The sequence below is a fragment of the Chloroflexota bacterium genome, assembly GCA_020161265.1.
Lineage (GTDB): Bacteria > Chloroflexota > Chloroflexia > Chloroflexales > Herpetosiphonaceae > Herpetosiphon.
Genome location: JAIUOC010000003.1, coordinates 519,043 through 576,713, shown reverse-complemented (window position 1 = coordinate 576,713; position 57,671 = coordinate 519,043). Strand labels below are relative to the sequence as shown.

The following is a 57,671-nucleotide window of genomic DNA, read 5'->3' as shown; positions in this document are numbered from 1 at the left end:
AACGGCGTAGTAATTCCGGTTAATAATTCTAACTTTATGTTAAATTACGCTGGGGCCAACCACACCTATCCACAAGTGAGTTTGCTAGCAGTGCTCAACAGCGAGGTTGATCCAGCACTATTCAATGATAAAATCGTGCTGATTGGCTCGACTGCTGCGGCGCTCGGCGACCGCTACACCACCCCCACTAGTGCATTAATGGATGGAGTTGAAATTCATGCCAATGCGATTGGCACAATTTTGAATGCCAATGCGCTGCGTGAACAAAGCTCTAGCAGTCGGCGATTCATTACGCTTGGTTTAGTGCTAGCCCTCACATTAATCGCCATGATTCGGCGGCCATGGCTGCTATTTAGTGGCATGGTGATAGGGGCAAGCGTGATGGTGATTAGTGCAGTCAGTGCCTTGCAACAGCAATTGCTGCGCATCGACTTGGCTAGCCCATTGTTGACAATTGGCTTAACTGGCTTGGTGATGCTGTTGGTACAAAACAATCTTCAACGCCAAGATCATACTCAAGTGCTCGAACTTTTTGCCAAACGCACCCCGCCCAGCGTGCTCAGTGAGCTACTTAAGGCTGCCGAGCGTGGTCAATTGCAGCTTGGCGGCGAGCGCCGCGAAGTCAGTATTGTTTTTATGGATATGCGCGGCTTCACCAATTTATCCGAGCGCTTGCCGCCAGAAGCCATGATGCAAATTATCAATACCTATCTGAATCTAATTGCCAAGGCATTAATTGGCCATGGTGGTACGCTCAACCAATATGCAGGCGATCAGGCTATGGCGATTTTCAACGCGCCAGTTGCCCAGCCCGACCATGCGCAACGAGCCATTCGTGGTGCAGTGGCAGCATTAGAGGCAATTGTGGCCTTTAATCGTTCAGCTGCGGCCCAAGCCTTGCCCGCGCAAGCCTCGTTTGGGGCTGGCATCAACACCGGAATTGGCGTGGTGGGCAATGTTGGGGCCCACGAGCGCTACGACTATAGCGTGATTGGCGATGTAACTAATGTCGCAGCCCGCTTATGTGGCGCGGCTCCAGCCAACACGATTTATCTTGGCCCCGACACACTTGCCGAAGATTTGGGCGATTTACAAAGCCAGATTCAGCCGATGGGTCCATTGGCGCTCAAGGGCAAGGAAGCCCCGCTGGAAATTGCCGCGATTGTAGTAGCCGAGTAAGCGCACATGCAAGGATTTAACCGTTTAGCGATGACAATAATAGCCTTGGCCTTAGCTGTCTTGGCCATTACAATTGCGCTCTTGCCGCTGCAAAGCTTTGATTTGGCCTTGCGTTCGCTCCAATATTTGCGTGCTCAAGCGTTAATTTATAGTACAACCACGCGGATTGTCGCAGGCATTGGGGGTTTGTTGCTGCTTGGGTTGGCATTAGCTCAGATGTTTATTCGCCAAAGCCAATATGTGCCAGTGCGCAATACTGGCTCAGGGTATGCCCAACTCGATTTGCAAACGGTTCAGCGGGCAGTTGATCAAGCACTTGGACAGGCGCTCGATGTACGTAGCGGCAAAGCCCAAGTCCAAGGCTATGGCGAGGGCGTGGCAATTTACACCGAGCTTGAGCTGCACCCAACCGCGCATTTAAATGATACCTTGGCATATCTGCATCAAAGTATTCGCGAAGAAGTTGAAGAGCGCTTGGGCGTGGCAATTTTGACGCTCAAAAGCAAAGTCAAAACCAAGCCTTACCCCAATGCCCCTCACAGCCAACCCAACGAAGCTAACTCAGCTCCCGAACTCGATCCACGCCAACCAGCATGGGATCTACGTGAGTTACGCCGTCGCCTAGAACGAGGCATTTTGAATCAGCCCAACGTGGTTGATCTCGAAGTAGTATTGGGCTATCACCATGATGGGGCAAGCGTGTTTGTGCAATTATTTCTCGAAAAAACTGCGCCCGTCCCAAGCACAATAGCCAACGTCGAGCGCTTAATTCACACAATTGTGGCAGATGACTTCCGTCTAAGCGTCTACGAACTGCGGGTGACCAGCCAAAGTATTGAGTAACTATCTAGGCATAGTGGCTTTAGTGGGAATTTAGTCCTATAATTACGCCTCAAGTTGCCTCTCGTGGGGGATGGCAAAAGGACTATTGATTGCATACAATACGCTAGACTTATTACGGCCTTTATCCAACCATTGCTGTTATTTTTCAAATGTCGTTAATGTGGTCGCAGTCCATTGCGTTCTTTTTCACCCGCCAAGGAGTTTTTATGGGTCGGCAGCACTTTCGCTATCAACGCCTCGCACTACTCAGCCTTGTGGCTTTGCTGGGAGTGTTAGTCACACCAACCAAAGCCGTCGAAATCCCGCCAACCGGCGCATCGGTGTATCTCCAAACCAATGGGCCTACCAATACCTTGAATAACGGTGATTGGTACACCAACAGTGTGGCAGGCGCAGGTAATGGCTATCATTACTTTACGGTTGAAATTCCATGTGCTTGGCCTAGCAGCGAACCAGTCCATATCGATATCTTTAGCCCTGAAATGAATAGCAATGCCACGCTCAGCGACGAAATTCGTGGTGGGGTTTACGATAATACTCAATTTGAGTTTTATGCAGCAGGCACGCCAATTGTTGTTCCAGCAACGCCTGGTCCAGGTGCAGCTGGTAGTTTGATTCAACAAACCTTCGTGCCTGCTGGCACGCCTGAGGCATGGTTGCGCTTCTATACAATTGCCGCACCTGTCACTTGTGGTACGTATGTTTTGCGCTCGGCTACCTCGGGCAACGACGAAAATGGTTGGCGCTTGCGGGTTGGTCGCGATAACGACGCTGATCCTAATAATGCACCGCCAGCCAACACCGATAACTTTGATGGCCTAGCTGGTACTGGCGATGAAATTACGCTTGGGATGCGCCAGGCTTCGTTCCAACACGACGCTGGTGCGCCTGATACGGTTGCCACTTGTTTAACCTTGTATGAATATGTGACTCCTGGTCAGCCAAGCGTTAGCTTCAACAACTTTGATATCGATAATCTCCGTCGGGTACGCTACTATGCGCCTGGTGATGCGAGCTACACGCCCATGGGCAATAGCGGTGGCATCGTGGGCACGCTTAGCAACGACCAAATTTGGAATGGCACTGGCGCAACCTTAGCAACCCGTGTCGGCGATACAATCAATAATCCCGTTTCGGGCTGGTGGCGAATCGTAACCTGTACCAGCAATCACAACCAGTTTATCCAAGAAGGCCAAACTGGCACGCCAGCCTACTACGAACAGCCACCAACTCCGGTTATGGCCTTGAGCAAAACCGATGGCGTAACCTTGGTCTTGCCAGGCGATACGCTCAATTACACCATCGCCTTTACCAATACTTCCAACAGCACAGCCACGCCAGGTAGTGCAACCAACGTCACCTTAACCGACAATTTGCCACCCGACACGACCTTTGTCAGTTGTGCGATTAATCTGCCATTCACTGGCACCTGTAATCATGCTGCTGGTGTAGTGACCTTCAATATTACCCAAATAGTTCGCCCAGGCGAAGTTGGCACGCTCAATGTTCAAGTAACCGTCAATGATCCGATCACCACGGTTCCAGTGGTCAACAACGTTACTTTGACCTTCAACGATACCTTGAACAATGTGTTCCAACCATTGAACGCCAGCGATAGCGATTTGGTCAATCCAACCGCTGTGACCGTGGTTGGTTTCACGGCCTTGGTACGGGTCGATGATATTCAAGTGCGCTGGAGTACTAGCCAAGAATTGGAAACCCAAGGCTTCCATATCTATCGGAGCACCAGCGACGACCCAGCAACCGCCGTCCAAGTGACTGAGAACTTAATTCCAGCCTTGGGTGCACAAACCAACTATCAATGGCTTGACACCAACGCTGAGCCAAATGTGCATTATTACTATTGGTTGGTTGAAGTCGATGCCAACAATAATTTGAGCATGATCGGCCCAACCGATGCGCAAATCGAGCGCTACAGCATTTTCACTCCCTTCGTTGTACGCTAAACTTGCTCTCAGCTAAAATAAGCAAGGCCGCGTCAATCGACGCGGCCTTTGGATTTAACTCAGCTTACCAACCACTATTGCCACTACCCCAATTAATCGTAAATTGATTAGCAGGCGCTTGGTTGTTCAAGCCGCCGTTGGCTGGATTGCTCACCACCACATTGCTAAACGTGGCATTACCACGAGCATTGGCATTCAGCAACAAGCCATAGGTTCCAGCATTATTAATTCGAATATTGCTGAAGGTTGCATTTTGCAACGTCGCCGAAGTGATGCCACTGTCCGAGCCTTGCAGGTGAATCCCAGCAAAGGTTGGGCTTTCGATCAAGATATCGTTGACGGTCAAACCTGAAATTGGCCCGCGATCGGTGTGGATTTTCAATGCACCATGCTGCTGGTTCCACATTGGCCCACCTGCCCGAATCAATGAGTTGCGCTGAACGCTGATAAAGCCGCCAAATGGATGTGAATCGAATTGCTGGGCAATCAGCACACCAGGATAGGTAACAACATCAGCACAAATATTATCCTCAACCCGCATATTTTGGCCGCCATAAATTGCAAAACAGTTGGCTCGCCACGGCAATTGCACAGTATTAAAACGAAAGGTATTAGCAATATTGATCGGGCCATGTGCGGCAGGCGACCATGAAGCCAATGAATCATCACCAGTGCTGCGGAAGTGGCTATTTTCGACCACCGAGTTGCTTGAGCCATTGCACAAATTCACACCATCGGCAAATAAGTTGCGAAAACGACTACCCGTAATCACCAAGCCATTGGTCGGTGCTGCTTGGTTATCCGAGCCAACCCACCAGCCAACTTTGGTATGTTCAACCCAAACATTTTCTACCCGCGAGCCTGAGCCAGCGCTGCCATTGAAGGCGTTTTCAGCAGCACCATCGTTACGGGTCACCGCCTCGCCAGTGATCGCAAAGTTGTAAAAACGACAATTATTGCCAATACAATGGAAACGTGCCCACGGCCCACGCAACACCGAATACCACATACCAGCCCCACGCACGGTCACATCAGAAATGGTAATACCTGCGTCGCTTTGAATTTGTGAGCGCAAATCAAACGTGCCAGCGGGAATCCATACGCCTTTGGCTTGAGCACGGGCAGTGTTGATACAATTTTGTAAGGCTTGACCATCGTCGCCGCCACCGTTGGCAGTCGCACCACAATCAGCAGTCAGCGAAAGAAAATTAGCGGGCTGGGTTTGAGCTGCCCCAACTTGCTCCAAATCAACTAAATCAATCACATAGAAGGCGGCTTGATCATCGCCATCTTTTTGCAATTTAATCGTTGCACCCTGAGGAATGTTGCCAACCAAGGCTCGCGCTTCATCGAAGAAGTTATGTGCGCCGCCGGCACTTGGCGTATTCAAGCTGCTGGTTTCGCCACCATAGACCCAAGCATAGCGCGAAGTTAATGGCAATTTTTGGCGGAATACACCGTTGACATACAAACTCAGGCTGGCATCAAGCCCGCCACCATTGGACGCATCGGGAATCGAATAGCGCACCACAATCGAGTTGGCCGTGGCGTTGCTGGTAAATTGCACAAACTCGCCAGTGCTATTGAGTTCGACGCTGCGGCGGCCCGATGATTCAGTTGCCAGATTGCCGAAGGTACGGCTTGGCCCTAAAATTGTGCCATTGGTCGCCATTGTTTCGGCTTCATATTCAATCCATGGCACGGTTGCGCCACGATTAGCTGGTGGTTGGGGCGTGCTGGTTGGCCCAATTGGGGTAGCAGTTGGGGCAATCGGTGTGCTGGTTGGTGGGGCAGGCGTGCGCGTCGGCGGAATTGGCGTGCTGGTCGGAGTTCCGGTAGCAACTGTTTCAATCCACCATTGAGCGCTTTGCCAAGCAGGATAAATGCTGCCATGCTGGGCAAAACCTAATTGATTTTCAACATGGATATATTCCCAATTGTGCCAAGCGCTACGAATATAACTCGCGCCATCGGGAGCCGCCTCGATCACCCAGCGAGCACTCTCCCACGCATCGGCGATCGTAATGCTCTCAACTGCTTCAAGTTGATGCTCAATCGCCATATAGTGGCCAGTTGCCCGATTTTTGAGCCGCTTGGCTCCTTGATAATCCTCAATCACCCAATGCGAGCTTTGGTCGTTAACATTCGGCGAGCCATAACGCACCTGGCTATTGGCTTCGTAAAGATAGGTATTTTGCCAACGATTCTTAATCCGCACATAAGTTACGGCTGAAGCTGAACCAACCGCCAAGTTAGCCATAACAATCGCAATTAGCAGCAATAAACTGCCAAATACTTGCTTGCGTCGCTGCGACATACATCCACTCCTTAATCAAAAATAGCCCGCTACCTAGCCTTCAGTATAGCGAGCCAATTGCTTAGGAATGTTCAGCTATAGTGCAGTTATAGTTAATATTCTTAATTATTCCCCATTAGCCAAAATCACGCTTGGCTCAACATCTGGCAAGCTAGGCGGGGCAATTGGCAATGTCCAATAGAAGCGCGAGCCTTTGCCTACCGTGCTATCGGCCCACATGCGGCCACCATGAGCCTCAATAATCGATTTCGTTAGATACAATCCCAAGCCAGCACCTTGGGTTTCACGCGCCAAGCGATTATCAACTCGATAAAATGGCATAAACAATTTGGGTAGTTCCTCTTGGGCGATGCCAATGCCTTCGTCGGTTACATAACTGAGCACATGACCATTCTCCGGCCAACCACCCAAGCGAATCACACCACCTTCTGGCGAATATTTGATCGCATTTGAAATCAAATTGGAGAGCACCATGCGAATCCGCTCTTGATCGGCATAGACATGCGGCAATTTTGGCTCGAAACGCAGTTGAAATTCAAAGCGCTGATCAACCGTCGCGGCAAAGGCCGCCACCACGTCAGCTGCCAACTCACTGAGATCAAAGGGCGCTGGATGCAAACGCAAACCACCCGCCTGCATGCGCGAAACTTCCAGCAAATCGCCAATCAAGCGTGCCAAGCGATCGGCTTCTTCTTCGATGCCAGTTAACATTTCGGCTTTAGTAGCTTTATTGAGCTTTACGTCGGTGCGGCTGAGCGTGCTGGCATAGCCTTTGATAATTGCAACTGGGGTTTTTAATTCATGCGACATCACCGAAATAAAGGTCGATTGTTGCTGCTCATCGCGTTTTTGCTTGGTAATATCGCGAATATTGGCAATTGCCCCGCCAAAACGGCCAGTCGGCTCGCGTACCACGCTATATGATGAGCCAACATAAATCTCATGACCATCGCGATGGGTCACCCAACCCTCAACCGAAGGATGATCATTATCGGGGAAGAGTTGCAACGGACAGGCAGTTAAGCAAATATTGACTCCTTGCTGATTGTGAATTGCCAACACTTCGGCGCATGGTCGGCCCAAAGCCTCTTCACGCGACCAACCAGTCAAGCGCTCCATAGCCGCGTTGAAGCGGGTAATTCGCCAACGGGTGTCGAGCATCATCATGCCATCGGCGCTTGATTCAATAATGGCATCGAGCCGCCCACGTTCAGCAATCGCTTCGGCGTAGAGTTGCGAATTGTTGACCGCAATCGCCGCAAAATCGACAAATGCGCTGAGCAATTGACGATCATCAGCGGTAAACCCCACATTCAGCGCTGCTCGCAACACCAACATCATGCCCAATTGCTGATCGCCAGTAACCATTGGCAAGGCCACAACTTGGCGCAACGGCACATTCAGCGCATTGGCCAGCTTGCTTAATTCATTCGACATGTGGATGGATTGTGGGCCTTCACTTTCTAAAACATGCAAAATTTCATCGAAGGCCGACCACAAACTAGGAGTAAGCCCATAGGCGGCGCGAATTTCGAGCCGCTGATTGGGATTGTACAAGGCGATCAAGCCATAATTACCCGCCAACAACTCGACTGCTTGGGCAATCACCAGATTGAGCAACGGCTCAGCATCAAGCTGGGCAGCCATTGCCCGCATCAAACGCAATAAATAATCACGTTGGCGTAATCGCAGATCCTGAGGCTCTAACATGGCTCTAACGCTCCATAGACGTTGTTCTAACACTGCCAGAGTATTATACAAACAGTTACGAAATTGATTGATGCAGACGACATCGACAGCAAAAACAAAATCTTTATTGCAAGGAGAATACCACAATGGCAACTATCAATCGTTGGTCACCAGTTGAAGAAGCCCTCAGCTTGCGCGATGCAATGAGCCGTTTGTTCGAAGAAAGCTTTGTTGCGCCATCGGCTGCAATGCGCAGCGGTTTGAGTGTTGATATGAACGTTTTGGAAAATGCCAACAGCTATATCGTTGAAGCTGCCGTACCTGGTCTCAAAGCTGAAGATCTTGATATTACATTGCAAGAAAATGTATTAACAATCAGCGGTGAAGTTCGCAGCCAAAAATTAAGCGAAGGCACCACTGCCCATCGCACCGAACGCCGCTATGGCCGTTTCAGCCGCTCGATCAACTTGCCAATGCTGGTCAAGGGCGACCAAATTAGCGCCACCTTAGAACATGGCATTCTACGCCTTGACGTTCCCAAGGCCGAAGAAGTCAAGCCACGCAAAATTAGCGTGCATGTTGGTCCAGCCAAAGAACTCGAAGTTAATAAATAAGCCTTGAAAAACAAAAGCCCTGTGCGGAGTTACCGCACAGGGCTTTTTGCTTATTTAGAAGCCCAGGGCAGATAGACTCGATGCGTTTCACCAGTCGGAACCGTTGCGGTTGGCGTTTCACTCGGTGTAATCGTGCCTACCGTGACAGTTGCGGTCGGAGTTTGAGTCTCAGTTACCGTTGGCACTGCCGTGGTTGGCACAACCGTCGTCGGAACCGCCGTGGTTGTATTGGTTGCTGTTACCGTAATCGTCGGAGTCGGCGTGTTGGTCGCTGGCTCAGTGGTTGACGGTTCAGGCGTATTGGTCGAAGTTGGCGTATCGGTTGCCGTTGGCGGAACCGTTGTGGCGGTTGGCGTATTGGTTGGAACCTCGGTCGCCGTAGCCGTATCGGTCGCGGTTGGCGGAACCGTTGTGGGTGTATTGGTTGGTGTATTGGTCGCAGTATTGGTTGCCGCCGCAGTGTTGGTCGCAGTCGGGTTGCTCACCGTCGCGGTTGGCGCAGTCGTCGGAGTTGGGGTTAATTGGGCATCGCTTGGCACAAAATTAACATCAGTCGTCAGATACAAGCGATCAACACGGAAACCATCCTCACGCATCCACAAATTCAGGGTATAGACCCCAGCGCTTGGAATAGTGATAGTTGAAGGGACGGCATCAACGGTATCACGGAACCAACGCCAAGCACTGAAAATTGGCAAGGTCATCTTATCCGATGAGCTTGATTGCTGACCATTCAGGCCCACGTGCACCGAATTATCGCCGCCGCTATCGGCCCAACCACGCAGCCACACATAATAGGTACCAGGCGTGGTGAACTTCACACGATAATCCAGTTGTGGAGCCAGCGTGGTGTAATTGGTATCCGAAAGGGTGCCAGTATTGGGCAAGACGGCAAAGTAGTTGTTGCCGCTGAAGCCAGGGCGATCAACATCATTGCGAGTTTGCCACGACCACTGACCACGCGCGGTATTGCCGTGAACTTGCTCAGAATCGAAGCCAACTTGACCATTGCTTTCGAGGTGGGCATTTTCGTCGGTAGCAATCCCTGGGTTATAGATTTCGGTGATGTTGGTTTGGCTAAAGCCCGCAACCGTGCCACCCCCAGCAATGTAAATTCGTCCGCCGTTGATCACGGGGAAGATGCCATGGCGGGCGGTTGGCATAGGCGAACCAGTGCGCCAGCGGTTAAGAATTGGATTGTAAATATCAACCCGATCATACACATTGCCAGTGACCGCGCCTGCACCATCAAGCGTTTCACCGCCAAAAATATAAAACTCACCATCATAATAAACCGCTTTGCCCATGCCACCACGGGCTTGCGGCAATGGCGCAATCGTTGCATCGGTCATGCTTGAGCGCCATGAATTGCTGACAGGATCATAAATTTGGACAGTATCAAAGCCATTAGCAACATTATTGCCATCGCCGCTGCCTGGCCCACGCCCACCAAAGACATACAATTTGCTACCATCAGTCGCCGAAGCAGCGTGATTGCGACCGCGCGGCATGGCGGCAACTTCAGTCCAAGTGTTCGCGACTGGATCATAGCGGGCTACACGGGTGGTTGTACTGCCATTGATAATCCCGCCAGCAACATAGGCATAGCCATTGATCACGGCTGAGGAGCTAGCCCCAGCGGCAAACGGCATATCCGCGCCCATGGCCCAGGTGTTGGACACAGGATCATAGATTTGGACTTTACCATCACTACTGTTATCGAGGCCACCAAATAAATAGAATTTACCGTTGATTACTTCGGCAGCGTGGTGATTGCCACGCAAGGCCCGTTGAGCCAAAGTGGTGGTTGAGCTATAGCTGCCAGTCGTCAAGTTGTAGCGCAAGGTTGCAGCATTGCCTTGACCGACAACATACATTTTGTTGCCGATAATTCCACTGGCAACCTCACCCAATGGCACAGGCATGTTGCCATTAGCTTCCCATGAATCGGGCAAATTGCCAATCCAGGTGGTATCGGTTTGGCCATAACCGCCGCCAGTCGTCACCACAAGTTTGTTATTCCAAACATCGGCAACTGGGGTTTTACGATAGGCTGGCAACGAAACTAACTTCATCCAAACATCGCTTTTAGGGTCGTACATCAGCACATCAGCCGAAGCAAGGCCGCTGGTACCACCATTGATCGAGCCACCAATCACCAATAAACGGCCACGATAGCCAAAGGTTGATGATGACGTATGGCCTTTGGGAATCGGCATATCAGCGACCCGTGTCCACGTATTGGTTGCGGGATCATAACGATCAACCTCGGCTTGGTTGGCCGATTCTTCGGCTTTACCATGCTGGCCGCCGACGGCGTAAATTTTGCCATCGACCACGCCAGCAGCGGTGTGGTTACGTGGGTTAGGCATGGCAGCGCGTGAAACCCAAGTTGGGTTAGCGAGGCTCAAATCGAGCATATAGTGGTCGCCGAAGTCGGTATCATCAAATACGCCAGCGGTACGCACAGCACCACCGAAGAAATAAATTTTACGATTAACAATCGCTGCGCCAGCGCCACCGCGAGCAACGGGCAAATCGATGCCACGCGTCCATGTATTGGTGAGCGTGTTTAACTTCCAAACGTGGTTGGTGCTACCACCAGGATTATTGCCCGAATAGCCACCGAGAACATAGATATTGGTGCCATCGGCAACAACTGGGGCATGGCTGATCGCCTCGGGAATACTGGCGATCCGTTGCCAGGTATTGCTGGCCAAATCATAAACATCGACCAAATCGGTGGCATTAATTTGGGTACAACAACTAATAAAGCCACCAATTACATACAACTTGCCATTGACAAAGACCCCTTGCGATTCAAAACGTGGTTGCGGCACGGTTGCGCCATCTTGCCAACTAAACATCGTCGTTGTGGCACTAGTGGCAACAGCCTGTGGTTGGGCAGTTTGAGCCTGGGCCTGCGACTGCACCAACAACCCCGTAATGATCAAGGTCAGCAGCAGCAACCCGCTCAGCAAGCGGGGCAACAAATCCCTTGAACGAGCGAAAAAGACCATAAAAACGAATCCTCCGCGAAGTTTAACAACGACAACAGCTAGTAGAATAAAAAAAGGACAAAGAGGCTAAACACAATAAATGTCAGGCAAGATCCTCCATGATCGAGCCTGATCATCTCATGGGAGCGATAATACCACGCTTTGTCCATGATCCCCATAGTACTTTGGGCGCAGTTCAGCATGACTTTGTGCGTTAATGTGCGCAACTAACGGTTAATGATGGGGGATATTCAAATTAAAAAGTGTCAAGACTTACGCTGGGTGAGAGGGCTAAAATAGCGCGTTAGATTGATTACAAGCTGGCCTATGCCCCAAAAGTCCTAGGTATTACTATTTACAAACTCCTCTAGACACCCTGTCTATCCTATGCTAAGATGAGCCACCACAATTCGTCCAAAGCACAACGTTGGGTCTGTACCATGAAGAGGAGCGCTCCATCGGCAATCCAAAGGAGCAATGGCATGCAATTTGATCGAGCGGGTAAACGTGCCAGCAAACTGATCAATGATTATCAACTCACCGACGAGGAGATACACCAAATTATCGCCTCGGCGCGGATCAACCTTGCCACCTTCGACCCTGAATACAAAACCAACGTCACGCAACTTGCTCACGAGCTGAGCAAAAGTCGGCCAACGATTTATGGCTGGGCGGATCGTGCGATAGTTGCCACAATTGATTCGCTGCGCAATATCCGAACGGGGCGACCGCCGAAAGAAGCCCGTAGCCGCCTCAAACGGCTGCGAGCGCGACCAACGGCACGATTACGGCGACGATCCTCGGATTCTTCATTCTCGTAGTTCGAAGGAGAGCACACCTCCATGAGCAAGACACTGCGTGATGTGCTAAATCAATTTCGCACACTGGAAAACGTAGAACTCGCTGCGGTTGCAGGAACCGATGGTCTTTTAATTGAAAGCTCAGCGCGTTCTGGGGTTGATGTTGACGCGATCTGCGCGGTAGCATCGAATGGCTTAGCCATGGCTGAGGCGCTCGGTCGGGAAATCAACAAAGGTGGCTCGGTGCAAACTGTGCTCGAATATGATCAAGGCTTGATCCTACTCGAACCAGTCAGCAGCGATGCTATGCTGGTCGTGCTAACCAGTTCACGCGAACTGTTAGGCAAGTTACGCTATATGGCTCAAGCCCATCGTGCCAACTTAGATGCAGCCTTGGCCGCGATCTAAGCAGCTAGCAGGCTATTTTTGGCAAAATCGTCAAGAAAGCATGTTATATTGGAACGTCCTGTGCTATAATGAGCCGTAATCGCTCGTCTTTGCTTGGAAAATACTTCGCACTCCAGACCATGGATAGGTGGCACGTATGGATCCACAACTAGCTAGTTTAATTGTTCCGCCAGAGGAAGTCGCCCATATTGACGAATGTTTAACGCGCCTTGTGGAAGATACTGGCGGTAACTATGCGTTGCTGCTCGACAAAAGTGGCCAGGTTATTGCCGCTTCGGGTGATGGCAATCGCCAAGATACCACGGCCTTGGGCGCGTTGATCGCCGGATCGTTCGCCTCATCTCAACAGATCGCGAAACTGTTGCGTGAAAAGGATTTCCGCATGCTCTTGCAACAAGGCGTGCGCGAAAATCTCTTTATCGCCTTGATCGATGACCAATGGATTTTGACCATTATTTTCAATAAGGGTACGCACATTGGGCTGGTGAAGGTCTTGACCAAAAAGGCGACCGAAGAACTCGCCTCCGTCTTGGAGCGCGTGCGGAAACAACACAAATCGCGAGATGAAGTGTTGGGGAGCAATTTCCGTACTTCCATGGAAGATACGATTGATTTGCTTTTCCGCGACTAGGCTGACTTATACCCTTCCTAGTCGGTTGCTGTCTGGGGTTTTTTAGCATACGCTTCAGACTATGTTTTGAGAGGACCTATGGCGATTATCAACGTAGGGGTTCGCGAAATTCACTGTAAAATTGTCTATTATGGCCCCGGTATGTGTGGCAAAACGACTAATTTGCAGTATATTCACAGCCAAGTACCCCGCGAAGCAAAAGGCGATCTATTGTCGATTGCAACCGAGACCGAACGCACGCTCTTTTTTGACTTTCTACCGCTCGACCTAGGTAAGGTGCGCGGTTTCTCAACCCGTTTCCATTTGTACACGGTTCCTGGCCAAATTTTGTACGAACGCACCCGCGTCGCCGTGCTGAATGGGGCCGATGGGGTGGTCTTCGTCGCCGACTCGCAACGTGATAAGCTCCAAGAAGATATCAAAAGTTTGCAAGAGTTGGCCCGTAATATCACTCGCCAAAACAAGAAGTTCAGCGAATTCCCCATCGTGTTGCAATATAATAAACGTGATATGCCCGGTGCATTGCCCACCCCAGTCATGGATAAATATTTGAATCCGTTGGGCTGGCAACGCTATGAGGCCGTCGCAACCACTGGCGTAGGTGTATTCGATACACTCAAAGCCATTAGCAAACTCGTGATTAGCAAACTCTAAACCATGTCTCAACTGGCAGCCTCGCCTGCCAGTTATTGTCCGTAGGGTCACCGTATGGCACTTGAAGGTAATTTGCGAGATCTGAGTATCTCCGACCTGATTCAACTCGTTGACTTGAGTAAAAAAACAGGCGCAACTCATGTTCAGGCGCTCCAAGGCGATGAATCGGTTGAGGGCTACCTGTATTTTCGTGATGGCCGGATTACTGGTGCAACGCTTGGCAATTTGGAGCCGCTCGAGGCTGCCCTGACCTTCTTCACGTTCCACGAAGGTCAGTTCCGTTTTTATGAACAAGCTGTGCCACCGCCAACAATTACTTCATCCAACGAGATGATCATTATGGAAGGGATCGATCGCCAAGATCGCTGGGCCGAAATTGAGCAGTTTGTGCCCAATACCAATGTCGTCCTGCGCTTGGTGCAAAATCCCGATACCGGCTCGCGGGATATTAATCTCGCTGCCGATGAATGGCGCGTGCTGACGATGATCAATGGCAAAAATACTGTTGCTTTGATCGCTGAACGCACTGGTTTAGGTTGGTTTCGCTCGTGCGAAATCGTGGCAAATTTATTGCGCAATGGCTTAATCGAAAAAAAAGAGCTGAATCTGGCTGAGTCGTTGTTTCCTCAATTCGAGGAGATGGCCCGTGGAGCCTTAGGCAATTCAGCCAGCGTCTTGCTCTCCGAGGCCTATCGTCGAGTTGGCATCGAGCCAACTGCCAATAATGCTTCCAACGAGCAAGTTCATGCTGCAATCAGCGCATTCGAGGAGTCAATTCGTTTGTTGGTTGGTCGCCCGAATGCGACGCAATTGGCCGATAAATTACGCGAACGGGCTGTCCGCATCCTTGGTAGTCGCTAAGTAATCATCCATCTCCAAGCAAAAACGCCCCGCAAGTGCGGGGCGTTGATTATTTTAGGCGCTTAAACTAGCAAGCCAATCGATCAACGGCGGGGTTAGTTGAGCATCTTCAAGCAAAAAGGCATCATGGCCTTTGGTGCTATGAAAGGGATAATGCACAACCGCACGGCCAGCTGCCTGCGCTGCTTGTTGAATGATCTCGCCATCACGCTCAGGGTAGAGCCAATCGCTGCTCCATGTCGCCACAAAAAATCGCGCTTGGGTGTTAGCAAAGGCTGTGGAGAGACCACCAACTCGCTGACCCAAATCAAAATAATCCATAGCCCGCGAAATCACCAAATAGCTGTTGGCATCAAAGCGCTGCACAAACGCTCGCCCTTGATAATCAAGATAGCTCTCGACCGCAAATTCGGGCTGATGGCTCCATTGTGGTGAGGCTTCGTGCTGCCAACGCCGATCGAACTTTTCTTCTAAGGCTTCAGCACTCAAATAGCTGATATGGCCGATCCGGCGGGCGGTGGCTAAGCCATTAGCTGGGCCAGCCGTGCCATAATAATCGCCGCCGCGCCAATCGGGATCACTGACAATCGCCTGGCGACCAACTGCACTCAAAGCCATGGCCATAGCCGAGGAACGTGCCGTGGTCGCTAAGGCAATCACACCTCGCACCCGATCACCCCAGCTCGCCGCCCATTCGAGCGCTTGCATGCCACCAAGTGAGCCACCTGCAACCGCCAGTAAGCGTTCAATTCCCAAAGCATCAAGCAAGCGCACTTGGGCCGCCACGATATCGCCAATCGTCAAAACTGGAAAACGGCTGCCCCAGTGGGTTCCGGTGTGGGGATGCAGTGATGATGGCCCAGTTGAGCCACCACAACCACCCAAAATATTCGAGCAAATCACAAAATAGCGGTCGGTATCAAAGGCGCGGCCTGGGCCAATAAAGGGTTCGCACCAACCAGCTTTGCTATCGTGAACACTATATCGACCAGCAGCATGGGCATCGCCCGATAGCGCATGGCACAGCAAAATCACATTTGAGCGATCGGCATTAAGTTTTCCATAGGTTTCATAGCTTAGTTGCCATGGTGCTGGAATCAAAGCGCCGCTCGCAGTGCGAAACGGCTCAGTGAAGATCTGCACTTGCGGCGTTACAAAGCCAACCGACCGTCCCCAAGCAGGTTGGGTAACGGTCGGCACATCGCCCAAGGTGACGGTATCGGTCATAGCCGCGTACCTCCTTGGCGCAAGCGGGCGGTTTGTTCGTGATAGTACCCGATGATCGCATCGACCATGCTTGAACCGCACTCAACTGCTTCCGCTGGTAAATCGCGGACAGCCGCCCCCAAATCTGCACAGCTCGCAGCCAATTCGGCTAGCATTCCACTAACATCGATCATGGTGCCAGAAGCAGGGGGCATTGCTCCAGCTCGCTGCGGCACGGCGCGGAGTTGTGCCACAGCCCAGCGATTGTGGGCTACCAATTGTTCAACTAACGGTGCAGGATTTGCCGCTTTGGCCTGGGCAAGAACGGTTGTAACAAACTCGCCATGGGCCGAGCGTAAAGGCTTGAGTAAATCATGATTATGCGACATCGGGAACTCCTTGGTCTGTGGATGCTCAGCAGCAGTTGAGCATCCACCCGTACAATTTCGGTTAGGGTCGCAACTCCCTGACATGCAGCAGTGTCAACACACTCTCACTGCTGGCACTAAGCGATTAAGCAAGGGCTTGTTCCAAATCGGCGAGAATATCGTCGATAGCTTCCGTACCCACTGACAAACGAACGTAATCGGCGGTCACACCCGTTGCCAAGCGTTCTTCATCGGTCAATTGTTGGTGAGTCGTGGTCGCTGGGTGAATTGCCAACGACTTCGAGTCGCCAATGTTGGCCAAGTGCGAGAACAATTGCAACTTATCGATAAAGCTCCGACCAGCAGCCAAACCACCTTTAAGCCCAAAGCCAACCAAGGCACCAGCACCCTTGGGAAGATACTTTTGCGCCAATTCGTATGATGGGTGGCCGGGCAAGCCTGGGTAGTTGACCCATTCGACATTCTTATGTTCAGTTAAGAACTTGGCAACAGCCGCAGCGTTTTGAACGTGGCGTTCCAAGCGCAGGTGCAGAGTTTCTAAGCCTTGCAACAACAAGAACGAGTTGAATGGGCTGAGACATGAACCAAAGTCGCGCAACAATTGCACCCGAGCTTTGAGAATGTAGGCTGGTGCGCCCAAATCAGCAAAGCGCAAGCCGTGATACGATTGATCAGGCGTGGTGTATTGGGTGAAGCGACCGCTGGCAGCCCAATCGAACTTGCCTGCATCAACAATCACCCCACCAATCGTCGTGCCGTGGCCACCAATAAATTTGGTTGCTGAGTGCACAACGATGTCTGCACCGTGCTCGATTGGCCGCAACAAGAATGGAGTTGCAGCAGTGTTATCGACAATCAACGGCACGCCAACTTCATGGGCAATTTGGGCAATCTTTTCAAAATCAGGGATTTGCAACTTGGGATTGCCAATGCTTTCCAAGTAGAAAGCTTTGGTGCGTTCGTCTACCGCAGCGCGGAAGTTTTCTGGGTCGCTAGCATCGACGAAGCGGGTTTGCACGCCCCAACGTGGCAAGGTGTGATGGAATAAGTTGTAAGTGCCACCATACAAGTTGGTTGCTGAAACGATGTTATCGCCAGCTTCAGCGACGTTCAAAATCGCAAAGGTTTCAGCGGCTTGGCCTGATGAAAGTGCCAAAGCGCCAATCCCACCTTCGAGCAAAGCCAAGCGTTGCTCAAACACATCGTTGGTGGGATTCATAATCCGCGTATAAATGTTACCAGGCTCGGCCAATGAGAACAACGCCGCAGCATGGTCGGTATCCCGAAAGGCATACGAGGTGGTTTGGTAAATTGGCACAGCCCGCGAACCAGTGGTTGGATCGGGTTTTTGACCACCATGGAGCGCTAAGGTTTCGAATCGGTTGAATTTCACTTCGTCAGCCATGATCAGGACTCCTTGTATATAATCTTCGAATGCTACGGTTGTTCCGATTCGCGCCATTGCGATAGGCTTCAGTGCCTACGAACCAAAAAACCTCTCATCAGTTGATGAGAGGCTGTAAGTAACCATCGAAAGATAGGTTTGTGCGCCGCCCCTCATCTTCCAGAATGATTCTGTCGGACTTAGCACCAGTCCAAGCATTGCTGCCTGCGGTTGCCGGGGTTTCATAGGGCCGATCCCTCCACCCCTCTGGATGAGTTACGCAAGTGATATTTATTTGTATGCGCTATTTATAACATAGTTAAACAGAATTGTCAAGAATCAATTTCAAGTTACTTAACAATCTTGCTAAACAACTAAAAACCCACCCCTAGCTGATTAGCATAAGAATGGGTTTAGGGCTTGCTAATGGTCTATTCCCAGCGAAATAATTTGGTTGCCGAGCCAAGGCTGACCACAGTTAACAAGGCCAATACAGCCAAACTTGGCCAAATATTAAAACTTAATCCCAACCAATTTGCTTCGATTAATTGCACCAAATGGCGTGCAGGCACCCAAGCGCCAATTTGTTGAAGCAGGCCCGATTGGTTGGTTGTGCTCGAAACCAGCACCACCGCCATCGCTCCAAACACCAAAATGCTAACAACTTGGATACTGCGGGTATTGCGAATACGACTGCCAAGCAAAGCGCCCAAGGCCGAAAAGGCGATTGCCCCAACTAAAAAGCTGGCAATCAAGCCAAGTGGGTTGGCAGGCAACGGCAATTTTAAAACTACTACACTGAGGATTAAAACAACCAAGCCGCCTAGTAATACCAACAACAAGCCAACCAAGGCTTGAGCTAACAAATAGCGTAGCGGCGAGATTGGGGTGATTTGCAAGCGCCGCAACATACCACGCTCCCGATAATTCACCAAGCTCATCGGAAACGCCATAATCCCAAAAATCATCGGGCCAAACGCCAACATCATCAAGGCATTGGCGGTTTGGCTCGGTCCAGCGGGCATTTGTAACCCCAAAACCAAGGCCATCACCGCTGGAAAAAACACAATAAAGCTAAGGTTGGTCAGATCACGCCCCATCAAGCGCAATTCAGTTCGTACAATTTGCCAAAAAGCGTGCATACTTCCTCCTGAATTAAGGGCGATTAATGGGCTGGCTGGCCGATCAAGCGTAAAAAGACATCTTCAAAGGTTACTCGTTCGGGGTGCGGCAGGTCGCGGCTGGGCACTGGTTGTTGGCGCAAATCATGTTGATAAGCCGCAATCATGCGATCTGGCGTATCCAGCGCAATCACGGTGCCTTGATCGATTACCGCAATTCGGTCGCATAAACGCTCAACTTCTTCCATAAAGTGGGTGACCAAAACTACGGTTTTGCCACGTTTGCGCACATCTTGAATTAAATTCCAGGTAATCCGCCGCGCCTGTGGGTCAAGACCAGTCGTCAATTCATCGAGAAACACAATTTCGGGGTCGTGGATCAGGCTAAGCGCAATAAATAAGCGTTGCTTTTGGCCACCAGAGAGATTAGCAAAGGCGGTTTTGGCTTGCTCGGCCAAGCCCCATTCCTCAATCACTTTTTGCCAAGGCCGCGCTTGGGGATAAAACGAGCCAAACAGTTGCAATGCTTCGGCCACCGTCAGGCGATCCGGTAAGGTTGCTTGTTGCAGTTGCACGCCAATTTTGCTGCGAATATATGGGCCATGCTGCTTCAAATCGCGACCCAAAAGCTGAATCGTGCCAGCAGTTGCCGGACGTAGGCCAATAATACATTCCACCGATGACGTTTTTCCGGCCCCGTTCGGGCCAACAATCCCAAAAATCTCCCCAGCCTCAACACTGAATGAAACATCTTTGACTGCTTTATGATTGCCATAGTGTTTTTGCAGATGTTCTACGACCAATACTGGAGCCATCGCTTCCTCCTTCAATAGGGTATTCAGCTAGCTCAATTAAACAATTTAGCCTCCCGGAAAACGAGAGGCTAAGCGATACTAAAAGCGATATAGGTTCTAGCGTGGCTCCAAAATCAACGGCACACTGGTTGGCGCAATATCGAGTTCAGCAATTTGCACACGATACAGCATATACAGCAATTGCAGCTCTTGCATAATGCTCAAGCCCAAGCGATTTTGCACCAAATGCAGATAATTGGGCACAAAGAGCAAGCCAGTCAGTGGATATTCGGCCAAAATGGCTGGCAGTTCAGCCTGATAGCGCTGAAAATGCGCTGTTACGCTCGATTGGAGTTGTTGCTTGGCCTCTGCTAGCTGCAAATCAGCAAAATGGCTGCGCAGATGTTCGCGCCAATCAGCAAATAATGGATACTGTTGGTTGTGGCGCAAGCTGCCCAAACGCTGGCGAATTACCGGTGCTTGGCGCTCGTAATGTTGCTCCAAGCCTTGAATAAAGACTGCCCGATCACCCACCACTTGGGCAATCCAATAATCGAGGTAGCTGCGCACAATCAAGGCTTGGACATACGGATCAGGGCTAAATTGCTCCAGCAGATCGTGCACTAATTCAAGCACCCAAAACGAGCGAGCCACGCCACTAGCTGCACTGGCCTGCAATACCCGCAGGCAAATCGCACTGGAATAGGCAAAATGCTGTTCGGCCAAAGCCATGCCCAGCGTGCCAGCATACTTGGCATATTCTGGCTCGTAGGTCAGATCGCGCAGGTAGCCTGCTGCATACAGTTCATCAATTGCCCGTGGCGTTTGCGCCAAACCGACAGTCGCCGCATGCTCTTGAAAAAAGCGCAACAACTCGGCATCCAGCAACGGATCAATCGTGGTTGTGCGCTGTTCGGGCGGGCTTTGGTAGCGCAACCGCACATGATAGCCGCCCTCGCCGTAGCGAATAAAAAACCAGCGATCGATATGTGGCTGCAAGCTGCCGTGCTCACCAAAGGTTTTTTCCCAATCGAGCAGCATTCGATCGCAGACCTGGCGCAGATCAGGCTTGGTTGGGGTCGGCGTATTCGGTGGTTGTAGAAATACTTGGCGATAGTGCCATTGGCTTGGATTCGGCATTAGATTCCCCTTTCCAGCGCAAATTTCAGCTTAATATTGGTTCACCAGCAGTTGTTGCAGCGTTTGATCAGGTTGTTGTTGGCGCTGGCGTTCCAACGAGAGCAACAAACTACACAAATGCGCTTCCTCGGCGATGCTCACGCTCAGGCGGTTATGGGTCAGATGAAACAGCGATGAAAGTGCAGCGTAGCTCGAACGAGCCAATTCTTGTTGTTGATTGCGCTTGATCACTGGCCCAGCATAGCGTTGTAAACCCGCCAACCCATTCTGCACCACTTCATGTAACGCTTCGGGCAATAAACTTAGACGTTGGGCCAAAGGCTGTTGATGAAACCGCCAATGGCGTTCGAGCGATTGGGACACCAACGCATCCGATTGCAGAATAAACTCAACTGGAAATTCAAAATAATCAACCCACGTTTGGCGCAAGCGCTCAAGCAGTTGGCTAATTTCGTAGCTTTGCAAAAATCCAGCGTGCAACAGTTCATCCAAAAAGATCCGAATGAAGATTTTGCGAGACACCAAATCTGTTGTATGCGGAATTACATCGAGCGTCGCCCGAGCAATCACGGTTTGCAGTGCATAGTAGTGCTGCAAATCTTCCAGCGAATCGTGATCCCGCCCAATCGCGAGATCATGGCTGATTTCAAGCTGAATTGTGCCAGGCTGCGCCAAGGCTTGAACATCGGTATCCAGCCCCAATTTGCGATTGAGAATCGCGGCCTGCGCCGAAAGTGGCTGCGCATCGCCACACAAATCAGGATTTTGGGCAAAATAGGCCGTAAAGCGCTCACGAATCAACGGAATCGCAAACTCGCGCAAAACGTGCTCCTCAGCAAAACAGGCGATGCGCAGCTGGTAGCCGCCTTCAGCAAAGCGCAACCAGGTAATCAACTCAATCTGTTCGTGCAATCGATCGAACAGCGGAGTCCATGCTTCAGCAATCAATCGATCAGCTCTCGGATCGTATGGCTCGCTGATATTCTGCGGGCTATAGTAGATTTTGCCATTCAGCACTGCCAAACTCATACGCTGCCTCCCCGATTAAACTCAACCTGAAATTCAATCACATAGGGTTCTTGATCAAGATCAAACCACTGCTGCTGCGGGCTGGGCAGCATTTCTTCGAGGGTCAAGCTAACCTGATCATCAGCAATCACATGGCGCAACATCTGAATGCTGAAATAATTTTCGAAATCAAGCGCCAACGGTTTGTGGTTGGTCCACATATTGAGATGTTTGCTGCTGAGTGGCCGTTGGATGCGGACAAACACTTCACTCGGCAGGCCTGCTTGTTCCGCCCAGCTATACCAATTGAAAAAGCTCATAAATTCGTCGTTGGCGACGCTGCTCGGAATTGCGGTGGTTGGCACATTCCAGCTTTCGCGTTGCAACACCAAACGGCCAATCCGCAAGCGCGGCGTATGGCTAATGGTATTAGTTGGTTGCTTGCGCGAAACCAAGGTTTGCTCACGCGGTCGCAATTGCTCCATGTGATAGCTGCTTGGGCTGAGTTGGGCCAGCACTCGTTGCAAAATTGGCAGCGAAACCATATGCAAAAAGCCCATATACAAGGGCAAAAGCTCTTGTTGGCTACCATCAGTGTGGCGGCGATAAACTCGTAATTGATCAGCAACCGGATCGTGGGCAAGGCGCAAATCGCCAACGCCATGCTGAATCGCTTGCGAACGATAGCTTGGTTCGTCGGGTGGCACAATCACATTTGCCGTAAATGGCACATGCACTTGGGCATTATGTTCGAGCACCGAAACGATTTCGGCTGGCTGGGCCTGAGCATCGCTATGCAATGGCTGCCATGCCGATTGCACATAGGTTTGCCAGCTTGGCTCAGGCAATAAGCTCAAATAGCGCGTCAAGAAGCGCCCAAAGCCCGGCAAGGTGTAATTCAACACCACCAAATAATCGCCTTGCTTAAGCGCTGTTTGGCTACTGGCGGCCACCTGAAATTGAATACTCGTTGAGCCATAGTGATTATGTTGACCAAAATCGGCGGCAAGCTGCCAAAATACCTGGGGATCAAGCACACATTCACGGGCTTCGCGCTCAGCATCAAGCGCTTGGTGCAAAAACTGGCCATAACGGCGTTGGCGTTGCTGAATAGCGTTAATCCGTGGCATTGGCAGCTCGCTAGAATTGGCCGAGAGCCGATTATATTCAGGCGCAAAGCCTAGAATGGTGTCGGTTTGGCCGCCTTCGCCAAAGGCATGGGTGAAAATATCGAGCAGCCAACTTTGGGCTGGGCCACGCCCGTCGCGCTGAAAACCACACTCCAAAACTGGAGCCAAATCGCTGGCTAAGCTTGCCAATAATGGCTGACCCAAATGCACCGCTACGTCATCCCAAACTACATCTTCAACAATCAGCTGGCCAAGTTGGCTGCTGGTTTGCTTCAATTCGGGCGCAAAAGCCAAGATCTGATCGACGATTTGGCGCATATGTTGTTCAAACTGCCAACGTTGAGCAACCGTTGCCTGGGCATAGTTTTGAGCCGATTCAGCCAAAAGTTGTAATAATTCACGAATTTGCCCAGCCTCAGCCGAGGGAACATCGGCCAATTGCTCAATTAATGCCAGCACTGGGTCACGATAATCTGAGGGCAAATCCAAATTGTAAAAGAGCAAGCCGCTAGCGAGCAATTGATTGATCGTCTGGGCAAGTTTGGCGGAGCTTAGCTCAGGATGTTGGGTTTGCAAAAGCTCCAACAATTCGGCGTAGCTCAATTGCTGGTGGTCAGTAAAGACTGCCAACACACTATCGAGCAAGGGCGAACGTTTACCACGGCGTTGCCATGAAGCAAAATATTGGTTGGGGTCATCAAGCTGTTGGCGCAAGCGCGAAAAAACCAAACTCTCGCCATCAACAAAGCTGCTCGGATTCAAGCGCAAGGGCAAATAAGCGTTGATTGCCGACACGCGCACCAAGGCATTACGAATTGCGCCAACCACCGAGCGCCGCAATTGGCTGACCGCCCGCGCTTGGGGCATTTGGCCTTCAATCGCAACCGGTTGAGCCAATGTTGGGTCAGCCGAGCCGAGCACCAAGGGTCCAAAATGGCTAAATGGACTGGTTTTGCCGGCCATGCGCATCAGATATTGGTAGGCTCCAACTTCGGTTTTGCGTTCGCGGCTGCGCAACTGGCTGGGATCGGCGTTGATATAGCGCGGCAAGCTGCTAGCCAAGGTTGAGCTAGCCACTTGCACCGCCTTTTGGAAGGCTGGCTGGGCATAGCTTTGTTGCAACAACCGTCGTTTGGCTTGTAATTCTTGTTCAAACACCAACCGAGCCTCGCGCCAAGCCCGTTGCAATTGCTGCAAGGTACGGCGAAAACGCAGCACCTGCCCGCGCAAGGTTGGATGATCCAGATTGCGCAAGCTGGCAACATCGCTGCGCAAGGGCAAACGGCGATTGAAAATATCGCGTTTCAGAGCCACTAAGCTGCTTTTGAGCGAACCTTGGGTTGTGCCAATTAATGTGTAGAGCACATCAACAATTGCCTGGGTATGGTTATCGAGCCAGCGTTGTTGGCGCAAAATCACTTGAAACAGGCCAATCGTGCGCTCAAACTTTAGGTTATGTAAATGGTTGTAGCTTGTTCCAGCCAAGCGTACCAAGACGGGCGAAGCGGGTTGCCAAGTTGGTTGGGCAGTTTGATCAGTGGCGATCACAATGCTTGATTGATATAAATCAGTCATGGCCATGCTCCTTATAGCGCTGCGGCGTACATTCGCAGAATCGTGAAGCCATAGCTGGCAAAATGAAAGCCGATGTTGAACATAAAGAAAACCGTCCAGAGCAATGAAACTAAGGCATACATGTTATAGGCCCATTGCCAACGCCCTGATTGTTGCTCACTCAGCGGGTCGATAATTGGCGCAGCGCCAAACCAACCGCGTATGTTGTTGACGATGTTGCGCACGGTGCGGCGGCGCAAATTGGGCTGCTCCAGTAAATTGGTAATAATCCAATAGCCATCCATCCGCGAAACAAATGGATTGAGGTTGATCAAACAGAGCAAAGCTGGAATGCCGCTATAGGCAAAGGCAATTTCATAGGCCAAACTATCGCGTGGCAAAAGCCAGAGCAAACTAGCAACAACCCCAAACCACAGCGCATCAACCAAGGGGCCAGCCGCCGCCACCGAAGCTCGCCGATATTTGCTCGGCACGCGGTAAATATCGCTGGTATCGGTGAAGAAAATCGGAATAAACCACCAGAGCAAGCCCATCCCAAAGCCCGCTGGTTTGGCTCCGGCCATACGACAAGCCACAGCGTGGGCCAATTCGTGAGTCGCAATCTCAACCATAAATAGCCCAAAGAGCCAGAAAATCAGGTGCTTGCTGGCATCGGGGTGGGCTAACATCAAGGGCGAAACCAACATCACGCCTTTGGTCACAATGTAGGCCAAGCCCACACCCAACAAACCAAGCATCAACAGCCAAGTAACTGGATTCCACCACCAGCGCTGCCAAGCCACAATCCGTTCAATAAAACTATCGCCGCGAATCAGCGTCCAATAGAAACCACTGCGACGGCCCAAACGTGGGGCATCTTCTGAATCAGGGGTTGTGTTGGCCCAGGTTTCATGGACTAATAAACGGTGACGAGCACATAAATCGCAAAAATGGCGAATCTTTTCAATGCTGACCTCAATGCCATAGCGTTGTTGCATTTCGGTTTGTAGCTGCTCGATTGAGCGCTGGCCATTCAGCAATTCCAAAATGCGCACGCCAACCACATTGGTGCGCATAAACGACGGCGAAGCTGGGCGGCCAACCACATATTGGTTGGTTTGCTGTTGGCTAAATGGCGAAACTTGCACATCATCAACAACTTGCGGGCGATAGTCGGTGCTGGCCTCAAGCGCAGCAAAATCATTCAGCGTTAAAGCGGGGTTAGTCATGAGTTTGCTCCTTGTGAGGATAGCCAGCAGCAAAACCGATTAAGACCTGGGTTTGATAATCATCAAAGCCGAGCCAACGGGCTAATTGACCTTGAATCACGCTGCCAGTAGCACAACCGATCATGCCGACACGCTGGGCTGCAACATATAAACGCTGCAAATGTGCGCCAGCATCAAGCAAGGCCTGACGATAGCCACGATCACCAGCTTGGTTGATCGCGCTGGGCAGCGAAGTCAGCACTAATACAATCAATGGTGCTTGTAAAAATTCACGTTGAAAGCAATAGCGTTGCAATGGCTCTAGCGGATCGGCAGTGCGTAACACGGCCAATTGATGGGCAGCGGGGTTATAAACATAGCCACCCAAGGCCAAATCGTCGGATTTCAACACCAACGACGCAAGCAGGCTCAAGGGCTTGCTTACTGGGTTGAGCGGGCGGCTGGCATGCTCCAAAAAAGTCGCCAAATCAGCCAAATTCACTGGACGATCAGCGTATTCGCGCAAACTTTGACGTTGATTAATCAGTTGTTGATAGTTCAAATGGGTTGGATAGGCCGCTGGCAAAGCGATTTTGGCCTTGGCTTCAAACAAACTTGACCACCATGAGTTAGCAAGCTGATCCAGCTCAGGCAGCGCGTTGCCCCGTTGTAGGCTGGTCCATTCGTGAATATAGGAACTGGCACTCACACCAGCACCGAAGAAATGTTCGCTCATTGCAGCACCTCAGGATTGGGCGCAACCAGCCGCAGCACCAGCAACGGGGTTTCGCTTGGGCTATAGACATGGAGCAGATCGCGCAGTTCTTGATCGTAGAAGGCGCTGATTTGCTCGATTTGCCAGCCTGCAGCAGCTGCCAAAAATTCAATTGCCTGCGCAGCAACGCCACAATCGTAGAGCGCGATGCGATACGATTTTGCACCGTATTTGCCTTCAACTCGCCCAATCGCCGCCGTCAGCACAATCAAACCCAAGGTTTGTTGATTCAGCGGATCGCTGGGGAAGGCTTTGGAGACGTCATCCCAGCTAAATTGGGGGCGAATTGCTTCCAACGAAGCGTCATGTTGGTTCAAGTGATAGATGCCAGTCGCCAAATTGCTCAGCTTGTGGTTGAGCAAATAGACGGTTTGCGAGGCTAGATTGCCGCCCGAAGGCACAAAACGTTGGCCAGCGGCGATCGCCTGGGTGGCTGGTTTGCGCACAAATGCTTGCTCAAACAGCCAAGCTAAGGGCGCAATCGTGGTTTGAACTGGTAATTGAATGCTGAGATCAACAGTTGAATCAGGCTGCCATTGGCCTTGCAATTCGCTCAGCGCATGACGTTGGCTATTGGTATAACCCTTAGCCCCGCTGACGATTGCAATCGCATTTTTTGGCGCATAATGCTGTTGATGGGCCTTGGGGAAAATCGCGTAACTACGTTCATCGGTGTTGGCGTGATACCACAGCGGCAAATTCTCGAAATGGCCCGCGCCTACCAACAGATCGCGGGGCGCATCGAGGTTGGGCTGGCCACAAACTGGGCACAACACCAAACGATGCACTGATTGAGCCACAAATTCGAGCGTCGTTGGATCAAGCAGATAACGCACGCCGCCCGTAATCACTGGACTCAAGCCCGAAATCAGGTTGCCAACCACCAAACTTGCTTGGCTCAAGGCTAACTGCTCGTTGAGGCTCAGCGGCGCGGTTGGCTCGCTTAATTGTGGTTCATGGCTATCAACTTGCTCGGCACAGGCATAACAGCCAGCTTCACCAACAAAGGTAGTCGGGCCAAGCTCAATATGCTGTGGGTGCAGCCAAAGTCGGGTAAAGCGAGTTTGCGCTTGAATCGCCCGTTGATTGAGTGCCTGGGTTAATTCAGCCTGCGCCGTGCTAGTCAGCAAACAGATCAAGCCCTCGTGATGCTCATCTAACCAATGATCAACTGCTGCAAGTAATTGATCAGCCTGCGGAACTTGAAGATCAAGCGCCAAATGTGGCAGGGCATAGGTTGTGGTTGGATCTGCATTGGCCAGCCAAGTGGCGCGGCCTAAGCCAGCTTGCGCCAATTGATGCAGCAATGGAGCAACCAAACGCTCGCCACCAATCAACAACAAAGGCGTCGCTTGCAAGCGTTGCAGCACTTCATAGCGATTGCGACAGACCCGCGTTTGGTCAACAAAGCGGCTGTAAAAAGCTAGTTGTTGACTGAATGCGCGGGCAACTTGGGGATCAAGCGTATTGCTCGGCAATGGGCCTTCTTCAAGCACCCCCTGCACATACAACAACTGCAAGGTATCGTCAATCGTTGTGGGCTTGAATTGCGCCAAGCGTTCGCCAATCGTTTCGCGGGTGTTGAGACCATTCAACAAAGGCAAGAGTTGCGGCAGCAGATTGCGCACCGCTTTGCCACGCAACACCACATCTTGCGGCCCGCCCAGCAATAACAACAGCTGTTCGTTATGCCAAACTCGGGCAATTTCATCGGAGATCCGTGGGCGGGTTGGAATTTGCACCTGCGGATCGCTCTGGAGTTGGCTGTGTAAATCAATTGCCTGGGTCATAGTGCCACCTCGCGGGCTTGCAAGCTTAATTTGGACACCACCTGAGCTAATTGATCATGGCCAATCCAAGTAGTATTTTGCTGGCCACCACAGGCTGAACAGTTTTCAAATGGCTCAACATGATTGCGGCTCACGCCAAGATTGAATGTATCCCATTGAACTTCGCGGCCTAGCGCCAACGGTGGTTGTTGACCAAGCAATAAGCGCTCGATTTCGGCCAAGCCATAGCTAGCAGCCAATTGATTGAGCGCCGCCAGCGAGGGCTGAAACAAGGCTTGTTGTTGCCGCCGCAAAAAGCCATCCCGCGCCTGCCAGACATCGTTGCGGGTTTCGCACGAGCGTAATCGCGCTTGATAACAGGCATAACAGGCGGTGTGATTGGGCAAAATCGTCGGCCCTAGGGTAATTTGTGCGCCCCACAGACTGAGCGCAGTCCATGGCGTGGCAGCCCGTAAACTGGCTTGATTCAAGGCTTCGGCCACCGCCGGATAAGGCCGCTGAGTGATTAATGCTGCGGCGTGATAGCGACTGAGCAGCAAGCCCAAGCCACCAGCAGCGAAAGGTCGCGCTAGCAACTGAATTGGAAACGTACTGGTCAATTCGCGAATCTGTTGTGAAATTGGGCCATGATCGGCGCTGGATAAGGCGGCGACGGTCACCTGGGCTAAGGGTAGTTGCCCCAAGCGAGCCAAGAGTGCCTGCGCCATCACTGCGTCGGTCACCAAGAGCAAACGAGCTGAACGATTTTCGTGTAAACCTTGGGCAAACAGCCATTGCTGATGGGTTGCCACAAGAGTTGAATAAAGTTGATCCATCGGGCAATCCTTTCAAACTAGGCAAATGGCTGAGGCCAATGGTTTAATTCAGCTTCGGCCAAAACGGGGTAGCCCATGCGCTCCGGCACGCTATACAAGCGCGGCGTAGCCAAAAAGCGAGCATTATAGTTACAACTGAAGGGCATCAATTGTGGCGCAACCACTTTGATCGTATACAAACCAACTTCGCGCAAGGCTGGCAAGGTCAAATCGACCACAATCAGTTCCAGCCCAGCCCGCCGAAAAATATCGATCAAGCGCTGGGCTTCGACCGCTGGATCAGGATGATCGAGCCGTGGCAGTTGGTCGAGCGTGCGCCAGCGAGTTTGCTCAAACAAGAAATCAAAGGCTGGAGCGGTGGCCGCATCGGCATAGTAGGCAGCGCCATCACTCAAGCGCATAAAGGTGCGATAATCGGCAGGATCAAAGGGCAACGGTTGGCTCAACGAATGCTCGATACCAATCCGCGAGGCCGCCGATTCGTCGAGCACTTTGCTGGGCAAGGCCAATGGATTGGTACGCGTGGCCGACATTACCATTGTGCGCAACCGACCATGGGGCGCAACTTGGACTGCATAGATCGTCGCAACGCCTAAATCAGTGGTTGCATCAAAAAAATAGCTCTGAATTTGAGCCGCTTCGACCCGACTCAAGCGTTCTTGGAAGGCTGGGTCAGGAAATTCGCGCAAATCAACTTGGGGCAAGGCCAATTTTTGCCACCAGGCAATACTCAAGGCATCGCGTTCGATCGCCTCGCCAATGCCAGTTACAATTGCTTGTTCGTAGCTGGCTGCCAGCGCCGTGCCAGTTGAAATCGAGGTAGTAAAGGTTTCGCCAGCATATTCAGGCTGCATCCCAACATAGACTCCAATCGCTGGAACATACATCGGCTGGCCTGAAATTAGCGAATAGCCTTCGACCCAGCGCATGGGTTGGCGGTTGCTCGGCGGGGTGGTTGGGTTAGCAGGGTTGCGATATTCAGCATCGGAGCAGCGGGGAAATAACTCCATATCAACTGCTTCGATACCCAACTCTTGACGGGTCGCCACAATAAAGTTTTGATGCGCATGCTTGACATTGCAATAACGTTCGAGGGCTTCACAATAAGATTTCGCCTTAGCCCATTCCCGTTCCAAAAATACACCCGTGCCCGCTGGAGCCTCGGTCATAGCTAGCTCGGCACAATGAATGTTGGTGCTATAGACTGGAATTGCAGGATTACCAGGCGTGCGTGGTAGTTCGGTTGCAGTGCCCAAGATTCCGGTTCGCGGATTCACCAACGGCGCAACCCGCGTCAAAATGTCATCAATTGATAAAAACGTCTTTGACATGATTACACTCCGTTATCCGATGGTTGATGAAGTTGCTGTAGGGAATCGATTGGGTAGTTGCGGAAGGACGAGCAGCGCAAACATAATGGGTCACGCGGCAAACGACCTAATTGACTGGTTCCATCAGCCCGAATCACCAGGATGCGGGCGGCGAGCTGTGGCAATTGATTGGTGAGCCAACGGGCAGCAGTTTGCCAAGCTGGCAGCGCCATCAGATAATCGCTGGTTGCGGGAGTGGGAAAAAGAGCGTTATACCGTTGAAAACAATCAACACAGCAATAATCATCAGCGCCAAACAATGGCCCAAGCCGTAGCGTATGCACCAATGGCTGAAGCACTACCACCGGCAATGGAGTGGACGTGACGAACGAGATTAAGCGATCGGTTTCCTCAACCTGGTTGGTGCAAATCCATAACCAGCTGGCGGGGCGTTGCGCGGTGGCTTTGTGCTGAAGGGATACACCCAAATCGGCTAGTTGTTCGAAGAGTGCGGCGTTTGAGGTTGAAGCATTCGCGAGCAAAAATCCATCCATCGTCATACTCCATTTAATCAGTCAAGGCTCCAGACCCTTGCGGTAGCCGGAGCCTGTGCTGTGTAGTCATACTTCCACCATGTAGGCGTAGTGCTGGGGGAAGGTGCAAGCAGCAGAAGCAGTTTCCTGCTGCCTGGCTCCCTTACACCACACTACTGAATTTCAGCCTCAGCCGTGCAGAAACAGCTAACGGTACAAATTGAACCTGAAGTACTCAATGAACCCAACGATGATAAACAGCTGGCGGCAGCGTTGCTAATGTGCTCTTCTAGTTCATCGGCAAATAAATCAGCATCATCAGCGGTCACTTCAGCAGCCAACAAGTTCTTTACGTCTGTCATTAATGCATTCCTCACAAAGTAGCTAAGAGAGAGCCAGGTTATTTTTCAGCGACACCAGCGGTACAGAAGGTGCTGACGGTACAAATCGTGCCTGAGGTGCTGAGTGAACCTAACGATGAAACACAGGCGGCAGCGGCGTTGCTTACGTGCTCTTCCAATTCATCAGCGAACAATTCGGTTTCAGCGGCGGTCACTTCAGCGTCGATCAAGTTTTTTACATCTGACATAAGTAAAATCCTCGCTAACTAAGAAGACAATTCAATTTATTGGGCTTCGATGGCGGCGGTGCAGAAGGTGCTGACGGTACAAATCGTGCCTGAGGTGCTGAGTGAACCTAACGATGAAACACAGGCAGCGGCGGCATTGGTTACATGCTCTTCCAATTCATCAGCGAACAATTCGGTTTCGGCGGCGGTCACTTCAGCATCGATCAAATTCTTTACATCTGCCATGGGGTGGTACTCCTGTTAGACTAAGCAATTGTGAGTGTGTCAGCTGTGGGTGCGCACCTCGTTGTTGACAGGGCTATTACACCATATCGCCATGGCGTAAACTATTGGGCCAACGATAGTTAAACCGATATAAGAGCGATATATCAGCTATCGCTCTTAGTTAAAATACATTAATTAAATGTGTAAAAAAGTGAAGTGTTATAAGGAAATACGTTCGAGGCGTTTTCGAATGCGCTCAGCAGCACTAGCATTGCCCAACATGTGGTAGATGTCGATTAGGCGCAGATAGGTTGGTTCGTGATAGGGGTCATAGCTCAACAAACGCTCAGCATAGGGAATGGCCTCAGCAGTCGGGCCATAAGCCAACAATAATTCCAAATAATCGCTGGTTGCAGCCACAAATTGGATCAAAGCTTGCTCACGCCAATCCAGCACCCATTCGGCGTAAGCAATATCGCTTAATAAATCGTCCTGATACAAGGCCAAGGCTGCTTGATAGGCTTGTAAAGCGGCAGGCATGGCTCCCTGCTGGCGTTGTTTGGCGGCAGTTTGTAGCAAGGTTTGAAATTCAGCATAATCGGTAGCGATCTGCGCTTGTGGATTTAAACGCAAGCCAGCTGCTTCACTCAACACAAAGGCCGAATTAGCGCCGCCGCTGCGTTCTGGCTCTAGCACATGCAACAGGGCATTTAAAGTAACTCGCAATGCTCCATCGGCGGCTTGCGGCGTAAGATCAGGCCAAAAGTGCTCGATCAAGGCTTCACGGCTGATAATTCTTGGGCGTTGCAGCACCAATAAGGCCAATAATTGCCGCGCCTTCTCACGCGACCACTCGTTGGGATCGACCAATTCTGCGCCACGCCAAAGTTGCAAACTACCAAAAAGTTGAATTTTCAGTGCATAGGCTGGGCGCTGGCGAATGCTGGTTAAACTGTGCTGGGCAATTTTGCGCTGCTGGGTCGAGGCTTGTTTAATCACTTCTTGCAACCGCTCAAGGCTGGCTGCCGAGCCATATAAGCCCAAAAGTTGCAAGAGCGCGGTTTGCTGTTGCGGCTGCTCGGCATACAGTTTCCAGCAAATTTCTTCTAAAGCCGCCCGATCACGCTCAGCTAAAAATTGGGCGATTCGCTGTGGCGCAATCCCCGTGCGCAAGCCCAATTCCACCAACAACGTGGTTAAACGCAGCGGCGTTGCGTTCATATGGCGGTCGCCATCGGATAAGTAATCGCGCCAAATCGTGGTCGCTTCGGCAATTAACTGCGGGCTAGGCTGAAGTTGCCAACGACTAGCCAGCTGCACCAAGCCTGCTCGCAAGCGTAAAATCGGCGATTGAGCGGCCTCGAGCAGCGGTTTGGCACGCTCCAAAGCCGCCAAGGCCCGTTGATATTCGCCACAGCAAAACCAGGCTTGCGCCAACATCAACCACATGCGTGGATCAGCTCCATACAGCGCATCATCGCGAATCAAGCCGCGTTCGCTGAGCGTTGCATCATGCTGCGCCAGCTTAATTTCGCCCAAACTAGCCCAAGCAAAGGCGCGTAGTGCAAGCAAGCGATTGCGCATAATCGAGGGCAATGGCTCATCGCTCGGCAAAAGCAATTGCTGAATCAAACGCTCAGTCGTTGGTCGATCAGCTTCCAACAAGGCCAAACCGAGTTTCGTCCCGCGCGTTTGCAAACGAGTCAAACGCACGCCATAGCGTTCGCTCAAACGGCTGGCTTGATCAGCTAAATCTTGGGCAGCAATCCGATCGTCGGGCGCGGCGCGGCTCATCAAGCAGGTTGCCAACAAATCGAGCAAACTCATGCGCATGGCTGGTTCGGCTTGAACTTGGGGGTGTTGCAACCAAACTTCGAGCCATTGAATGCCCTCGTTCGGCAAGGTCAAAATCGTGTATAAGCCACCAACAACGCAGGCTGCCACCCAACGCCAAAAGAAGGGTAATTCGCTTTGGGCTAAACTTTGGGCCGTCGCCAAGGCCTTGAGATAGCGACCACGCTTGATTTGAAACAATAACAAGGGAAATTTCAACAAATCGCGGCGTTGACGATACCAAACAAAACTTTTGAGGCTAAAACTTTCACGCGCCACCCCAATTAAGGCTTGCTCATCGCCCTGCCAAAAATAGATCAAACATTGTTCGCCAACCACCTGAAAAGCCTCGGCATAACGTTGCTCAGCCCGATAGCGTTGGGCTGCTTGAGCCAAGGTTTGGGCCGCAAGCACAGGGTCGTGTTCGCGCAAAGCCAGCCCATACAGATGCAGCAATTCGGCAATTTGGCGCTCGGCCAGCGGCAGTTGTTGGAGCCATTGCAACACTGGCTGATGTTGAGCCAACAATTGCAAACCATGGTGCTTAAGCTGCTCGGCCACCTGCGGCCACTGCCCTAAACGACACCAGACATCCAAGGCTGCCGCCAGATGCCCCTGCTGCTCGAACCATGTGGCCGCTTGGGCCAACAATTGAGTAGTTTCAGCCAACGGTTGTTGGCGCAGCACTTCCAACCAAAATGGCTCAAAGCGCCACCATTCGGCGTGATCAGGTAGTACAAACAGGTTGTAATGCCATAAACTAGCTGGGTCAGGCGCGGCCATCGCCGTCAGTACTGCTTGATTAAAAAAGGGCAAGAGCGCGGCAAATTGGGCAGTACGCCGCACCGCCTCAGGCAATTGCCCCAACACATCTTGGGCGAGAAAATCGCTGATTGTGCCTTGATAACCTGAGGGCAAGGCCCGCCACAAGCGCAAACCAGCAGGCCAGCCGTTGGTTGCTTGCCAAGCAGCTTGGCGTTGGATCGGGCTTTGAGTAGGCAATAGCTCCTGCAATTCAGCTTGGCTAAATCGCAATTCAGCGGCAGTTAATTGGCGATATTGCCCCCGCGCCGCTAAACCAGCCCAATCAAGCTGTGGCAATTGGCGGCTGCTCAAAACAAGATGCAGGTTGGTCGGCGCAAAACGAGCCAATTCATTCAACAAACGCCAAGCACTCGCCTGCAAATGTTGACAATCATCAAGCACCAAGGCAATTCGGCGCGGAGCCAAGGTTGCCCAGCAATCAAACAAATCAGCCAAACTATTGATCGGATTGATTTGAGGGAAGCGAGCTTTGGTTAGGCTGCTCAACAAACGCTGAAGCTGATCAGCCTCGGTTGGGCTATGCAGGCCATACCACAGCCAATCGCCGCCAAGCGTTTGCTGCATCCACTGGGCTAGCGCGGTGGTTTTGCCATAGCCAGCCGCCGCCACGACCATCGTCAAACGACATGTCCAACACGCCTCCAATTGAGCTTGAAGGCGTGGGCGTTGAATCAAATCATCATTCAGTTGGGGGTAATCAATTGCATATTGCACAACGATAAGTTTAGCATAAAACTTATTCGTCGCGCAGCACATGCAGCGGGCGCAGATGGGCTGGTCGCCAGGCAACACCCAATGCCGTCAACAGCGCTAGGCCAATTGCAAAAGCGAAAATCAGCAAACCTGGCAAGGCATCTAGCCCAAGCCCAGCCTTGGGTTCAAGCGTATTAATCACTGTGATCGCAAGCCAAACTGCGAGCATACCAGCGCTACCAGCAATCAAGCCGACTAAGCTATATTCCATGCTGATGCTGCGCAACAAGTGGGCAGTGCTATAGCCAACCGCCTTGAAAATGCCCATCTCGCGGCGACGTTCAAACAATGCCAAACCAACCGCATTGGCGATCAGCACCATGCCTGCCACGAACGCCAAGCCAGCCACAGCCACCACAAACAAGCCCAACGAGCGATAGATCATTTGAGTAGTGTTGTACATTTCGACTTCGTTATAGACAAAGGCTTGGGGTATCGCCTGATTAAACGTGTTGGTCGCAGTGCTCAATTGGTTAATCGGCAGATTAAGCGCATAAATCAGCGTAACAGGTTGTGCAACCAATTGCGACACAGCGTCAGGGCTAATCACAATGGCGCTCGATGCTTGGCTGCGCTGATTTTCGTAGCGACCAACCAAGCGAACGTTTAATCGACCGTTCGATCCAATCAATTCTAGCTCAGTGCCAAGCGGAATTTCGCTGAAAAACCATGTTGAAAACATCACTTGATCAGCCGCAGCCTGCCATTGGCCTTCGGTCAGTTGAATATCGCCGATTTGCGTGGCTGAGCGAGCCGAGGTTTCAAATTTCACGCCTTCAAGCTCGGGCAATGAAGTTTGTAATTTCAGCAATTGAATTGGCTCAAGCGCTGGTTGCTGCAATTGCTCGACAATTTGGGCAACCTTGGTAGACTCGCTGGGAGCAGTAATCACCCACATCGCCCGATTGAGGTTGGTATTTGGATCGGCGCGGGCATCAAGCTCTTTTTGGACCGTCAACAACGCTGCTGCCGAAAAGCCAATCGTAAACACCCCGATAGCCAAGGCGATAATTGCAAAGGCGGCCCGCTGACCATTGCGTTGCATATTGCGGCTGGCCAAACGCAGCCAATAGCCAGGCAACGGCGTTTTGGCAACCAACCACAAAATCGCTTGAAACAGCCAATTGAGCAACGCCAAGCCAAATACTGCTCCTGCGAACAAAAGCATGCCTGCAACAAACGAACCCATGCTAATGCTAGCAACCAAGGCAAACATTGCTCCCAAAGCTGCATACAACCCAACCATGGCGCGGCGGGTCGTCGGGTTAACTTCGATTGGACCAGAACGCAGCAACGAGCCAGGTCGTACCGCATTGGCTTTTACAATCGCCACCATGCCAAAGATCAAGGTTGTGGCGATGCCCAAGCCAATTGCTCCAGCCAAAATTTGCCAATCGACGACGGTTGGTAGGATGTAGGCGCTGCTACGTGCAAACAAATCGGTGAGTTGATCGCCGATTAATACGGCGGCCACCGCACCCAAGATACTGCCAATCAGCCCAAGCAACGCCGTTTCAAAGCCAAACAGCAACAACAATTGTGGGCCACGATAGCCCAAGGTTTTGAGAATGGCAATTTCGTTGCGGCGACGTGCAAGCACAACTTGCATGGTATTGGCCACGCCAATTCCGCTGACGATCAGGCCCAGCACTCCAGCGCCGCGCAAGGTCATGTTGAATAAACCAGCGGTATCCGATGGCTCGCTACTGACGGTGGCAACCGACCAACCAGCTTGCTCTAGCATGCCTACTTGAGCACCTTGCTGGCCCCAAACCACCCGCACTGAATTCAAATTGGCTTCAGGGTAAATTTCGTGGGCCGTCGCCAGGCTAAAAAATAAGCTGCCAGCGCTCTTGTTCGGCACTTGATCCACCAAACCGACCAATTTCAGGCGTTTGGGCGTTGCCCCTTGATCGACCAAAATCACCAGTTCTTGCCCAAGTTTCAGATCATGCTGAATTGCCAAAAGCTCAGTAGCCACCAAGGTATCGGGCTGGTTCAGCAACTCGCTCATGCTGGCATTGGCTGGTTGGCTCACATGCAATTCGCCCAACAACGGGTAACTTTGCGGATCAATCCCATAGCCAATATCGCCAAAAATCACATGATCGCCGCCAACAGGCTTGAGCAACCCAGGCGGAATTGCCGAATAGACCACATAGCCGCCAATCACGCCCGTTTGTTTCCATTGCTCAAGTTGGGCTTGTTGTTCGGGGCCAATCGGGCCATTGGGCCAATCGAGCATGGCATCGCCGCCAACACTAACCCGATTTTCAATAAAAATTTGATTGATCGCCGTCGATAAACTTTGCATCGAGCCAAGCGACATCACGCCAAAGGCAATACAGATAATCGCCAACAGCGTGCGCTGACCACCCAAGCGTAACGAGCGCCAAGCATAATTAAAGGTAAAGCCCAAACCCATGATTAAACCCTCGCGCTATCGTGGCGAATCTGACCATCAACGAGATACAATTGGCGATCAGCCCGCGCGGCCACATCAGGATCATGGGTCACCATCACAATCGTGATATTGAGTTGGCGGCGTAAATCGGCAAATAATTCAAGAATTTGCTGGCTGGTGGTGCTATCAAGGTTGCCAGTTGGCTCATCGGCAATCAGCAATTGCGGCGTTGTCACCAAGGCGCGGGCAATCGCCACCCGCTGTTGCTGGCCGCCCGAAAGTTGGGCTGGCCGATGATCGCGTCGATCGCCGAGGCCAACCAATTCCAGCATGGCCTTGGCACGTTGGCTAATATCGCTGCGATTGCGATGCACAAATAAAGGTGCTTCAACATTTTCTTGGGCGGTCATGGTTGGAATCAAATTGAACGATTGAAAAACCACCCCAATTGTTTGGTTGCGCAAACGGGCCAATTGCGGCTCGCCCATGTTGGTAATATCAACATCGTTCAAGCGTACATGGCCTTTGCTCGGTGTATCCAGGCCTGCCAAAATCCCTAGCAAGGTCGATTTGCCTGAGCCGGATGGGCCGGTCAAAGCCACCCACGAGCCACGGGCAATTTCCAACGAAATGCCATTCAGAATCGTCAAGGTGGTTGTGCCAAGTTGCACCGTATGCACAACATCGCGCATCAGGGCGACTAGCGCAGTATTTGAATGTGTCGCAAGCATGTAAAATTCCTTTATTTAGAACATAGAGCAAAGAACATAGGATTTAGGGATCGGTTGTTGGGGGCTGGGGATCGGTTTTTAACAGAGAGGATTTAGGATTCAGGGGCTAGGATTCAGGGGCTAGGTAATTCAAATCTGACCCCTAGCCCCCAAATCCTGACCCCTCACCCTTCGCGAGCTTCGCGTCCTTCGTGGTTTCGGCCCCTCGCATTCTTTGCTAAACCCCTAACCCCTCGTTTTTAGGCAGCTTGAAGTTGCGCTTGGCGGACGATTTGAGCTAAGGCTTGCTCAATCGTTTCGGGCTGTTCGAGCCGCGCAATCGCCTGCGCCCCCAAATCGTGCCAAAGCCGTTGTTCATTGCCAACACCGCTGGTCAAAACAATGATTGCCGGATGATTTGGCCATTGGACCAAGCTTTTGAGAGCAACCAAGGGATTAATATTCAACATCGCGGCATCAAGCACCACAATATCTGGCTGAAGATTGGGCAGCAATTGCAGCGCCTCAGCGTGGGTAATATCAGCAATTAATTCATAAGCAGGGTTTGGATTGATTAAGCTATGCAGCATGGCACGACGGCTGGCGATGCTGATTGTGGCAATCGATAAACGTTGCATAAAGCCTCCTTGTGATGGGCTTTAGCATAGGCGGCAAGTGTTACCGCAGTATCACGAAGTTGTCGCAAAATTGTCGCAGACTATTGCTGAATTGCCGAAGTTGCGGCTTTGGGGAAACAAATACAAAAGCTGGTGCCAACGCCAAGCTGGCTTTCAACTGCTACCGAACCAGCCATCGATTCAGTGAGTTCTTTGACCAACGCCAAGCCTAAGCCTGCACCTTGATATTGTTCGTTGGCGCGATTGTTGGCACGATAAAAACGCTGCCAAATTGCGCTAAGTTCGGTGGGGTCGATGCCGCTGCCAGTATCACGAACATAAATATGAATCGAGTTGGCCTGATTAAGCGCTTGCACCACCACCAAACCACCAGGTGGAGTGTAGCGCAAGGCATTATGCAGCAAGTTACGCAAAATCTGCTCAAAACGTTGGGGATCAATCAGGGCTTGATCAAGCTCAGCAGCACAATCGGCCAGCACTTCAACCCGCGATTGTCGCCAAGCCAAGGGCTGCACCGTTTGCACAATCCGGTTGATCAAGGGTGCCACTGGATGCGCTTCAAGCTTGAGGGTCAAACGACCAACCTCACTCGCCGAAAGCAAAAAGAGATCTTCGATTAGTTGTTGCAAACGCAGGGTTTCGCGCTCCATCACCAATAAATCACGCTGAACTTGGGGAGTTAAGGCTTGTTCGGTTTGCAAGCTCGATTCTAGGTAGCCGCGCAGGGTGGCAACCGGCGTGCGTAATTCATGCGAAACGCTGGCAACTAAGGCGCGCCGATCATCAAGCAATGCCGCCACCCGATCGCGCTCGGTTTTCAGGGCATTGACGGTAGTTGCCAATTGCTCAGCCATCGCATTGAAATTGGCTTGGAGTTGAGCGATCTCATCAGTACCATTAACTACAATTCGCGAGCTATAATCGCCTTCCCGCAAGGCCGTGGTAGCGTTAGCAAGGGCTGCGATGCGCTGCATAATGCGCCGCACCAACATGTATGAAAGCAGCATGGCCACTGGCAAAAACACAAATAAGCCAATCACCATGAGCACGCCATAAATTGAGCCGAGCAACGAATATTGCACCACATGTTCAATCAAAAACACCACAGCATCATTCGATTGGCTTAATTCTTCGCTGCGCAACTGGATCGAAAGCAGCGCCATGCCCATGCCAAAAATCAGCATCAACACAAACACAATCGTCAATTGATCGTGAGTTAATGTCCAAAGCAATGAGCGTTTGCGCAAGCGATTCCACCAACGCCAAACGCGCATCAAAAAGCGTGTGCCCAAAAATGTGATGCCATGCAATGCAAAGAAAATCAGCATATCAGGGAACGACTGAGCAAAATCACCATCATTCCAAGGACTCATAATCCGTGAAAGTTCATGCCACGAAATCAGGCCGCCCAGACCCACCAGGCAAAGCATCGCCAACCCAAATGCCCCAAGATCAAGTAGCAGTTGCCGCCAAAAACCACCCTCAGACAACACCAAACTCAAACCAAAAATCACCGTGCCAACGCCTAAAACAAAGAAGCCACCAGTCATCAACACAAAAACTTCAACTGGCAAGAGGTAAATAATTGCGAGCAGGATTGCCAAACACAAGCCATCGAACAGCAGCATTAGAGCAAATGCTTGCCAAAGCTCCGCCTGCCCATACCAACGCAACCAAAACTTCAGCATCGTGGTGCTTCCGCTTGCAAACGATAGCCCAAGCCCCAAACCGTCTCGATTGCATCGCCAAAATCGGCCAATTTTTTGCGTAAACGTAGCATGGCATTATCGACCGAGCGATCGCCGCCAACATAACTTTGGCCCCAAATTGTATCGAGCAAGTAATTGCGGCTAAAAGCTCGGCCTGGATTGCGCAACAACAAATCGAGAATCGCAAACTCAGTTGGGGTTAAATCAAGCTCCTGCTGGCGCAAGGCAACAATGTGCAAATGCGGGTCAAGCACCAAATCGCCATAGCGCAACACCTCGGTCGCTGGTTGGGCATCGGCCTGCAACAACTGCTGAATCCGCTGATCACGGCGCAACAAAGCTCGCACTCTAGCAATCAGTTCGCGCATGCCAAATGGTTTGGTCAAATAATCATCAGCACCCAATTCCAAGCCCACCACCAAATCGGTTTCTTCGCTCCGCGCTGTCAACATCAACACCGGAGTCGATTTAGTTTGGCGAATTGTGCGCAATACCTCTAAACCATCAAGTTGCGGCAACATCCAATCTAAAATCACTAAATCTGGTTGATGTTGCTGGTGTAAACTTAGAGCTGTTCGGCCATCGGCAGCATGCCAGACTTGGTAACCCAAGTTGCTTAGTTCGCGCACCAGCACTTCGGCCAAATCGACAGCATCTTCAACCACCAAAATTGTCGGCACATGCTCAGCCATCGCCAAATCCTTATTCTGTGTGAGGTTCAAATGAGTGATGATCTAACCTCTATCGGTCAGCAGATTTTAGCTAGCCAGCCTTTCAGCCAGTTGCTCAAAGCCCAAATTAGCGAATTTCGCCAAGGCTACGCCGAGTTACGTTTGAAAATTAACCCTGAGCTAACCCAACAATTTGGCTTTGTCCATGGTGGCGTGCTCAGCTATGCCGCCGATAACGCCATTACCTTTGCTGGCGGCTCGGTTTTGGGCTTGGAAGTCGTCACTGCTGAATACAAAATCAATTATGTCAAACCAGCTCAAGGCCAAGAACTGATTGCGCGTGCCAGCGTTTTGAGCAGCGGCAGTCGGCAGGCAGTTTGCCAATGTTTGGTTTATTGCCAAGACGAGCAAAATGAAGCCTTGGTTGCAGTTGCCCAAGGCACGATTATGACCCTCAGCGGCAAACGCTAAGCTTCAGCAAGCGCTGTAAACACCACAGCGCTTACTTTACTATACCGAGTTTGCGCCAAATTCGTCAATTCAACCAATTCGCTTGCTCAAGACCACGCTTTGGGATTGACAAACAATAGAACATTTGGTCTAATTTGAATAGAATTACGATTGACCTATGTTTGCGAAGGAAACGATGATGAGCCAACAAATGCCCCAGCGTTTATACTTGATGCAGGTTGGCACGATGCCAGAGTATCAAATTCCGATTGTCTGCTATCTGGTACAAACTGGTGATGGCAAGAATATTCTGATCGATACTGGGCTACCCGAGGTGATTCCAGCAGAAGGCGCAGATTTTGAAAATGGGCAAGATGTGGTTGTGCAGTTGGCCAAACTTGGTTTAACTCCAGACGATATTGATACGATCATTTCAACCCATTATGATTTTGATCACGCAGGCCGACATGGATTATTCACCAAAGCAACCTACATTGTGCAGCGCGTCCATCATTTGGATGCGGCGAGCAACCCACGGTTTGCCGCCAACCGTCCACAATGGGATCAACCAAACGAGCGGATTCAGCTCGTCGATGGGGATAGCCAACTGCTACCTGGGTTGGAACTGATTGAAACGAGCGGGCATGTGCCAGGCCATCAATCAGTGCTGGTGCGGCTACCCAAAACCGGAACGGTTTTGTTGCCAATTGATGCAGTACCTTTCGCAACTGGCTTTACTCGTGAGCAGCCAGCCGCTGATAACAACCCCGATGCTGAGGCGACCCATGCCAGCACAATTAAATTGCTTGATCTGGTCGAGAAGGAGCAGATTAAACTGGTGATTTTTGGTCACGACAATGAGCAATGGCAAACGCTCAAACAAGCCCCAGCCTTTTACGATTAAACGCCAAAATCCTCGATCTGTCATTGCAAGCTCCGTCAAGCATGATAGAGCTTGCTCATCCTACCTCAATCAACTATTACTCCCCACAATACATTGATAACATCAGCCACACTTGCACCTCGCAAAGAATCACGACCAACCGATCAATCGCTAGTTGCAGAATCTCAATTAACGAATTATTTTTTTGCTGAAATGATATATCCAACAACATTTAACTAGCGTAAATTTGCTATAATAGCAGCGTTAATTTCAGGCTGCTACCGCATGAATCTAAGGGTAAGCGTCCTTGAAAAAGGAAAACTATGACCGAGCAAGCACCCCAACTTAATGCCAACGATGCTTTTATCGAGGCGGCTGAGCGAATTCGGATTTTGCATAAACGCGATTTAGAAGATGCCATTCGTGATCGCAAACGGCCTAAATTAAGTGCTTCGCCATTTTCCCAACAAGCGATTTGGCTAGAGTTTCCGACCTATAAGCGTTTGTTGGAGAAACGCGCCAAAATTACTGTACCTGAAGTGATTGTGCGCGGTGTGGCAACCTTGTTGGAATGTAATATTAGTGAACGTAATATTTTGCTAAGTGCTGCGGGCTACAAACCTGATCCAGAGATTCTTAGTGGAACTGCTTTAGAACAGCATCTCGAACGCTACCGTAGCATCGTGCATAATCTCACTATTCCAGGCTTTATTCTGAATCATGTATGGGATATTTTGGAAGTCAATTCGCTCATGAATCGTTTATTTGAACACTATATGAGTGGGTTCGCCAACATTCCTGTGGATGATCGCAATATTCTCAATTTAATGTTTGATCCACGTTACGGCTTCAAACGTTTATTCAGTGTCGATATTGTTCAGTGGGAATTAATGGCTCGTAGTTATATTTATAATTTTCGCCAAGCAACCAAAGGTTTTGAACTTGAAACATGGTATCGTGCAAAAATTAACTATTTAAGCCAATTTGCTGATTTCAATCTGATCTGGAAGCAAGTTGAGGCTAATTTATATAAAGAATATGATACTTCGTTAACCTATTTTACCAGTCAATTTTTCGGCTTTCGCTCAATTCATATTAACGAATCAGAAAAATTTCCCTATCCACGCATTAATGCCTATATCAGCGAAGATTTAACTGCCCAAATAGCACTATTTACCACGCCAAATCAAACTTAATCAAAACGCCAGCACTATCGGCAACAATAGTGCTGGCAGCAGATCTAGCAACCCAAGGCATCGGCCAAAGCAGCCAAACTTGGCACAACCAAATCGGGCTGAGCTTCGGCGGCAGGCGTTGCCCCAAAGCCTGGGTTGGCATGGCGGCGATTGACCCAAACTGTGTTCAAGCCAAGCTGGTTAGCGGGCACAATATCGTGAAACAGACTTTGGGCCACATGCAAAATTGCGCTTTGCGGCAAGGCTAAACGTTCAAAAGCTCGCTGAAAATTATTCAACGATGGCTTGTACGATTGCACCTGTTGCGCCGTAATAATCCAATCGAATTTGAGGCCCAAGCGTTGCTCCGAAGCCGCAAACAAATCATCATCAACATTCGAAATAATCGCCAATTTATAGCGTTGCTGCAAACGTTGCAAGGCTGCTGGCGAATCGGCAAACGCTGGCCATTGCTTGACCGATAAGCCAAATTCGCTAGCTTCTTCGGCGGTTGGCGTGAAACCCAAACGCTGACCAAGTTGCCCCAGCACCGTTGCCACCACGGTTTTATAGGCCAAATATGGGCCTGCTTCGAGCGCACTTTCTAGCTCGCCATACAATTGCAAAGCCGCTTCTTGCTCGATGTTGATGTTGTAGCGAGCAAAAATTGGCTCAAGTGCCGTCCACAAACCAGTTTCCCAATCGATCAATGTGCCATAACAATCAAAGGTCAACACTTGAAATTGAGCTGGATTCAGCATTAAATACTCCAAATACAAAGAACCCGCGCCTATCAGCAACGATAAGCGCGGGTCATAAACTCACAGATTAATGCAAATGCAAAGTCACAACAACTTTGCCAAATTGCAGTTGATCGCCATGATTGACTGGAGCTGGCGCATGCGGAGCCAATTTTTGGCCGTTGACTTTGGAATAGTTGGTGCTATTCAAATCTTCCAAGGTCCAATTGCCGCCAGTATTGTGCAAGCGAGCATGCTGACGGCTAACCCCGCCGCCTTCGCCGCCATGGTTGGTCAAATCGACCTCAGGATAAATCCCGCTAATCGGATCTTCGCGGCCAATCACATAAATTTGCTTATCAGTTGGCAAGTTGAGCACAACTTGGCTACCAGCAACCACCAAATGCGGGGTAACTTGAACTGGTGGAGCAATCGGAGCAGCGACTGGCTCGGCAGGCGTTGGCGCAGCCCATGCTGGCGCGGCCTCAACGACAGGAGCTGGCACTGGTTCGGCAGGCACAACCGGAGCTGGCGCTGGTTCAGCTGGAGCCGCCGCAGCAACCGTTGGCGCATCATAGGTATTGACCGGAGCTGAAGGAATTGGCGCAGCGGCAGGCGCAGCGGGTGCACCACCAAGCAAGGCGGCTAATTCAGCTTCGGCTTCAGTCAAGGCATGCTTGCTTTCTTCCAAGCCAGCAGCGATATGGGCTGGCAAAGCACGGCCAGCATAACGCGCTGACATCTGCTCAAACATCGCCAAATTATCTTGATGTTCGGTGATTGCTGCTTCTAAACGAGCTACCTCTTCTGGGTCGGGCTGAGCAGCAGCAGCGGCAGCAGCGTCGGCGGCAGCCTGAGCAGCGGCTTCAGCAGCAGCCTTGGCCAGAGCTTGGGCTTGATCAAATGCCGCCAAATTAGCTTGCGCTTCGGCCAAACTAGCCTTGGTTTCTTCGATACCAGCGGCGATATGCGCAGGCAAGGCGCGGCCAGCATAACGATTAGCCATCTGCTCGAACATCACCAGATTATCTTCTTGCTCGATCACCGCTGTTGATAAAGCAGTGCGTTCGGCGGCTACAGCTTCTTCGTCAACTGCTGGGGCAGCCTCAGCTACTGGTACAACTGGCTCGACTTCGGCTACAGGTGCAACCACTGGTTCTTCAACCGCTGGTACAACTGGCTCGACTTCGGCTACAGGTACAGCAACTGGTTCTTCAGTGGCTGGCACAACTGGCTCGACTTCGGCCACAGGAGTTGAAACTGGCTGTTGATCATCAATCGGCACGGTTGGCAACTCCTCAGCTGGCGCAACATTGGTTAATTCAGCCAAATGCGGCTCGGCGACTGGTACAACTGGCACACCATCGGGCGGCGTAACCGCTTCGCTGGCAACCGGCGCAGGCGTGGCTACCGCAGCAACTTCGACCGGAGCAACGGCGGCAGGAGCAGCATCGAGTGAGGCTCCACACTGGTCGCAATAGCGGTCGCCTGGTTGATTGATATAGCCACATTCAGCGCAGTTGAGCGAGCTCGCGGCTGGCGCACTGGCGACTGCTGGCTCCGCTTGGGCTGGTGGCGCAGGAGGAGCCTGATCGGCTGGTACAAACATGGTTGGCGCATCGTAACTTTGATCCGTATGTAAATTGGGAACTGCCCCGATTTGGGTTGCTTCTTGATTCATCGACGGATCGAGTCGTGCACCACAATATTCACAAAAACGGTTGCCACCATCATTCGTATGTCCACAGCTTGGACACTTCATACTTCCTCCTTCAACAAGGGAGCACACAAGAATGTACAAATATTAGTATTGATTTGCTGCGCCAATTATCGCAAAAACAACACAGGCAAGAATCATCGCAACCGTGGCAAAAATCAAGCCACGTACCGATTGCGAGCGGCCTTTGATCGATTCGCGGGTAGCTTTTAAACTAATGGCCACGATACTAACGATCAGCGAGACAAACCCAGCAAAGCCACCAAAAAAGCCCATAAAAATGCCAGCATCTCGCCCCATATCTTCGTAGAAAAAGCCGCTAATCGTCAAGAGCAAGCTCAAAAAGCCCATAATTTGAGCGGTTTGAGCTACGCCCGTGGTTTTGGCCTTGGGCACGCTTGAAGCCTGCAAATGATGCGTTGCTGGATGCATCGGCGGTGCTGGCGGGCTAAATGGTTGGGCATAGGTTGGCGGTGGCGGCGGGCTATAGGGCTGGGCATACGACTGCGCCACTGGTGGCCCATAGGGTTGCGAGCCAGTTTGGCCATACGGCTGTGATGTTGGTTGACCATACGGCTGTGATGTTGGTTGACCATATGGCTGTGAGCTAGGTTTGCCATAGGGTTGCGAACCAGTTTGACCATATGGCTGTGATGTTGGTTGACCATACGGCTGTGATGTTGGCCGCATTTGGGCAGACGGAGCATAACCAACATTTGGCAAGGCCGCAGTGCCTGGGCGCTGAGCCACATACACATCAGCACTCTGTTGCGAAGCATTGGATAAGGCACGGCGCAACGCCACCATCGAGGCAAAGCGGGTTTGCGGATCATGGCTCATCGCCGTCATCAGCACCGAACTAATTGCTTCGGGCACGGCAGCATTAATCGTATGCGCCAACGGCACATTAAATGGCTGGGCAATCGGATCATGGCCAGTCATTAATTGATGCAGCAACACACCCAAGGCATAAACATCGGAACGAGCATCAGTTTGACCAGTGCCATATTGCTCAGGCGCTGAGTAGCCCATCGTACCAAAGGCTTGGGTATCTTGCGATTGACCAGGCTTAAACAAGCGAGCAATCCCAAAGTCGATCAACTTTACTTGACCTTCAGGAGTACGCATAATATTGGCTGGCTTCAAATCGCGGAAGATAATGGGTGGGGTGCGGCTATGCAAATAGTGCAGCACCTCGGTCAGTGGTTCGGCAAAGGCCACCACATCAGCCACCGGCCATGGCGGCGGACTATTGCGCAAAATCGTCGCCAAGGTTTCGCCTGGCACAAACTCCATCACCAAATACTCCCGCCCGTGGTCGCTAAAGTGGTCGGTCACGCGCGGCAAATTAGGATGATTCAAACGAGCCAGCAATTTTGCTTCTTCATGAAACGATTTGCGGGCGCGTTCGCGCTCATCTTCAGTTTTAAGCAGGGCGGTACTCATTTCCTTGATCGCGCAATCAATATCAAGGCGCTGATCATAGGCCAAATAAACTGCCCCCATGCCGCCCTGCCCAAGCCGTTGTTTGAGCAAATAGCGATAGCCCAAAATCAACTCGGGGGGCAATGCACCTGTTTTAGAGTTTTCTTCAGATAACAAATCGCTCATGGAGAAAATCCTTCGTATCAGCAACTCAGCGCGATTATAGCACGATGTTGCGCTAAAAAGCGCCCAGAATCGTGACAAAACGATCAGGATGTGATCGCTGGCGCAAGGCCGTCACAGCATAAGACGCAGACAATCTTTAATTAGTTTCAGCCGCAGGCCACTAGTGCTGCTGGTCGGTGCGTTCTTCTGCCGACAACAACACCACGGTCACATTATCGCGTGCCCCACGACTATTGGCAATAGCAATCAAGCTGCCACAACATGCTTGTGGCGATGAAGCTTCAAAGACTGCATCACGCAATTCTTCATCCGAAAGCTCGTTGATCAAGCCATCGGAGCAGAGCAACAGCCAATCGCCAGCCTCAAGTGGCTGCTCAGTCATGTCCGATTCGACCGTGGCTTCTACGCCGACCGAGCGATAGAGCACATGGCGACGCGGGTGAGTACGGGCTTGCTCAGGCGTTAGCTCGCCAATATCAACTAAGCGGGCCACCATGGTGTGATCAACCGTGATTTGGGCGATTTGTTGGGTGTGTTCGCTAACCCCTTTACGATTAAATAGGTAGACCCGCGAATCACCAACGCTGCCAATCCAAGCTTTTTCACCAACGACCAAGGCCACAACCACCGTCGTGCCCATGCCACGTAAGGTTGATTTAACCTCAGCTTCGCGAAAGATCGTGCTATTGGCCGCAGCGATGGCAGCCCGCACGACATCACGCCAGCCATCAAAGCTGCGATCAACATTGCGGCTATAATCGCGCAGATGATTAACAATTGTTTGACTAGCCAAGGCGCTGGCCCGTTCGCCGCCTTGAGCACCACCCATGCCATCAGCCACCAAACAACAGATCACCGGCGTGCCATCACGCAAGCGAAACTGCTCGACCAAGGCAGAATCTTGGTTGACTGAACGACGAGTACCAACATCGGAAAGCAGGCCAACAGTATAGCGAAGTGTTTGGGACATAGGCTGGACCTTTTCTGCATTGGCCACCAATGGATTACCACAGGCAATACAATAGCGGGCATTCACCCGATTGCCCTTGCCGCAGCGCGAGCAGCCCAGCGGAAAGCGGCGGGCGGGCGTTAACGTGGTGGTAATGCGAATAGTTTCACGGCCTTGAGCCAACTGATGACTAACGCTTCCAAGGGCTTTCCGCAACTCTTCAATACTACTGATTGCCTCTTCACGGGTTGCTTCACCAGTTTGCAGGCGCATCTGCCACCATTCAACGCCAGCATGCACCATCTGTTCCAAGGCTCGCAGGCTGATCTTCTCGCCTTCAAGCTGAATGCGACGCGGTGCGGGTAAAACAACTTCTTCATAGTCGATCGGCTCGGCTGCCGTAGCTGGCTCGGGCGTTGTTGATGTGGGCGGCGTAGCCACTGAACGTAGCGGAAAGCCGCAATAACGGCAAAAACGCGCCGTTTCATCAACAAGGCGCTGACAGCGAGGGCATGGAGCGCCAGTAGGCGTTGCAAGGCTCATTCGAGCAACCTCCCATTCGGCAGGAACGGTTGTGGTCTGGAGCAGTATGCTATAATGCGCGTGTTTGAGTCTGCTCACATGCTGCGATTATAGCACAGCCCTTCATCCATGCCACTAGATAGCGCTAATTTCGTTGCATGAAGCTTGGCATTTAAGGGGGAATGATGACACGCTGTATCCACTGCGGTGCTGCCATTCAGCCTAATACGAAGTTTTGCCCAAGTTGTGGTAAATCGCAACAGGCCGCACCTAACCAAGCTAACCCCGCATTAGGCGGTGGGGCCACAACCATCCTGCATTCATCGATGGCATTTTTAGAGGTGCAAGAAACTGGTCAGGCACCCCGCCAAATTCCATTAGCCAATCAACCAATCACGTTTGGCCGCAAGCCCGATAACGATATTATTGCGTCGTCGCGCTTTGTGTCATCGAACCATGCGCGGATCGAACCCGATGGCCAACGCCACGTTATTATCGATCTTGGCAGCACCAATGGTTTGCTCTTCCAAAGTCAACGTGTGCCCCGCCATAGTTTTAACGATGGCGATTCGGTACGGATTGGCGATCCGGTTACTGGTAACTTTGTCACCCTCACCTATCGTAATCAAAAGGTTGCCACGCCGCCCGCCGAGGCTGGCCATGTTAGCCGCTTCGATTTGAGCAATAAGCCCGCTGTCACAATTGGCCGCGAAGGCTCGGCGCTCAATTTACCCAATCCTCAAGTATCGCGCAACCACGCCGAAATTCGCGCCATCCAAGGTGGCCACGACGTTCGCGATCTTGGCAGCACCAATGGCACATTTGTCAACGGTAATCGAATCACGGCAACCCGCCTGAATCGCGGCGATGTGATTCAAATTGGGCCATTTAAGCTGGTCTACGACGGCAATTCGCTTGATCAATTTGATCAGCGGGGCGCGTTGCGGATCGATGCCCATTCATTGGTACGCTTGGTCGGTGGCAATCGGGTTATTCTCAATAATGTTTCGTTGGTGATTGAACCACGCGAATTTATTGCTTTGGTTGGTGGTTCAGGCGCTGGTAAATCAACCCTGATGGGGGCGCTTTCGGGCTACAATCGCGCTAATAAAGGCGCGGTGTTGGTCAATGGCGACGATTATTATGCCAACTTCGATGCCTACCGCGCAATTTTGGGCTATGTGCCGCAAGATGATATTTTGCACAGTAGCTTGCCAGTCGATGTTGCCTTGCGCTATACCGCCAAGCTCCGCTTGCCCGCCGACACTGCCAGCAGCGAAATCGAAGCGCGGATCGATCGGGTGCTCAAAGATGTTGAGATGAGCGCTCATCGTGGCAAGCAGGTTAATCAACTTTCTGGTGGGCAGCGCAAACGGGTTTCAATTAGCTCTGAGCTATTAGCTGATCCTAGCCTATTCTTTCTCGATGAGCCAACTTCGGGGCTAGACCCGGGCCTCGAAAAGAAGATGATGTATACCTTGCGCCAATTGGCTGATTCAGGGCGCACAATTGTGTTGGTAACTCACGCCACTGCCAACATCACCCAATGCGATCATGTGGTGTTTATGGCCGATGGGCGCATGGTTTGGTTTGGACCACCCAGCGAAGCCTTGACCTTCTTCAATGTAACATCGGGTGATTTTGCCGATATCTACACCAAACTTGAGGGTGATGCCGACCCCAACCATCCTTTAACAACGACCGAGTTGAAGCAAGAATTCGAAACGTGGCGGCAACACAATAATCAAGTGCGCCAAGCGCCACGGCTCTCTGAGCTGTGGGAAATTCGTTTCCGCAACTCCGAGGCCTATCGCAAATATGTTTGGGAACGGCTGCAACGTGCGCCGCAAGTGCCCGTCATGACTCCGCCACAAGCGCCAATTCCCCAAGCTGCGGTGCCTGGAGCCTACCCCAACCAAGTCAGCGCTTCGATTCCCACCTCGGCGGCTCCAGCGGGTAGGCCGAAACCGCCGCCCGTTTCGGCCATGCGCCAATTTGGGATTATGACCAAACGCTATATGCGCTTGATCGCCGCCGATAAACGCAACCTTGCAATTATGTTATTGCAAGCGCCGATTATTGGCATGATTTTGCTTCTGGTTGCCAAAGAAGATGCCTTCCGCCGCCCTAATTCGGCTGATGCTCGCATGGTGCCGTTCTTGTTGGGCGCAATCGCAGTTTGGTTTGGCATTCTAAATTCAGCCCGCGAAATCACCAAGGAAGGCCCAATTTATCGGCGTGAACGTTTGGCCAACCTTAAAATCGTGCCCTATTTGGGTTCCAAAGTTCTGGTTTTGGCTGGCTTATGTCTCATCCAAAGCATTATTTTGATGGTCATTCTGGGTACAAAGGTCGATTTTGACCTTGGGCTGGAGGTGCCATTTGGGGTTTGGGGTGGCTTCTTGGTCACAACCTTCCTCACATCGCTTACCGGTTTAGGCGTTGGCTTGTTAATTTCGGCCTCAGCTAGCTCATCGGATAAAGCCATGAGCATCATTCCGTTTGCGCTAATTCCGCAGATTGTGTTTGCTTTGGCCTTGCTGCCCTTACCTGCGGCACTAGCTCCAGTTTCATTCTTGGTTGGCAGTCGTTGGGCAATGCAGGCCTATGGTTCAATCGGCGGTTTGGGCGAGCCATTCGACCCAGGCAAATGTCGCGCGGGCCAAATTCCTAGCCCTAGCACCTGCGAAGTGTTCCCAACCGTGGGCTACGACGATAGTGCTGGCTATATTTTCCTGACTTGGTTTATTTTGATTGGCTACACCATGGCCTGTTTGGCAATTACGGCTTGGTTGCTCAAACGCCGCGATAATGAAGCCTAGTTGTGAGCCAACCTGAGCCAATTCAATGGAATACCGCCGCCTTGCAAGCGCTCCAAGTCGAAGGCGTAAACGAGCGTTGGAATGCCGTCCAAGAGCAGTTACACCCAATTCTGGTGGCGCTCAGCGAGCAGCTTGATATCACTGCAACCCGCCAATTTCCCAACACGTGGGGCTTATACGAAGTTAGTGCCAAAACCGTTAGAGCGGTCAATCGTGGCCGCCAACGTGATCCAATCGACGATTATCATGTAGTGATCGATCGGCCACCACGTGGCTGCCATATTTACCTTGGGGTTAGCGGCAGCGAAGAACGGATTTTGGTTGGAATTCAACTCTGGAATAAGCGCAAACGTGAATTAGCTGCGGTGTGGGATCGTGGGCGCGTGCTGTGGGAGCCGTTAATTCGCAGTTTGCCCGATGTGCGCTATACCCGTGGCGAACATGCTGAGCAACAACTGTGGCTCGATGATTATCTGGCCAATCGCGGTAGTAATTATCTTTGGGCAGGTTGGAGTTACCCTTGGCAGCAAGCACTGGACGATAGCCAACAATTTAATCAGCAATTGATCAACCATATGTTGGCCTTGCTGCCGCTCAATGAAGCAATTATGGAAATTGCCGAAGAGGAGTGGGAATTACCACCAAGCCATATTCGCGAAGCCCGCCCAAGTTATGCCACGGGTTTCAATAGCCCAAGCATCGAAGAAATTAGCGCTAGTATTCGCCAACGGGGCTTTATCTATCCCGATGCTGTGTTGCGTTCGTACCACATTGCGCTGCAAACCAAGCCCTTGGTGATTTTGCCTGGGATTTCGGGCACGGGCAAAACCCGTTTGACTCGCGTCTATGCCGATGCGGTACACCAAATCGCGCCACACAGCGATAATCCCTATTATTTGGCGGTGGCGGTGCAGCCCGATTGGCATAATGCTCGCGATTTGCTGGGCTATTTCAATGCATTAACTCAAACGTTCCAGCCAACGCCTACGTTGCGGTTATTGCTGCGAGCCAGCGCTGATCCGGCTAATCCCTATTTTCTATGCCTTGATGAACTGAATTTGGCGCGGCCTGAATATTATTTAGCGCCAATTTTGAGTGCGCTCGAAACCGCCGAACACCTGATCGATTTGGGTATTCCCCAAGAAGTTGCCCAAACGGTTGATGGCGAGAGCGTGCGTAATCCGCTGCGTTTACCATTAAATGTGCATATCATCGGCACGGTTAATGTTGATGAAAGCACCTTTACGCTCAGCGACAAACTGCTTGATCGAGCAAATGTAATTGAACTTACCGAAGTCGATTTAGCGGCATGGCGAGCCAGTTATCGCCGTCCGTTTAATCCAACCGCATGGCAATTATTGCTTGAATTACAGCCGATTTTGGCTAGCCTTGGGCATCCATTTGGATATCGCACGGTCGAAGAGATTGGGCGCTATTTGGAAGGAGCCGAGGGGATTATGCCACTCAATACAGCATTCGATTTGCAAATTAAGCAAAAATTGCTGCCCAAATTGCGGGGTGACGATAGCCCACGCTTTCGCAATGGTTTACGCAGTTTAGCCCAATTGTTTGCTGAATATCCTCAATCACAAGCCAAAATTCAGGCCATGCTCGAACGGCTTGATCGCGAGGGCTTTGCTGATTTTTATTAAACGAGGGGTCAGGGGCTAGGGTTTAGGGATCGGGGAGAAAGAACATAGAACATAGGTAGAATATAGGCATTGAGGGTTGAGGTCGGGAAGTATCAATCTTTCGTTTCGTCAAGAAGCCACTATTTCCCACCAGTTGTAATTTAGGGGGTGCAGAGGGATTAAAGCCCCCTGCGTCTCCCTCCAGTGGAGGGATGGAAGGGTGGAGAAGCGATGATTGGAAATCGCGAGTTAGGAACCAAGGGTTGGAAAATCGAACCTTTTTCGTGCTCTTCGTGTTCTTCGTGGTTAAATCTAGACTATTAACTTATAGCTTATTAAGGCATTATGACAAAACGTTTAGGAATTCTTGGTGGCGGCCAATTGGCGCGGATGTTGGTGCAAGCGGCGATTCCCTTGGGAATTGAAACCGTGGTTTTGGCCAACCGCAACGATGAGCCAGCGGCATTGGTCAGCAAAGCGGTGGTTGGCGAGTGGAGTGATCGAGCCTTGCTTGATCAATTTGCTCAAGCGGTTGATGTGGTAGTGCTCGAAAACGAGTTTATTGGCTCGGAAAAATTAGCCTACCTTGCCAGCAAAGGAGTGCAACTTGTCCCCGATCAAGCAACGCTTGGCTTGATTGAAGATAAAGCCCAACAAAAATTAACCTTAGCTGCCGCAGGCTTGCCTGTACCAGCTTTGGCCTTAATCGAATCGTTGGACGACGTGGCGGCCTTTGGGGCTGAACATGGTTTCCCGTTGATGCTGAAAACGCGGCGCAACGGCTACGATGGCCGTGGCACAGCCAAAATCCGCAGCGCCGAAGAGATTGCCAGCGCTTGCAGCTCATTGGGTTTTCCTGAAAATCCAGTGTTTGTTGAGGCATGGGTTCCCTTCGAGGCCGAGTTGGCAACCTTGATTATTCGCTCAGTCAGCGGCGAACAATGCGTCTATCCCGTGATTGAAACCTACCAACCGAGCGGCGTTTGTCGGGTGGTGCGTGCGCCAGCGCCATTTGCGGCGGCCATTCAACAACAGGCCAGCGAGGTTGCCCAAGCGACGGCAGCAGCACTGGGCGGTTTAGGCATCTTGGCGGTTGAAATGTTTCTGACCAGCAAAGGCCAAATTTTGGTCAACGAGCTAGCGCCCCGTCCACACAACACTGGTCACTATTCAATTGAGGGTTGTTATTGCTCACAATTTGAAAATACAATTCGCGCAGCGCTAGGCTGGCCGTTGGGCGATCCTAAGTTGCGTCACCAAAGTGCAGTGATGGTCAATGTGCTCGCGCCAACTACACGACCCTTGGAAAGCAACCTGATTCAAACTGCGCTCAAACCACAGGTGCATGTGCATTGGTACGACAAACGCAGCGCCAAGCCAGGCCGTAAAATTGGCCATATCACCGCTGTGGGAGCCGAGCCAAGCGAAGTTGAAGCACGTGCCCAAGCCGCCGTCGATCAGCTAGAACGAGTTTTAGCTGAACCTGTATAATTGAGCAAACCAACCCACATGTCAAGCCAATCGGGAGTTGCAATGGCGCACCTCGATCAACGCTTGGCATTTTTAATTTCACGCCAAAGGAGCATTATGTCAGCCGTTGTTGGAATTGTGATGGGCAGCGATTCGGATTTGGCGACCATGCAGGCCGCCGCCACCATTTGCCAAGAATTTGGCATTGGTTACGAAATGCGGGTTGTTTCGGCTCACCGCACGCCTGCCTTGATGGCCGAATATGGCCAAACCGCCCATGAACGTGGCCTCAAAGTGATCATCGCTGGGGCGGGCGGAGCAGCTCACTTACCAGGTATGTTAGCGGCTTACACGCCCTTGCCAGTGATTGGTGTACCAGTGCCAATCGGCCACTTACAAGGCGTTGATGCCTTGATGTCGATTGTGCAAATGCCAGGTGGAGTACCAGTTGCAACCGTCGCAATTGGCCAAGCCAAAAACGCAGGTTTATTGGCAATTCAAATTTTGGCCACCGCCGATGCCGCATTACAAGCCAAATTGATTGAATACAAACAAACCATGGCCGCCGAATCGCAAGCCAAAAACACACGGCTTCAGGCCAAGGCAGCGCAATAAGCCTATTTAACCGCGAAGAACGCGAAGCGTTGATCAGATCTGATACTAGTAATCTAACACTTAGTGTAGCTTCGCGCTCTTCGTGGTTTCATAATGGATTGGCTACCAAGACATGGCAACAATGAAAGCCACTAGGCACAAGCAGGCGTTGCTCAAGCACTGCTGCCAACTCAACCTTTATTCCAGTTTGTAGCGGGCAAGCAGCCGGCTCTTGATGCTCAGCGGCTAGTTGGGCAAGCGTGGCATAGCGCAAACCTTGATCAAACCAACGCTGGGCATTGGCAAGATTGTAAAGCCGCAGCCAGAGCCACCAACTCAAGCGATACGCAGCATGATCGATTGGCACACGCCGTTCGCGGGCCAACAAGCCATGACCATAACTGGCAGTTTGATGCCAATAGATTGGGTTGATTAAACTTGCGGTGAGGCTTGTTTGATCACCGTTGTTCAGTGCTTGCGCAACTAAACGCGGCAAGGCTTGCAAGCCAGCAAACGAAAGCCGATCCTCGGGCAATTCTTGATCACTCAGCGTGTGCCAAACCTGAAGCATCGCCTCGCGCTGAGCGTTGGTTAGTTCAAATTCCATCAATTAATTCTCGCTGGCTCCGATTGACATAGATTGAGCTTGGTTGCACAATGGCCTGCAATTTGGCAATCAGGAGCAATGTGATATGCAGATTTTAGTGCTACAAGGCCCAAATCTTAACATGCTTGGCCAACGTGAGCCAACAATTTATGGCTCAACCACGCTGGCCGATATTCATAACGCCATGAGCGAAAAAGCAACCAGCGCAGGCATCGAATTAAGCTTCATTCAATCGAACCATGAAGGCATGTTAGTTGATACCCTTCACGCCCATTATGGTCAAATTCAGGGCATTATTATCAACCCAGGCGCACTGACTCACTATGGTTTGAGCCTACGCGATGGATTAGCCTTGATGGATGTGCCGATCATCGAAGTGCATTTATCGAATGTCTATGCCCGTGAGGCCTTTCGGCATCATTCAGTGGTTGCGGCAATTGCCCAAGGCCAAATTAGCGGGCTTGGTTGGCAAGGCTACCTGTATGCGCTCGATTGGTTTATCCAACGCAAATCGGCTTAATCAGCCCATTGGTCAATAATCGCTGGATGCTGGCCCGCCTGCAAAAGCTGTGATAATTGCTGATGCTCGGCGGCAATCAAACGCTTAACCAACTCGCCTACATACAACTCCCCAGCCGCAGTGTGGATGCGTTGAGTATAGCCAGCCCACGGAATTGCCGCGATGGCTTGGGCCAGTTGTTGGCGTTGTTGATGCCATTGCTCCAGGCTGTTGGCTGCATCAACCAACCGCGGCGGCTGATTGGCGTGAGCAGCACAATCATTGGTAGCTTGTTGCTCTAAGGCAATTAATTGGGCTAAATCGGCGGGTTGCACATACTGCATCGCCGCCAAGCTAGCTGCTCGCGAGGTTTGTAACAATTCTAAAATGGCTTCTTGTTCAACAAAAACCGCCATGGCAACTCCTTATTAACCGCAAATCACGGTACGCACTCTATGATACGTACCGTGATTGATTTGCAATCGGTCGGGGGAAGGGCTTTCGGCTAGACCTGCTTGGATGCAGCGCGGTTGCGGCGAACTTTGA

Annotated in this window: 50 protein-coding genes and 1 riboswitch (2 of these 51 only partly in view); of the genes, 17 read left to right on the top strand and 33 right to left on the bottom strand. The window is 51.3% G+C overall.

What is annotated here, in order from left to right:
• From LCH85_09825 to LCH85_09815, 3 genes are all read left to right on the top strand, one after another.
• Positions 1-1,179 carry the 3' portion of an adenylate/guanylate cyclase domain-containing protein gene (locus LCH85_09825; GenBank protein ID MCA0352284.1) on the top strand. The gene continues 615 nt to the left of window position 1, outside the view, so 1,179 of the gene's 1,794 nt are visible here — the last part of the coding sequence; its start codon lies off the left edge, out of view; its stop codon occupies positions 1,177-1,179.
• A 6-nt stretch (positions 1,180-1,185) separates the two neighbouring features.
• Positions 1,186-2,022, top strand: a complete 837-nt coding sequence (amaP, locus tag LCH85_09820; protein MCA0352283.1) for an alkaline shock response membrane anchor protein AmaP — start codon at positions 1,186-1,188, stop codon at positions 2,020-2,022.
• 206 nt (positions 2,023-2,228) lie between these two features.
• Positions 2,229-3,989 (top strand): DUF11 domain-containing protein, encoded by a 1,761-nt coding sequence (locus LCH85_09815; protein MCA0352282.1) that lies wholly within the window; start codon positions 2,229-2,231, stop codon positions 3,987-3,989.
• A gap of 64 nt (positions 3,990-4,053) precedes the next feature.
• On the opposite strand, the gene LCH85_09810 is transcribed toward LCH85_09815, so the two are convergent.
• A complete protein-coding gene (locus tag LCH85_09810; protein ID MCA0352281.1) occupies positions 4,054-6,306 on the bottom strand; it encodes a hypothetical protein in 2,253 nt (750 codons plus the stop codon).
• A 105-nt stretch (positions 6,307-6,411) separates the two neighbouring features.
• Positions 6,412-8,016 (bottom strand): PAS domain S-box protein, encoded by a 1,605-nt coding sequence (locus LCH85_09805; GenBank protein MCA0352280.1) that lies wholly within the window; start codon positions 8,014-8,016, stop codon positions 6,412-6,414.
• Between the two features lie 125 nt (positions 8,017-8,141).
• Here LCH85_09805 and LCH85_09800 point away from each other — a divergent pair, with 125 nt between their 5' ends.
• Positions 8,142-8,609, top strand: a complete 468-nt coding sequence (locus LCH85_09800; protein ID MCA0352279.1) for an Hsp20/alpha crystallin family protein — start codon at positions 8,142-8,144, stop codon at positions 8,607-8,609.
• Positions 8,610-8,659: 50 nt separating this feature from the next.
• Here LCH85_09800 and LCH85_09795 read toward each other — a convergent pair whose 3' ends face one another.
• Entirely contained in the window at positions 8,660-11,629 is a 2,970-nt protein-coding gene (locus tag LCH85_09795; protein MCA0352278.1) for a hypothetical protein, read from the bottom strand.
• Between the two features lie 461 nt (positions 11,630-12,090).
• Between LCH85_09795 and LCH85_09790 the strand changes: the two genes are divergently transcribed.
• From LCH85_09790 to LCH85_09770, 5 genes are all read left to right on the top strand, one after another.
• The gene (locus tag LCH85_09790; GenBank protein ID MCA0352277.1) at positions 12,091-12,429 is read left to right on the top strand and encodes a hypothetical protein; all 339 of its coding nucleotides are present in this window, start codon (positions 12,091-12,093) and stop codon (positions 12,427-12,429) included.
• 21 nt (positions 12,430-12,450) lie between these two features.
• Positions 12,451-12,816, top strand: coding sequence for a roadblock/LC7 domain-containing protein (locus tag LCH85_09785; GenBank protein ID MCA0352276.1), 366 nt, complete (start codon positions 12,451-12,453; stop codon positions 12,814-12,816).
• Positions 12,817-12,952: 136 nt separating this feature from the next.
• The gene (locus LCH85_09780) at positions 12,953-13,447 is read left to right on the top strand and encodes a roadblock/LC7 domain-containing protein (protein MCA0352275.1); all 495 of its coding nucleotides are present in this window, start codon (positions 12,953-12,955) and stop codon (positions 13,445-13,447) included.
• A gap of 78 nt (positions 13,448-13,525) precedes the next feature.
• Positions 13,526-14,101: a GTPase domain-containing protein gene (locus LCH85_09775; protein ID MCA0352274.1), complete on the top strand. Its 576-nt coding sequence runs from the start codon at positions 13,526-13,528 to the stop codon at positions 14,099-14,101.
• A gap of 54 nt (positions 14,102-14,155) precedes the next feature.
• Complete coding sequence (locus LCH85_09770; protein ID MCA0352273.1) at positions 14,156-14,962, top strand: DUF4388 domain-containing protein; 807 nt, start codon at positions 14,156-14,158, stop codon at positions 14,960-14,962.
• A 54-nt stretch (positions 14,963-15,016) separates the two neighbouring features.
• Here LCH85_09770 and LCH85_09765 read toward each other — a convergent pair whose 3' ends face one another.
• The 23 genes from LCH85_09765 to LCH85_09655 form a co-directional block, all read right to left on the bottom strand.
• Positions 15,017-16,189, bottom strand: coding sequence for a homoserine O-acetyltransferase (locus LCH85_09765; protein MCA0352272.1), 1,173 nt, complete (start codon positions 16,187-16,189; stop codon positions 15,017-15,019).
• The gene (locus tag LCH85_09760; GenBank protein ID MCA0352271.1) at positions 16,186-16,557 is read right to left on the bottom strand and encodes a hypothetical protein; all 372 of its coding nucleotides are present in this window, start codon (positions 16,555-16,557) and stop codon (positions 16,186-16,188) included. The genes LCH85_09765 and LCH85_09760 overlap by 4 nt, the downstream gene beginning before the upstream one ends.
• Positions 16,558-16,681: 124 nt before the next feature.
• The gene (locus tag LCH85_09755) at positions 16,682-17,962 is read right to left on the bottom strand and encodes a homocysteine synthase (protein MCA0352270.1); all 1,281 of its coding nucleotides are present in this window, start codon (positions 17,960-17,962) and stop codon (positions 16,682-16,684) included.
• A gap of 149 nt (positions 17,963-18,111) precedes the next feature.
• Positions 18,112-18,219: riboswitch (SAM riboswitch) on the bottom strand.
• Positions 18,220-18,372: 153 nt separating this feature from the next.
• Complete coding sequence (locus LCH85_09750; GenBank protein MCA0352269.1) at positions 18,373-19,083, bottom strand: ABC transporter permease; 711 nt, start codon at positions 19,081-19,083, stop codon at positions 18,373-18,375.
• 23 nt (positions 19,084-19,106) lie between these two features.
• Complete coding sequence (locus LCH85_09745; GenBank protein ID MCA0352268.1) at positions 19,107-19,877, bottom strand: ABC transporter ATP-binding protein; 771 nt, start codon at positions 19,875-19,877, stop codon at positions 19,107-19,109.
• Between the two features lie 96 nt (positions 19,878-19,973).
• The gene (locus LCH85_09740) at positions 19,974-20,996 is read right to left on the bottom strand and encodes a thiopeptide-type bacteriocin biosynthesis protein (protein ID MCA0352267.1); all 1,023 of its coding nucleotides are present in this window, start codon (positions 20,994-20,996) and stop codon (positions 19,974-19,976) included.
• Positions 20,997-21,026: 30 nt separating this feature from the next.
• Complete coding sequence (locus tag LCH85_09735) at positions 21,027-22,025, bottom strand: hypothetical protein (protein MCA0352266.1); 999 nt, start codon at positions 22,023-22,025, stop codon at positions 21,027-21,029.
• Entirely contained in the window at positions 22,022-24,709 is a 2,688-nt protein-coding gene (locus tag LCH85_09730; GenBank protein MCA0352265.1) for a lantibiotic dehydratase family protein, read from the bottom strand. Before LCH85_09730 ends, LCH85_09735 begins: the two co-directional genes overlap by 4 nt.
• Positions 24,710-24,720: 11 nt before the next feature.
• Complete coding sequence (locus LCH85_09725) at positions 24,721-25,917, bottom strand: hypothetical protein (protein MCA0352264.1); 1,197 nt, start codon at positions 25,915-25,917, stop codon at positions 24,721-24,723.
• Entirely contained in the window at positions 25,910-26,632 is a 723-nt protein-coding gene (locus LCH85_09720) for a nitroreductase family protein (protein ID MCA0352263.1), read from the bottom strand. Before LCH85_09720 ends, LCH85_09725 begins: the two co-directional genes overlap by 8 nt.
• Positions 26,629-28,461 (bottom strand): nitroreductase family protein, encoded by a 1,833-nt coding sequence (locus LCH85_09715; protein MCA0352262.1) that lies wholly within the window; start codon positions 28,459-28,461, stop codon positions 26,629-26,631. The genes LCH85_09720 and LCH85_09715 overlap by 4 nt, the downstream gene beginning before the upstream one ends.
• A complete protein-coding gene (locus LCH85_09710; protein ID MCA0352261.1) occupies positions 28,458-29,276 on the bottom strand; it encodes a TOMM precursor leader peptide-binding protein in 819 nt (272 codons plus the stop codon). Before LCH85_09710 ends, LCH85_09715 begins: the two co-directional genes overlap by 4 nt.
• Before the next feature lie 17 nt (positions 29,277-29,293).
• Positions 29,294-30,607: a YcaO-like family protein gene (locus LCH85_09705; GenBank protein ID MCA0352260.1), complete on the bottom strand. Its 1,314-nt coding sequence runs from the start codon at positions 30,605-30,607 to the stop codon at positions 29,294-29,296.
• 2 nt (positions 30,608-30,609) lie between these two features.
• Positions 30,610-31,140 (bottom strand): hypothetical protein, encoded by a 531-nt coding sequence (locus LCH85_09700; GenBank protein MCA0352259.1) that lies wholly within the window; start codon positions 31,138-31,140, stop codon positions 30,610-30,612.
• A 152-nt stretch (positions 31,141-31,292) separates the two neighbouring features.
• Positions 31,293-31,481 (bottom strand): thiocillin family RiPP, encoded by a 189-nt coding sequence (locus LCH85_09695; protein ID MCA0352258.1) that lies wholly within the window; start codon positions 31,479-31,481, stop codon positions 31,293-31,295.
• A 38-nt stretch (positions 31,482-31,519) separates the two neighbouring features.
• A complete protein-coding gene (locus tag LCH85_09690) occupies positions 31,520-31,708 on the bottom strand; it encodes a thiocillin family RiPP (protein MCA0352257.1) in 189 nt (62 codons plus the stop codon).
• A gap of 36 nt (positions 31,709-31,744) precedes the next feature.
• Entirely contained in the window at positions 31,745-31,933 is a 189-nt protein-coding gene (locus LCH85_09685; protein ID MCA0352256.1) for a thiocillin family RiPP, read from the bottom strand.
• 198 nt (positions 31,934-32,131) lie between these two features.
• On the bottom strand, positions 32,132-35,284 hold the full coding sequence (locus LCH85_09680) for a hypothetical protein (protein ID MCA0352255.1): 3,153 nt from the start codon (positions 35,282-35,284) through the stop codon (positions 32,132-32,134).
• Between the two features lie 22 nt (positions 35,285-35,306).
• Positions 35,307-37,748 (bottom strand): FtsX-like permease family protein, encoded by a 2,442-nt coding sequence (locus tag LCH85_09675; GenBank protein ID MCA0352254.1) that lies wholly within the window; start codon positions 37,746-37,748, stop codon positions 35,307-35,309.
• Between the two features lie 2 nt (positions 37,749-37,750).
• Positions 37,751-38,458: an ABC transporter ATP-binding protein gene (locus tag LCH85_09670; GenBank protein MCA0352253.1), complete on the bottom strand. Its 708-nt coding sequence runs from the start codon at positions 38,456-38,458 to the stop codon at positions 37,751-37,753.
• 239 nt (positions 38,459-38,697) lie between these two features.
• Entirely contained in the window at positions 38,698-39,075 is a 378-nt protein-coding gene (locus LCH85_09665) for a hypothetical protein (protein MCA0352252.1), read from the bottom strand.
• Positions 39,076-39,155: 80 nt separating this feature from the next.
• On the bottom strand, positions 39,156-40,763 hold the full coding sequence (locus LCH85_09660; GenBank protein MCA0352251.1) for a HAMP domain-containing histidine kinase: 1,608 nt from the start codon (positions 40,761-40,763) through the stop codon (positions 39,156-39,158).
• Positions 40,757-41,476 carry a response regulator transcription factor gene (locus LCH85_09655; GenBank protein MCA0352250.1) on the bottom strand — a complete coding sequence of 240 codons (720 nt, stop codon included), beginning with the start codon at positions 41,474-41,476 and terminating at the stop codon, positions 40,757-40,759. The genes LCH85_09660 and LCH85_09655 overlap by 7 nt, the downstream gene beginning before the upstream one ends.
• A gap of 30 nt (positions 41,477-41,506) precedes the next feature.
• Between LCH85_09655 and LCH85_09650 the strand changes: the two genes are divergently transcribed.
• The 3 genes from LCH85_09650 (at position 41,507) to LCH85_09640 (ending at position 43,984) form a co-directional block, all read left to right on the top strand.
• Positions 41,507-41,926 carry a PaaI family thioesterase gene (locus tag LCH85_09650; GenBank protein MCA0352249.1) on the top strand — a complete coding sequence of 140 codons (420 nt, stop codon included), beginning with the start codon at positions 41,507-41,509 and terminating at the stop codon, positions 41,924-41,926.
• 178 nt (positions 41,927-42,104) lie between these two features.
• Positions 42,105-42,809 carry an N-acyl homoserine lactonase family protein gene (locus LCH85_09645; GenBank protein MCA0352248.1) on the top strand — a complete coding sequence of 235 codons (705 nt, stop codon included), beginning with the start codon at positions 42,105-42,107 and terminating at the stop codon, positions 42,807-42,809.
• Between the two features lie 302 nt (positions 42,810-43,111).
• Complete coding sequence (locus LCH85_09640) at positions 43,112-43,984, top strand: hypothetical protein (protein MCA0352247.1); 873 nt, start codon at positions 43,112-43,114, stop codon at positions 43,982-43,984.
• A 44-nt stretch (positions 43,985-44,028) separates the two neighbouring features.
• On the opposite strand, the gene LCH85_09635 is transcribed toward LCH85_09640, so the two are convergent.
• The 4 genes from LCH85_09635 to LCH85_09620 form a co-directional block, all read right to left on the bottom strand.
• Positions 44,029-44,724: a haloacid dehalogenase type II gene (locus tag LCH85_09635; protein ID MCA0352246.1), complete on the bottom strand. Its 696-nt coding sequence runs from the start codon at positions 44,722-44,724 to the stop codon at positions 44,029-44,031.
• Positions 44,725-44,791: 67 nt separating this feature from the next.
• Complete coding sequence (locus tag LCH85_09630) at positions 44,792-46,465, bottom strand: zinc ribbon domain-containing protein (GenBank protein MCA0352245.1); 1,674 nt, start codon at positions 46,463-46,465, stop codon at positions 44,792-44,794.
• Between the two features lie 42 nt (positions 46,466-46,507).
• Positions 46,508-48,031 carry a protein kinase gene (locus LCH85_09625; GenBank protein MCA0352244.1) on the bottom strand — a complete coding sequence of 508 codons (1,524 nt, stop codon included), beginning with the start codon at positions 48,029-48,031 and terminating at the stop codon, positions 46,508-46,510.
• Positions 48,032-48,191: 160 nt separating this feature from the next.
• Complete coding sequence (locus LCH85_09620; protein MCA0352243.1) at positions 48,192-49,523, bottom strand: protein phosphatase 2C domain-containing protein; 1,332 nt, start codon at positions 49,521-49,523, stop codon at positions 48,192-48,194.
• A 164-nt stretch (positions 49,524-49,687) separates the two neighbouring features.
• Between LCH85_09620 and LCH85_09615 the strand changes: the two genes are divergently transcribed.
• The 4 genes from LCH85_09615 (at position 49,688) to purE (ending at position 56,040) form a co-directional block, all read left to right on the top strand.
• The gene (locus LCH85_09615) at positions 49,688-52,324 is read left to right on the top strand and encodes an FHA domain-containing protein (GenBank protein MCA0352242.1); all 2,637 of its coding nucleotides are present in this window, start codon (positions 49,688-49,690) and stop codon (positions 52,322-52,324) included.
• Positions 52,325-52,326: 2 nt separating this feature from the next.
• Positions 52,327-53,976: an AAA family ATPase gene (locus LCH85_09610; protein ID MCA0352241.1), complete on the top strand. Its 1,650-nt coding sequence runs from the start codon at positions 52,327-52,329 to the stop codon at positions 53,974-53,976.
• A 324-nt stretch (positions 53,977-54,300) separates the two neighbouring features.
• Positions 54,301-55,446, top strand: a complete 1,146-nt coding sequence (locus LCH85_09605; protein ID MCA0352240.1) for a 5-(carboxyamino)imidazole ribonucleotide synthase — start codon at positions 54,301-54,303, stop codon at positions 55,444-55,446.
• A gap of 96 nt (positions 55,447-55,542) precedes the next feature.
• Complete coding sequence (gene purE / locus LCH85_09600; GenBank protein ID MCA0352239.1) at positions 55,543-56,040, top strand: 5-(carboxyamino)imidazole ribonucleotide mutase; 498 nt, start codon at positions 55,543-55,545, stop codon at positions 56,038-56,040.
• An 88-nt stretch (positions 56,041-56,128) separates the two neighbouring features.
• Here purE and LCH85_09595 read toward each other — a convergent pair whose 3' ends face one another.
• On the bottom strand, positions 56,129-56,626 hold the full coding sequence (locus LCH85_09595) for a hypothetical protein (protein MCA0352238.1): 498 nt from the start codon (positions 56,624-56,626) through the stop codon (positions 56,129-56,131).
• Positions 56,627-56,711: 85 nt separating this feature from the next.
• Between LCH85_09595 and aroQ the strand changes: the two genes are divergently transcribed.
• Positions 56,712-57,146, top strand: coding sequence for a type II 3-dehydroquinate dehydratase (aroQ, locus tag LCH85_09590; GenBank protein MCA0352237.1), 435 nt, complete (start codon positions 56,712-56,714; stop codon positions 57,144-57,146).
• Here the strand turns inward: aroQ and LCH85_09585 are convergent.
• Both LCH85_09585 and LCH85_09580 read right to left on the bottom strand, forming a co-directional pair.
• The gene (locus tag LCH85_09585; protein MCA0352236.1) at positions 57,143-57,541 is read right to left on the bottom strand and encodes a hypothetical protein; all 399 of its coding nucleotides are present in this window, start codon (positions 57,539-57,541) and stop codon (positions 57,143-57,145) included. The genes aroQ and LCH85_09585 overlap by 4 nt on opposite strands.
• 89 nt (positions 57,542-57,630) lie before the next feature.
• On the bottom strand, positions 57,631-57,671 hold the 3' end of the coding sequence (locus LCH85_09580; protein MCA0352235.1) for a DedA family protein. The gene runs 610 nt beyond the window's last position; only the last 41 of its 651 coding nucleotides appear in the window; the start codon falls outside the window, past its right edge; the stop codon is at positions 57,631-57,633.

Excerpts from the sequence above, each read along its gene's own strand:
- LCH85_09745 (MCA0352268.1), bottom strand. The coding sequence starts at position 19,877 with ATGGCTCCAGTATTGGTCGTAGAACATCTGCAAAAACACTATGGCAAT.
- LCH85_09715 (MCA0352262.1), bottom strand. The coding sequence starts at position 28,461 with ATGACCCAGGCAATTGATTTACACAGCCAACTCCAGAGCGATCCGCAG.
- LCH85_09750 (MCA0352269.1), bottom strand. The coding sequence starts at position 19,083 with ATGCACGCTTTTTGGCAAATTGTACGAACTGAATTGCGCTTGATGGGG.
- amaP (MCA0352283.1), top strand. The coding sequence starts at position 1,186 with ATGCAAGGATTTAACCGTTTAGCGATGACAATAATAGCCTTGGCCTTA.
- LCH85_09640 (MCA0352247.1), top strand. The coding sequence starts at position 43,112 with ATGACCGAGCAAGCACCCCAACTTAATGCCAACGATGCTTTTATCGAG.
- LCH85_09585 (MCA0352236.1), bottom strand. The coding sequence starts at position 57,541 with ATGGCGGTTTTTGTTGAACAAGAAGCCATTTTAGAATTGTTACAAACC.
- LCH85_09630 (MCA0352245.1), bottom strand. The coding sequence starts at position 46,465 with ATGAAGTGTCCAAGCTGTGGACATACGAATGATGGTGGCAACCGTTTT.
- LCH85_09720 (MCA0352263.1), bottom strand. The coding sequence starts at position 26,632 with ATGAGCGAACATTTCTTCGGTGCTGGTGTGAGTGCCAGTTCCTATATT.
- LCH85_09780 (MCA0352275.1), top strand. The coding sequence starts at position 12,953 with ATGGATCCACAACTAGCTAGTTTAATTGTTCCGCCAGAGGAAGTCGCC.
- LCH85_09625 (MCA0352244.1), bottom strand. The coding sequence starts at position 48,031 with ATGAGCGATTTGTTATCTGAAGAAAACTCTAAAACAGGTGCATTGCCC.
- LCH85_09690 (MCA0352257.1), bottom strand. The coding sequence starts at position 31,708 with ATGTCAGATGTAAAAAACTTGATCGACGCTGAAGTGACCGCCGCTGAA.
- LCH85_09710 (MCA0352261.1), bottom strand. The coding sequence starts at position 29,276 with ATGGATCAACTTTATTCAACTCTTGTGGCAACCCATCAGCAATGGCTG.
- LCH85_09605 (MCA0352240.1), top strand. The coding sequence starts at position 54,301 with ATGACAAAACGTTTAGGAATTCTTGGTGGCGGCCAATTGGCGCGGATG.
- LCH85_09790 (MCA0352277.1), top strand. The coding sequence starts at position 12,091 with ATGCAATTTGATCGAGCGGGTAAACGTGCCAGCAAACTGATCAATGAT.
- LCH85_09675 (MCA0352254.1), bottom strand. The coding sequence starts at position 37,748 with ATGGGTTTGGGCTTTACCTTTAATTATGCTTGGCGCTCGTTACGCTTG.
- LCH85_09665 (MCA0352252.1), bottom strand. The coding sequence starts at position 39,075 with ATGCAACGTTTATCGATTGCCACAATCAGCATCGCCAGCCGTCGTGCC.
- LCH85_09695 (MCA0352258.1), bottom strand. The coding sequence starts at position 31,481 with ATGACAGACGTAAAGAACTTGTTGGCTGCTGAAGTGACCGCTGATGAT.
- LCH85_09705 (MCA0352260.1), bottom strand. The coding sequence starts at position 30,607 with ATGTCAAAGACGTTTTTATCAATTGATGACATTTTGACGCGGGTTGCG.
- LCH85_09725 (MCA0352264.1), bottom strand. The coding sequence starts at position 25,917 with ATGACTAACCCCGCTTTAACGCTGAATGATTTTGCTGCGCTTGAGGCC.
- LCH85_09805 (MCA0352280.1), bottom strand. The coding sequence starts at position 8,016 with ATGTTAGAGCCTCAGGATCTGCGATTACGCCAACGTGATTATTTATTG.
- LCH85_09755 (MCA0352270.1), bottom strand. The coding sequence starts at position 17,962 with ATGGCTGACGAAGTGAAATTCAACCGATTCGAAACCTTAGCGCTCCAT.
- LCH85_09685 (MCA0352256.1), bottom strand. The coding sequence starts at position 31,933 with ATGGCAGATGTAAAGAATTTGATCGATGCTGAAGTGACCGCCGCCGAA.
- LCH85_09740 (MCA0352267.1), bottom strand. The coding sequence starts at position 20,996 with ATGCCGAATCCAAGCCAATGGCACTATCGCCAAGTATTTCTACAACCA.
- LCH85_09595 (MCA0352238.1), bottom strand. The coding sequence starts at position 56,626 with ATGGAATTTGAACTAACCAACGCTCAGCGCGAGGCGATGCTTCAGGTT.
- LCH85_09650 (MCA0352249.1), top strand. The coding sequence starts at position 41,507 with ATGAGTGATGATCTAACCTCTATCGGTCAGCAGATTTTAGCTAGCCAG.
- LCH85_09735 (MCA0352266.1), bottom strand. The coding sequence starts at position 22,025 with ATGAGTTTGGCAGTGCTGAATGGCAAAATCTACTATAGCCCGCAGAAT.
- LCH85_09800 (MCA0352279.1), top strand. The coding sequence starts at position 8,142 with ATGGCAACTATCAATCGTTGGTCACCAGTTGAAGAAGCCCTCAGCTTG.
- LCH85_09620 (MCA0352243.1), bottom strand. The coding sequence starts at position 49,523 with ATGAGCCTTGCAACGCCTACTGGCGCTCCATGCCCTCGCTGTCAGCGC.
- LCH85_09810 (MCA0352281.1), bottom strand. The coding sequence starts at position 6,306 with ATGTCGCAGCGACGCAAGCAAGTATTTGGCAGTTTATTGCTGCTAATT.
- LCH85_09700 (MCA0352259.1), bottom strand. The coding sequence starts at position 31,140 with ATGGATGGATTTTTGCTCGCGAATGCTTCAACCTCAAACGCCGCACTC.
- LCH85_09730 (MCA0352265.1), bottom strand. The coding sequence starts at position 24,709 with ATGACTGATTTATATCAATCAAGCATTGTGATCGCCACTGATCAAACT.
- LCH85_09775 (MCA0352274.1), top strand. The coding sequence starts at position 13,526 with ATGGCGATTATCAACGTAGGGGTTCGCGAAATTCACTGTAAAATTGTC.
- LCH85_09760 (MCA0352271.1), bottom strand. The coding sequence starts at position 16,557 with ATGTCGCATAATCATGATTTACTCAAGCCTTTACGCTCGGCCCATGGC.
- LCH85_09670 (MCA0352253.1), bottom strand. The coding sequence starts at position 38,458 with ATGCTTGCGACACATTCAAATACTGCGCTAGTCGCCCTGATGCGCGAT.
- LCH85_09795 (MCA0352278.1), bottom strand. The coding sequence starts at position 11,629 with ATGGTCTTTTTCGCTCGTTCAAGGGATTTGTTGCCCCGCTTGCTGAGC.
- LCH85_09635 (MCA0352246.1), bottom strand. The coding sequence starts at position 44,724 with ATGCTGAATCCAGCTCAATTTCAAGTGTTGACCTTTGATTGTTATGGC.
- LCH85_09655 (MCA0352250.1), bottom strand. The coding sequence starts at position 41,476 with ATGGCTGAGCATGTGCCGACAATTTTGGTGGTTGAAGATGCTGTCGAT.
- LCH85_09815 (MCA0352282.1), top strand. The coding sequence starts at position 2,229 with ATGGGTCGGCAGCACTTTCGCTATCAACGCCTCGCACTACTCAGCCTT.
- purE (MCA0352239.1), top strand. The coding sequence starts at position 55,543 with ATGTCAGCCGTTGTTGGAATTGTGATGGGCAGCGATTCGGATTTGGCG.
- LCH85_09660 (MCA0352251.1), bottom strand. The coding sequence starts at position 40,763 with ATGCTGAAGTTTTGGTTGCGTTGGTATGGGCAGGCGGAGCTTTGGCAA.
- aroQ (MCA0352237.1), top strand. The coding sequence starts at position 56,712 with ATGCAGATTTTAGTGCTACAAGGCCCAAATCTTAACATGCTTGGCCAA.
- LCH85_09770 (MCA0352273.1), top strand. The coding sequence starts at position 14,156 with ATGGCACTTGAAGGTAATTTGCGAGATCTGAGTATCTCCGACCTGATT.
- LCH85_09615 (MCA0352242.1), top strand. The coding sequence starts at position 49,688 with ATGACACGCTGTATCCACTGCGGTGCTGCCATTCAGCCTAATACGAAG.
- LCH85_09785 (MCA0352276.1), top strand. The coding sequence starts at position 12,451 with ATGAGCAAGACACTGCGTGATGTGCTAAATCAATTTCGCACACTGGAA.
- LCH85_09765 (MCA0352272.1), bottom strand. The coding sequence starts at position 16,189 with ATGACCGATACCGTCACCTTGGGCGATGTGCCGACCGTTACCCAACCT.
- LCH85_09645 (MCA0352248.1), top strand. The coding sequence starts at position 42,105 with ATGAGCCAACAAATGCCCCAGCGTTTATACTTGATGCAGGTTGGCACG.